Raw genomic sequence first — 56,400 nt, 5'->3', positions numbered from 1 at the left:
AGCCCCGTGCCCGGCGGCCGTCAACCGCAGGCGACGCCGTGCGGGCCGTGCCTCCGGACACGCGGGCGTACACCCGGAAGAGGAAGGCCCCCGGGATCGCCCTGGAGCGACCCGGAGGCCTCGTCTCGTCCCTCGGTCCTACTTGGCCACGAACTGGGTCAGGATCGCCTGCACCTCGTAGATGTCCACGCCCTTGGTGAAGGTCTTCTGGACGGGGAGGGACTGGCCGGAGATCCAGATCTTCAGCTCGGCGTCCAGATCGAAGGTGCCGGCGGTCTCCACGGCGAAGTGGGTGATGCTGCGGTACGGGACCGAGTGGTACTCGACCTTCTTGCCGGTGATGCCCTGCTTGTCGACGAGCACGAGCCGCCGGTCGGTGAAGAAGATCGTGTCCCGTATCAACAGGTACGCGGCGTGCACCTGCTCCCCGGGCCCGAGCAGCCGCGCGTAGTCCTGCTGCGCCTGCGCCGGATCGATCTTGTGCGCGTTCCCGAACAGTGCCATGCCAACCCCCACAAATCCGAAGACAAAACGATCTTCAGACCTTATCCCCCACCACCCTTACGAGCGAGCCCCCCGGCCCGTGCCGCTAGGAGGCGGAGACGGCCAACGCGTAGTCCACACCCACCGAGAAGCCGCCCGACCGTCCACGGATCTTCAGCTCATGCTTCCCCGGCGCCAGGGCGGGCAGCTGGACCCACAGGCCGCAGCCCGTGGCGGTGAAGCTCCCTTCCTCCTCCGTGACCGCGTTTCCCCGAGCGCCGCGCACCGTCATCGCGTCGCCCCGGTACGTCTCCGGCTCGACCGCCTCGCCGTCCAGGAACACGGTCCCCCGCGCGCCCCTCATGAAGGCCGCGCAGTCCGCGGGCTCGCCGTAGGTGTTGACGACGGGGAAGGCGATGGGACGGCCGCCGGGAACCGCGCACTCGCGCGTGACCCGACCACCGAAGGTGCCGGCCAGGAACCAGACGTCCTCCGGTTGGTTGCGTCCGCACTCGCCCCCGTCCTGGTCGGACACGGGGTTGGTCTCCGGGGGCTCCGAAGCCGCCCAGGACCACCACCGCCCCTGAAGCTCCCCGGCGGAGAGCCGGACGCCCTCCGCCACCGGCGGGGGCGTCGCAGCCGAGGGGCTTGCCGCTGAGGGGCTTGCCGGCGCCGCACCCGTCGCCGTGCTCTCCGGGCCCGTCGCGGGCGCCTGCGTCGTCCCGCACCCCACCAACGCGGCCAACGACACGAGCACCCCAGCGGTCAGCCCCGCCCTCCCCGCTCCGAACCTCATGCGATCCCTCCCCACCGAGCGCGCCGTCCATCTCCCCGACGGTCGGCACGACCTGTCCTTCGCCGCTGTACGGCCCAACGCAAGAGGCCCCGGACTCTCGTCCGGGGCCTCTCAGGCTGTGCACTCGGCAGGATTCGAACCTGCAACCTTCTGATCCGTAGTCAGATGCTCTATCCGTTAAGCTACGAGTGCTTGTGCTTCTCGGCGTTTTTCTTGCCGGTCGGCGTTGCGTGGACAACATTACATGACCTGCGCCGTAGCGCGAAATCCATTAGCCAGACCCGCCCTGACCTGCGAAAACGTCTCTCAGGGGCAGATCCGGGCCCCCTCCCCCCATCCGCCGGACGGGTGACCCGGCGGGCAGTCATGGGCCTGACGCACCCGGGCCGGGAACGGCCGAAGCCCCGGCCGTGGGGCCGGGGCTTCGGGTGGGGCGGAGGCGGAGGGATTTGAACCCTCGATGGGCTTTAAGACCCAAACCGCATTAGCAGTGCGGCGCCATAGACCGGACTAGGCGACGCCTCCCTGCACTTCGCGCGGGCGCGAACGGTGCGTGCAGATGATGACACAGACGAGCCGGGTGCCACCAATCGCTTCTCACCGTACTAGCCCTCCCGGGCGGAGAGCAAAGTCCTCCGGCCCCTCCCGCTTGCGCAACGAACCCGGGGACGCAGCGTTAGAGGAGACGGGCCGCGAGTCCGTAGCCCCCACCCGCTCACCTGGAGTCCGTATGCTGCGCCGCCTCGTCCTCTCCACCCTCGCCCCCCTCGCGGCCACCGCCGGCGCCGCCGGGCTCGGGCCGGTCCCGCCGCTGCCCCTGCTGTCGCCGCCCGACGCGCTCACCGTGACGGTCTCCAAGAGCGGCCACCCGAACGCCAACGGCACCTACCGGCTCGAGTGCGGCAGCCGGGCGAGCGGGAACCACCCGGCCGCCAACCGCGCCTGCGAGCGGCTCGACCGGCTCGCGAAGGAGGGGAAGGACCCGTTCGCGGCAGTGGACAAGAACCGTTACTGCACGCAGCAGTACGGCGGGCCGGCCGTCGCCCACATCACCGGGGACTGGCAGGGGCGCCCCGTCGACGCCCACTTCGCCCGCACCGACGGCTGCGAGATCGCCCGCTGGGAGAATCTGGAGCCCGTGCTTCCGCACGTACACGGATGAAGCGCCCACGGAGCTCCACGAAAGCTCCCACGAAGCGCCGCATTGTGCCGGAGGCAAGAGACCTCCCCCCGCGCCCGGCGGCCCTGCCCTTAGACTCACCTCAGTGACAGGCCGGGGCCCGAGAGGCAAGATGGGGCCGGCCGGCCACCGGGCAGTGCAGCCGGGCAAGCGCAGTGGGTCAGGGAGGAAGCGTCGTCGTGAGCAGCAGGCCATCCCGAGGCGCTGCTCGCCTCGCAGCCATACTTGACGCCCTCCCCGACGGCCTCGTGCTCGTCAACTGCAACGGCACGGTCGTCAACGCCAACACCATCGCCCTCGGCATGTTCGAGACCCCGGGCACCGCGCTCGTCGGCCGCGGCCTGCTCGATCTGCTGCCCGGCTTCGACTCGCGCCTGATCCCCGGCTCGATGCGGCTGCCCGAGGGCACCGACGAGCGGGGCCGTACGAAGCCGACCCGGATGATCGCGCGCCGCACCGACGGCAGCGAGTTCGCCGTCGAGGTGACCAGCGCGAGCCTGGAGGACGGCCGCGAGGCCTACGACTCGTACAGCGCCTACACCGGCGACGAACTCCTCATGCTCGTCGTCCGCGATCTCACCGGCACCCTCGACACCGAGGCCGAACTCGCCCGCTCGCAGCGCCAGACCGAGATGATCCTGCGCGCGGCGGCCGAGGGCGTGGTCGGCACCGACACCGACGGACGCGTCGTCCTCGTCAACCCCGCCGCCGCGCAGATCCTCGGCTACCGCGCCAGCGATCTCGGCGGCAAGGAGCTCCACCCGCTGATCCTGCACTCGCGGGCGGACGGCGAGCCGTTCCCGTACGAAGGGTCTCCGCTCGCCGACACCCTGAAGTCGGGCCGCAAGCACCGGGTCCGCAACCAGGTGCTCTGGTCGAAGAGCGGTGCCCAGGTGCCCGTCGACCTGACGACCGCGCCGGTACGGGACGGGGACCAGCTCGTCGGCGCGGTGATGACCTTCACCGACCGCCGGCCGTACGAACAGCTCGCCGAGCAGCACGCCGCCGAACTCGCCGACCGCGCCGAGCGGCACGCGGCCGAGCTGGAGCGGCAGGCGGAGCTGCTGGAGCGGGAGAAGGAGCGGTACGACGCCCTCGCCGCCCGGCACGAGCAGCTGACGGCCGTCCTCGGCGAGTCGCTGCGCGGCCCGCTGGAGGAGCTGCGCACCGAGCTCGCCACCCTCGCGGCCGACGACGCGGGGCAGCTGTGGCCGGAGGCCAACCAGTTGCTCCACCACCTGGCCGCCGGGTACGCCCGGATGACCACCCTCGTCGACAACGTCCTCGGCTACCAGCGCCTGGACGCGGGGGCGGAGACCCTCGACAAGAACGTCGTACCGCTCGACCGGGTCGTCGGGGCGGGTGTCGACGGGGCCGTGGAGCTCATCGGGCCCGGCCGCGTCCAGTTCGCCGTGCACGCGCCGCCGATCGAGGCCGAGGTGGACGCCGGCCGGCTCGCGACCGCGCTCGCCCACCTCGTCGCGGACGTGGCCGGGGTCGACTCCACCGGCAAGGCCCGGCTCGTACCGGGCGCCGGATACGCCGACTCGACGATCGTCGTCGCGGCCGCGCAGCGCGGTGACGTCGTACGGATCGAGGTGCGCGGGCCGTACGCCGGGGGCGACGCCGTCCATCAGCCCATCGTCCGCGGGATCGTGGCGGCGCACGGCGGTGTGGTGCAGACGCACGAGGTGCCCGGGACGAGCGGCAGCGCGTACGTGCTGGAGGTTCCGCTCGGCGCCGGGAAGGGAACGGTCGCCGCCACGGCCGCGGGGCCGGGAGCTGGACTGGCCGTGGCGGGGGCGCAGCCCGAGCTGGGGCCCGTTCGCGCGGCCGCGGCGCAGCCCGCGGCTCAGGCACAGGCACAGGCACAGGCACAGGCACAGGGAGCCCAGCTCGCGCTGCCCGCGCAGGCATCGGAGACGCAGGGCGGTGGACGGCGACGCGCCCGCCGGGCGTCCACGGACGCCTTCCTGGAGAGCGCCGTCGCGGCGGAGAGCGGTACGGGTGACGGTGCGGGCGGCGGTACGGGCGCCGGTGGCGGTACGAGCGCCGGTGCCGGTGGCGGGTCCGGTGGCGCCGTCGAGCCGACCGGTCGCCGACGCGGCCGTACGGAGGACGGCCAGGCGGCCCCCGCCGAGCTGATCCCCGCCCAGAACGCGGGCCCGAGCACCCCCTCCGGCACCGAACCGACCGGTCGTCGTCGGGGCCGCCCCGCCGAGGGCGCCGTGGTGACCGCCGCCGAGGGGGCGCAGGGGCGCGCCGCTCGGGGCGACGCCGTGCCGCCGCAGGGCGTTCCCGTCCCGGCTCAGGGCACGTCCATGGAGGCCCCCGCCCTCGCCCGGGCGCTGCCGGCCGTGGCGAGCGGCGAGGGGGACGCGGCATCGGGGCAGCAGGCGGGCCGCCGGGCTCGCCGGGCGCTCGCCGCCCAGGAGCGGACCGCCGCCGCCGACGCGGGGCCCCGCACGCCGTTCGCGCTTCCGCCGGCCGATGCGGACCGGCCGTCCGAGGAGGCGGCTCAGGCCCCGCACGCCGCCCCCTTCGCGGCCCCGCAGCCGGCCCCGCAGCCGGCCCCGCAGCCGGCGCCGCAGCCTTCCGCCCTCCCCGTGAGCGACGAAGGACAGCACGACGCCGCCCGGTCCGTGCCGGGCACCGAGCACACGGCGCCGCACGCGCACCCGGTCTCCGAGCCGACCGGCCGTCGCCGGGGCGCGGATTCGGGCATCCCGCAGGAGACCCGTTCCGGTACCGGCACCGGGTCCGTACCCCTGCCGCCGGAGGCACCCGCGTCCGCGGGCGGCCGGGCCTTCAGCGTCCGTACGCTCGGGCAGGGCGTGCCCTTCGCCCAGCAGATCGCCGCCCAGCAGACGGCTGCCCAGCAGATCGCCGCGCAGCAGGCGGCTGCCCAGCAGACCGGCCAGGTCGCCCCCGGCCAGGTCGCCCCCGGGCAGAACGCGTCGAACGGCTCCGGTCGGCGGCGTAAGCTCGCCACTCCCCCCGAGGGGGACCGCCCGGCCCCCTCCGAGCCGGCGGCCAAGCCGCACCCGAACCCCCACCCGCACCCGCAGGCGTCGGACCCTCAGCAGCCGCAGCCGCAGCAGCCACTGCCGCAGCCCAAGCTCGGGCCGACCGCCCCCGAGGGCCGGGCGTACGCCATAGGAGCGCCCGCCGAGGGCTCCGCCGAAGGGCCCGAGCCGCTCGACGGCCCGGGCGGCGCGGTCGAGGTCGCGAACAGGCCGCTGCCGCAGCCGGTCGACGACGAACTGCCCCCGGAGCCGCTGGACAACCCGCGCCGTCTGCTCGTCTGGCCGGCGCCGGACGTCTCCACCCAGCAGGCGCTGAGCGACCGCGGCTACCGTCCGGTGATCGTCCACTCCCGCGAGGAGGTCGACGCCCAGATCGCGGCCTTCCCGGCCGCGCTCTTCGTCGACCCGCTGACCGGCCCCATCACCCGTACCGCGCTCCAGTCGCTGCGCCAGGCCGCCGTCGCCGCCGAGGTGCCGGTGCTGCTCGCGGCCGGGCTCGGGCAGGCGACCCGCGAGGCGGCGTACGGCGCCGATCCCGCCGTACTCCTCAAGGCGCTCGCCCCGCGCGACAGCGAGCAGCACCCCTCCCGCGTCCTGCTCATCGAGGAGCACGAGGAGATCGCGCAGGCGCTCGCGGCGACCCTGGAGCGGCGCGGCATGCAGGTGGCGCGGGCCGAGGCGGACGCCGAGGCGGTCACGCTGGCGGCGCAGATGCGGCCGAACCTGGTGGTCATGGACCTGATGCAGGTGCGCCGCCGAAGGGCCGGGATCATCGACTGGCTGCGCGCGAACGGCCAGTTGAACCGCACACCGCTCGTCGTCTACACCTCGGCCGGCCTCGACGAGGCCGAACTGCCCAAGCTGGCGTCCGGCGAGACGGTCCTCTTCCTCGCGGAACGCTCGACGAGCGACGAGGTCCAGGCCCGGATCGTGGACCTGCTGGCGAAGATCGGCACCAACTGACCGGAGCGGCCGCGGGCCGGCCTGCGGCGAGGCGCCCGGTCGTCAGACGTACGCATGAGTGAGAGGGGGCGGTGTCCGCGCGGACACCGCCCCCTCTCACTCATGCGTACGGGCTCAGAGCTGGGTCACGTCCAGCTCGCCCTCCGCGTACTGCCTGCGGATCACCTTCTTGTCGAACTTCCCCACGCTCGTCTTCGGCACCGCCGGGACCAGCGCCCAGCGCTCCGGCAGCTGCCACTTGGCGATGCCGCCCTCGGTGGCGAGGAAGGACTTCAGCGACTCGTAGTCCGCCGTCGAGCCCTCCTTGAGGACGACGGTCGCCAGTGGCCGCTCGCCCCACTTCTCGTCCGGTACGGCGACGACGGCGGCCTCGGCGACCTCCGGGTGCGCCATGAGGGCGTTCTCCAGCTCGACGGACGAGATCCACTCGCCGCCGGACTTGATGACGTCCTTGGCCCGGTCGGTGAGCGTGAGGTAGCCGTCCGCGCTGATGACGCCGACGTCGCCGGTCTTCAGCCAGCCGTCCTCGCTGAACTTGTCCGCCGGACGGATCTCCTCGCCGTCCACCCCACCGAAGTACGCGCCCGCGATCCAGTTGCCGCGGACCTCCAGCTCACCGGCCGACTCGCCGTCCCAGGGCAGGTGTTCGCCGCCGGGGCCGACAAGCCGGGCCTCGACACCGGCCGGGAAACGGCCCTGGGTGACGCGGTACGGCCACTCCTCCTCCGCCGTGAGCCCGGCCGGCGGGTGCGCCATGGTGCCGAGCGGGGAGGTCTCCGTCATGCCCCAGGCGTGGCAGAGGCGGACGCCGAGCTTGTCGTACGCCTCCATGAGGGAGGGCGGACAGGCCGCGCCGCCGATGGTGACCTGCTTCATGGACGTCAGGTCGCGCGGGTTGGCGGTGACCTCGGCGAGCAGGCCCTGCCAGATGGTGGGGACGGCGGCGGCGTGGCTCGGCCTCTCGCGCTCGATCATCTCGGCGAGCGGGGCCGGCTGGAGGAAGCGGTCCGGCATGAGCATGTTGATGCCGGTCATGAAGGTGGCGTGCGGCAGGCCCCAGGCGTTGACGTGGAACTGCGGAACGACGACGAGGGTCGTGTCCTTGTCCGTCAGGCCCATCGACTCGGCCATGTTGACCTGCATGGAGTGCAGGTAGATGGAGCGGTGGGAGTAGACGACGCCCTTGGGGTCGCCGGTGGTGCCGGAGGTGTAACACATGGCGGCGGCGGCGCGTTCGTCCAGCTCCGGCCAGTCGAAGGTGGTGGGGCGGCCGGCGAGCAGCTCCTCGTAGTCGTGCACGCGGGGCGCCACGCCGTCGAGGACGGATCGGTCGCCCGGGCCCGAGACCACGATGTGCTCGATGGTCGGCAGGTGCGGCAGCAGCGGGGCGAGGAGCGGGAGCAGGGAGCCGTTGACGAGGACGACCCGGTCGGCGGCGTGGTTGACGATCCAGACCAGCTGCTCGGGGGGAAGACGCAGGTTGAGGGTGTGGAGGACCGCGCCCATGGAGGGGATCGCGAAGTACGCCTCGACGTGCTCGGCGTTGTTCCACATGAGGGTCGCGACCCGCTGGTCTCCGGTGACGCCGAGCTCGTCGCGCAGGGCGTTCGCCAGCTGGGTCGCGCGGGCGCCCGCCTCGGCGAAGGTGCGGCGCTGCGGCTCGGGCTCACCCGTCCAGGTGGTGATCAGTGACGTCCCGTGGATCGTCATCCCGTGCTGCAGGATGCGGGTGACGGTCAGTGGTACGTCCTGCATGGTGCTCAGCACGGCGTCCTCCCGGTGGGCGCTACGTGGCAGTAGTAAGGGTGTGCAGATTCTGCGCACGTACCGCGCGGTATGTCACTACCCGGGAGTACTGAAATCGCCAGTGATGACTGGCAGGAGCGGATTCCGGAGGTTCCTACGGGGGTCGGCCACCGCACGGGGGTTGGTCACCGTACGGGGATCGGTCACCGTACGGGCGTCAGCTCCGGGTCCTCGCGAAGCTTGCCGAGCGCCCGCGAGACCGCGCTCTTGACCGTACCGATCGACACGCCGAGCACCTCGGCCGTCTGCGCCTCGCTGAGATCCTCGTAGTACCGCAGGACGACCATCGCCCGCTGGCGATCCGGGAGCTTCATCACCGCACGCCACATCGCGTCGTGCAGCACCTGGCGCTCCGCCGGGTCAGGCTCCGGCTGACCGGCCGGTTCCGGCAGCTCCTCGCACGCGAACTCGTCCACCTTGCGCTTGCGCCACTGGGACGTACGGGTGTTCACCAGGGCCCGGCGGACGTAGCCGTCCAGGGCGCGGTGGTCCTCGATCCGCTCCCAGGCGACGAAGGTCTTCGTCAGCGCGGTCTGCAGCAGGTCCTCGGCGTCCGACGGGTTCGCGGTCAGCGAGCGCGCGGTGCGCAGCAGTACGGGCCCGCGAGCCCGCACGTACGAGGAGAAGGACGGGTAACCGGTGGTCACGGCGGCCCCCCGGGCGGCCGTGGAGGCGCCGGCGCAGACGGGGCCAGAGGGTGGCGGAGTCATGCCTCCACGCTAGGAGCGGGGGCCTCGCCAGGGATCGGCCCCAGGTCCCGAACCGTGCTCCCCCTCAGGTTGTAGGGGTGGGGGCAGCTGGACCTCCTGAAGGTGGAGTCGGGCGGGGTACGGCTCAGGGTTGGGCGCCGGTGAGGTGGGCGGCGCCGGTGAGGTGGGCGGCGGCGGTGACGTGGGCGACCGGGGCGTCGACGGCGTTCCGGTCGATCAGCATGCTCCGGCCTCCGTACGACTCCCGCACGTTCCCCGCGTACTGGTGGATGCGGCTGCGGTCCCGCCAGGCGAGTGGGTGCAGCTCGGACTCGGCGTACAGCGCCGGGGCGCCCTGCCAGCGCGCGAACCAGATCACGGACGGAAGGTCCTTCACGCCGGCCTTCCGCGACCGCTCCATGTGGCGCACGCCGGTGTCGGCGCTGCTGTAGAAACCGGGCAGGTAGCCGTGGCGGCGGACCTCGCGGTTCCAGGCGCGGATGAAGAGCAGGGTGGTGGCGGCGCAGCGTAGATCGGTGAGTCGATAGGCCTCCATGTCGAGGTAGAGCGGACTGGACGTGGCGATCCCGAGGGCGCGGGCCGCCCGGACGGCCTCGCCGGCCTCCTTCGTGCCCTGCTCCCATGGGGCGCCGCCGATGGGGACGTCCTTCTTGTGCTCGGCGAACACGCAGGGCGCCTGCGACCCCACGAACAGCGGCAGCACCCGCCACCCCAGGGTCTCCACCGAGGCCACCCAGGCCTTGGTCAGGTTCTTCTGGACCAGGCAGCCCCGGCCCCGGCCCCCGAAGTACACGCCGACGGCCCGGTACGGGGACGCGCGCCAGGCCCGCATCACCGCGAGGGACGGCGCCTCACAGGTGTCGAAGGCCCGTCCGAGGAAGTGGCGGTACGGGGAGGGGGCCCGGGGAGCGCCTGCCGGAGGAGCACCTGCCGCGGGGGCGTCCATGGCAGGGGCGTCCGTGGCAGGGGCGTCCGTAGAGTCCGTCGCTGAGCCGCCCGCGGCCGTGGGCGGTTCGGAAGCCGGGGACGAACCGGAGGCCGGGGGCGACCCGGAGGGGTTGAACGCGGCGGGCGCGGCGAGCAGCGTGGTGGCGAGCGCGGCCGCCAGCGCGCGGGCGAGTGTCTGGACGGATCGGCGGCGGGGCCGCGACGCGGGGACGGTCAGGGAGCCTTTCATGGGGCGAGTGAAGGGCGCCCCGGCCCGACCGGCCACCGCTCAGGGCTTCGCCTCAGCCGTCCGTGCCCAGGATCAACCCGGACGTGGGAACCCCGGTGCCCGCCGTGACCAGCGTCCTGGCCGCGCCGGGTATCTGGTTCACGGACGTGCCCCGCACCTGCCGCACGGCCTCCGCGATGCCGTTCATCCCGTGCAGATACGCCTCGCCCAGCTGCCCGCCGTGGGTGTTCAGCGGCAGGGCGTCCGCCGCGACGAAGTCGGCCGCCTCCCCGGGCCCGCAGAACCCGAACTCCTCCAGCTGCATCAGGACGAACGGGGTGAAGTGGTCGTAGAGGATCCCCACGTCGATGTCGCCGGGCCCGAGTCCCGAGGTCCGCCATAGCTGCCGGGCGACCACCCCCATCTCCGGCAGGCCTGTCAGATCGTCCCGGTAGAAGCTGGTCATCGCCTCCTGGTTGCGCCCGGCGCCCTGGGCCGCGGCGACGATCACCGCGGGCGGCCGGCGCAGGTCGCGGGCCCGTTCGACAGAGGTGACGACGATCGCCTGGCCGCCGTCGGTCTCCTGGCAGCAGTCGAGGAGACGCAGCGGCTCGGCGATCCAGCGCGAGGCGGCGTGGTCGGCGAGGGTGATCGGCTTCCCGTAGAAGTACGCGGCCGGGTTGCGGGCCGCGTGCCGGCGGTCGGTGACGGCGACCTGGCCGAAGGCCTCGGGAGTCAGGCCGTAGGTGTGGAGGTACCGCTGCGCGGTCATGGCGACCCAGGAGGCGGGGGTGAGCAGCCCGAAGGGGAGCTGCCAGCCGAGCGCGGCGCCTTCGGCGGAGGGCTCCCGCCGCTGGACCCCGGAGCCGAAGCGGCGCCCCGAGCGTTCGTTGAACGCGCGGTAGCAGACGATGACATCGGCGACGCCGGTCGCGACGGCGAGGGCGGCCTGCTGGACGGTGGCGCAGGCGGCCCCGCCTCCGTAGTGGACGCGGGAGAAGAAGGACAGCTCGCCGATGCCGGCCGCCTGGGCGACGGTGATCTCGGGACTGGTGTCCATGGTGAAGGTGACCATGCCGTCGACGTCGGCGGGGGTGAGCCCGGCGTCGTCGAGGGCGGCGTGGACGGCCTCGACGGCGAGCTTGAGCTCGCTGCGGCCGGAGTCCTTGGAGAACTCGGTCGCGCCGATGCCGGCGATGGCGGCGCGGCCTCCGAGGCCGTCCGCCCCGCGGACGCTCATGACGCTCCCTTCTCGCCGGCCTCGTCGGCCTCGTCGGTCTCGTCGGCCTCGCCAGTCTTCGGCAGGAGCACGGTGACCGTGCCGGTGACGTGGTGGCCGAGGCCGTTCGCGCCCACGACCCGTACCCGCGCGGTGTCGCCGTCGATGTCGGTGACCGTCCCGGTCAGAGTCATGGTGTCCCCCGGATAGTTGGGCGCCCCGAGCCGTATCGCCACCTTGCGGAGCACCGCCGCCGGGCCGAAGTGGTCGGTGATGTACCGCCCCACGAGCCCGTTGGTCGTCAGGATGTTCATGAAGATGTCCGGAGAGCCCTTCGCCCGCGCGAGCTCCGCGTCGTGGTGCACGTCCTGGTAGTCGCGGGAGGCGACGGCCCCGGCGACGATCAGCGTGCGGGTGATCGGGATCTCCAGCGGCGGCAGTTCGTCCCCGGCGTTCACAACGGGTCTCCGTTCGCGATCAGGTCGCCGAGTTCGGCGAGGAGTTCGGTGCCGCAGCCGAGATAGGCGTCGAGCTGTCTGCCCCAGAGGAAGTGCCGGTGCACGGGGTGGTCGAGGTCGGCGCCCATGCCGCCGTGCAGATGCTGTCCGGTGTGGACGACCCGCTTGCCGGCCTCGGAGGCCCACCAGGCGGCGGTCAGCGCGTGCTCGGCGGCCGGCAGGCCCTGGTCGTGGCGCCAGGCCGCCTCGTAGGCGGTGACCCGGATCGCCTCGGTGTCCATATGGGCGTCGGCGGCCCGCAGCTGTACCGCCTGGCGCGTGGCGAGCGGGCGCCCGAACTGCTCCCGTACGGAGGTGTACGCGACGGCCCGGGCCAGCGAACCGGCGCAGACCCCGGCCTGAAGCCCGGCGAACGCGATCCTGGCCGCTGCCAGCACATCCGCGCAGGCCCCCGCACGAGCCTCCGCCTCCCCGCCCGCCGGGGCCCCCGCACGAGCCTCCGCTCCGCCGATCCGCTCGCCTGCGGCACCGTCGAGGACGAGCCGCCCGGCGGACCAGGGGGCGGTGAGCTCGACGGGCGCCACGGACGCCTCCGCGGTGGCGACCAGCCACAGCGCGCGCTCCTCGTCCGGTACGAGGACGTGGGTGGCGTCCCGGAGCCAGGGCACCCACTCCACGCTCCCGGAGAGCAGACCGTCCTCCCGGGCGTGGATCCGGCCGTCGGCCGGGAAGGCCCCGGTCACCACCGTCGTACCGTCCCGCAGGCCGGGCAGCAGTCTGGCGCGCTGTTCGTCGCTGCCGTGGCGGGCGACGGCGAGGACTCCGTACACACCACTCGCCACCAGCGGCACCTGGGCCGTCGTACGCCCCTGTTCCTCGGCGAGCAGCACCAGTCCGAGGAGGCCGATCTCCTCGACCGCCCCGAGCAGCCCGGCCGAGGACAGCGCCTTCCACAGCTCGGCGTCGGTGCCCGTCCCGGCGGCCGTGAGCCGTTCGTGCGTGGCGAGATCGCCGAAGATCCGCGCCGTGAGCTCCCGGGCGGCCTCCTGCTCCTCCGTGGGGGTGAAGTCCATGTCAGTCCTCCCCTCCCGCGCGGAAGACGGGAAGCTCCAGCTCCTCGTCGACCCTCAGGAACGTGAGCGTCACCGGCATCCCGATCCGGACCTTGTCGTAGGGCACCCCGATCACGTTGCTCACCATCCGTACTCCCTCGGCCAGTTCGATCAGCCCGACCGCGTAGGGAGGGTCGAAGGCGGGGAAGGGCGGGTGGTGCATCACGACGTACGAGAAGACGGTCCCGGAACCGCTCGCCTCGACCGTGTCCCACCGCTGCGAGCCGCAGGCGTTGCAGCCGGGCAGCCACGGGAAGCGGAGGGTCGCGCAGGTCCCGCAGCGCTGGATGAGGAGCCGGTGCTCGGCGACGCCCTCCCAGAACCCGGCGTTGTCCCGGTTGATCACGGGCCGCGGCCGCCGGGTCTCCGGCTTCCGGGAGGTCTCCGGCTGCCGGGACGGCCGGGCGGCGGGCGCGTACTTGAGGATCCGGAAGCGGTGGGTGCCCGCCGGCTCCCCGCCGGCCCGGATGTCCATCCGTGTGGTGACGAAGTGCCCCGTGCCGAGCTTGGTCGTCTTGCGCTCCGACACCGATTCGATCACCGCGTCGAAGGTGATCGCGTCCCCCGGTCGCAGCGGCCGCAGATACTCCTGCTCGCAGTCGGTGGCGACCACGGAGGTGTACCCGGCGCCGTCGAGGAGCGCGAGCAGCTCGTCGTACGCCTCGGAGCGGCCGGTGTGCCCCGACAGGCCGCCCATCGTCCAGGCCTGGAGCATGGTCGGCGGTGCGACGGCGTGCGGGCCTTCGTACGCCGGGTTGGTGTCGCCCATGGCCTCGCACCAGTGTCGGATCATCGGCTCGTTGACCAGGTCCTTGCCGATGCCGGCGCTTACGGCCGCCCGCCCCTCGTACGCCTTCAGCCGCGCGTCGATGTCGTGCGCCGCGCCCTCGCCGTTCACCGCCGCCCCCCGTCCCGCTCCGTACCGGCGTCCTTCTTCGTGCCGGCGTCCCCTTTCGTACCCGCGTCCCCCTTCGTACCCGCGTCCCCCTTCGTGCCGGCATCCTCCTTCGTATCCGCGACCCCCTTCGTACCCGCGTCCCTCTTCGTGCCGGTCATGCCGAGTCGCATCGTCGCGACGATCTCCCGCTGCACCTCGCTCACCCCTCCCCCGAAGGTGTTGATCTGCGCGGCGCGGTTCATCCGCTCGAGCTCACCGCCGTCGAACTCCCCCGGCGACCCAGCCCTCACCAGCCCCGCCCCGCCCGCGATCTCCTGACATATTCGGTACACCTCCACCGCCGATTCGGTTCCCGCGAACTTCACCCCGCTCGCGTCGCCGGGGGCCAGTCGCCCGGCCCCCACATCCCCCACCAGACGCCAGTTGAGCAGGCGTGTTGCCGCAAGGCGGGCGTGTGCCTCGGCGGCCCGAATCCGTACCCACGGCTGGTCAATGCGGCGCCACCCCGTCACCGGATCGGGTGTACGGGCCCGGCGGAGCACCGATGCGTAGAAGTCCTCGGCCTGCATGCCGATGGCGGCGAGTGCGACCCGCTCGTGGTTGAGCTGGTTGGTGATCAGCCCCCAGCCGGCGTTCTCCTCCCCGACCAGGTTTCCGGCAGGGACCCGGATCCCGTCGTAGTACGTCGCCGTCGTCGTCAGGCCGCCGACCGTCTCGATGGGGGTCCAGGAGAATCCGGGCGCGTCCGTCGGGACCAGGACGATGGAGATTCCCCGGTGTTTGGGGGCCTCGGGCGCGGTGCGGCAGGCGAGCCAGATCCAGTCGGCGTTCTGGGCGTTCGAGGTGAAGATCTTCTGTCCGTCGATCAGCCAGGAGTCCTCCCCCCGTACCGCCTTCGTACGGAGTGAGGCCAGGTCGGTGCCGGCCTCCGGCTCGCTGTAGCCGATGGCGAAGACGGTCTCGCCGCGCAGGATGCGGGGCAGGAAGTACGCCTTCTGCTCCTCGGTGCCGTACTTCATGAGCGTCGGGCCGACGGTGTTGAGCGTGACCATGGAGACGGGTGCGCCCGCCCGGTAGGCCTCGTCGAAGAAGACGAACTGCTCGTCTGGCCCTCGGCCCTGACCTCCGTACTCCTGCGGCCAGCCGAGCCCGAGCATGCCGTCGGCGCCGATCCGGCGGAGCAGCGCGCGCTGCGCGGCGGTGTCGGCGGGGAGCGGCGGGCCTTCGGGCATGAGGTCCCGGAAGTACGCGCGGAGTTCGGCGCGCAGCCGTAGCTGCCGCTCGGTCGGGGCGAGGTGCACGGCGACGCCTCCAGGACGGACGACTAAGGTTTCTGACTGTCCGTCAGATACGCGAGCCGTGTCAAGGTCACGGTCGCCACCCCCTGGGCAACCCTCGCCCCTCGCCGCCCACACGCCGAACGGCCCGCGCGCCGGTACCGAAGTACCGCCACGCGGGCCGCCGCTCTCCCCGCGGTCATACCCCCCGTCGGGCCGGATCCCCGCTGTCGGCTAGAACCACCAGGGGTGGAAGTTGACCACCGTGTTCGACTGACCGATGGAGGTGAATCCCCCGCCGTTCACGCTCGCGGTGTTGTTCTGATTGGAGGCACCGGAGCCGGTGGCCACCTGCTGCGTGGTGGTCGAATTACCGAAGTTGCCGCCACCCACGCCGCTGCCGAGGATGGTGGCGACGCTCGTGTTCGATCCGTTGTCCGCGAAGCCGCCGTTGTCGGCCTGCGCCACTCCGGTGAAGAGCGCGGCCGCCAGGGGCAGCGCGGCGGCAACGGCGACAAAGCGGGCGGTACGGATGCTTGCCATGTGTTTCCTCCTGGAACCGAACTCAGCTGAGCTGAGCTGAGCTGAATCGAGCTGTGCGGAACTGAACCGAGCCGTGACTCTCGCGCCGATGCGCTGAAGTGCGGCTCGCACCAAGGCGGTTGGCCGACCGCCCCGGTCGTTTGTGCTTGACGTCGCGACTCCAGAGTTGCCCACCGAATCCCCGGCGAACCACCCCTGAGCGGTCGATTCCCTCGCAAGCGTGAGGACAAGTCGATAAACCACCTTCAGCACCTCAAAGCCCGCTGGTCACATCCGTAGCGGCGTTCCAGCCGGGGGACCGAGCCGCCGCAAGGGGCGAAGCGTTCCGGCAGATTTGCAGCCAATCCCTCTCCCGCACCCCTTCCAGCCCCTCCCTCTTCCTTTCTTCGAACGCGTGTACGAAAATAGAGGCATGGCCGTCTCCTCCCGGCACTCCGCCACCCTGGCCCTCGCCCACGCGCTGTCCGCAGCGGAGCGCGGGCTCCCCGTCATCCCGCTGGCCCCCACGAAGCTCCCGGCCCTGCGCTCACCGCACCGCGACGAGGCCGTGCCGACCCGTTGCCGCGGGGAATGCGGCCGGCCCGGACACGGCGTGCACGACGCGACCACCGACCCGGCGGCCGTACGGGCACTGTTCGCCGCCGCGCCCTGGGCCACCGGCTACGGCATCGCGTGCGGGCGCCCGCCGCACCACCTGATCGGCATCGACCTCGACGTGAAGCCGTCGCCCACGGACACCGACCCCCCGGCCGACGACCCCACGGCCAAGCTCCGGCACCTGGCGCTCGAGCACCTCTTCACCGTGCCGCCCACGGTCACCGTCCTCACGCCCAGCGGCGGCCGCCACCTCTGGCTGACCGGCCCACCCGACGTCGTGGTCCCCAACTCGGCGAGCCGCCTCGCCCCCGGCATCGACGTCCGCGGGGCCGGCGGCTACCTGGTCGGCCCGGGCTCGGTGACCGCCCGTGGCGCGTACCGGCTCGCTCCAGAAACCGCCCACCTCGCCCCGGCGCCCTGCCCGCTCGCCCTCCTCAACCTGATCGCACCCCCCGCACCACCCCGGCGCCCCCACCACCCCGATCACACCGACGCCCGCCGCGGCCAAGGCCTGGTCCACTTCGTCCTGACCGCACACGAGGGCCAGCGCAACACGCGCCTCTTCTGGGCGGCCTGCCGCGCCTACGAGAACGGCCTCGGCGACTCCCTCGCCGAGGCCCTCACAACAGCGGCGATCCGCACGGGCCTACCCGAACACGAGGCCCGCGCCACCATCCACTCGGCAGCCCGCCTGACCCTCCACTGACACCGGCGCGGGACGCGAACGGACTCCACAGCGCCCGGACGCCCGGACAGCCCGACGGCCCCTGACCGTCGTTCCTGGTCAGGGGCCGTCTCACGGGGCGGTGGGTGTGGGATTTGAACCCACGGAGACATCGCTGCCTCGACGGTTTTCAAGACCGACCGGCATGCAGCGGGCATTATCACTCTGACCTGCGCGTTTCCCGGGCCGAGATCGCTGTATGGCAGTCCCGGCCCACACATGGCCCACGAGGCCGTGGAAAGCCCCCCTCTCGGGGCTCCACGGGTGCCCGTCCGCAACCGACGCTCGGGGCGGGCCATCCCCGGAGATGACAGGGGTCGAACCCGCGGTCTCAGCTTGGGAATCTTGAGCAGGTAGTGCGTGGACAACGATCAATCCGGCTCGATCAACGCCAACACACTCTCCGTTGTCCAGTGGCCAGCTGCTCCCGGGCACGTGGCCAGGTAGGCAGCAATCTCAGCTGGCCCCCATGCGCCCGATTCACTCAGTCCTGCCGCGAGGTGCTGGACGTAGGGGGCGGACGGTTCCCGAAGCTGCACGTCCGTCATGCGCCATGGGGCGGTGAACGTGAGGACGGGAATGTTGCTGAGCGCGCCGGCGCACACGAGAGTCTCGTACCGTCCCGGGCCGAGTTCCGCTCGGCCATGAGTAAGCGCCTGAGAGAGGTCCAGATCCACTCCGGGCTCCCGGTACATTTCCTGGGCTGCGATGTCCGAGAACTGGGCTGCGGTGATCAGGTGAGCGCGTGCGAACGCGAGGCCCTCCGCTGTCGGATCGTAGAAGCCGCGACCACCTGACCAAACGGGTGACTCGGTGGCGAAATAGACCGTCCCCGGAAGCACCACTGGTAGGGACTGGACCGGAGGTGTCTTGTCCCGGCACCCGGGATATACGCGAGAGGCACCCGGTGGCCGCCCCCCAGCGATGTAGTAGTTCAGCCGCGCGGTGTGCATGTTGGAGCCGTAGGACGCGTACCAGACGTGGGAGTTGTCTGCCGTCGCGGAGAGTTGAGTGGCGAGGAAGTGGGGAGCAGTCATGTTCTACTCGGCCGGTACGTCGTATCGAATGACGTGACGATCGCCCGGCAGAACGGTCACCATCACTCGCAGCGGGCGGCCGTCCTTGTCGTAACCGGTCCGGACGTGGACCGCTACGGGGGTGGCGGTTGGAAGGGCCAGCTTCTCTGACTCCGCCCGGGTAGGCATTCGTACGGTGATCTCATCCCTGTAATGCGTCTGAACGAGCCCGATGCTGGCAAGTACGCCGCCGGGTGCTGAGACGTCCTCCGGCAGCATCAGGGGCGTGCCTCGCACCAGTTCCTCCGGGAAGTAGGAGTCGGCGAGGGCGTACGGCTCGTGATCGACGAGTCGAACCCGCTCGCGCACCACAGTGAGGGCGTCGTCCGTCGACAGTTCGAGCTTCGTCGCGACATCTGCTGGCGGTCGACGAATGGACACCGCGACCTCCTGGCGTGGTTGACGGCCACTTTCGGCCACGATGCTCGACCACTGGTCGCCGTTGTTGTCGGACGTGTGGCGCGACCGAGATTCGAGGATCGACCAGTCCCAGACGGCTGGCGTGTGGCGCTTGCGTACGAAGCTTCCGCGCCCCTGACCAGCAATGATGAGTCCTTCATCGGTCAGGCGCCGGAGGGCTAGGCGGACCGTGTTACGGCTGACGGAGTAGTGCTCCATCAGCTCGTGCTCCGTCTTCAGCTGCTGCCCCGGGGCGAGTTCACCGCGCTCGATCTGGGTGCGCAAATCATCAGCAATCCGGTGATACCTAGGCGTTTGCTCGCCCATTTCGGCGCCTCCATGGTGTTGGCCGACTTGTTCCAACAACATACGCCGATGCGCTTGACGCGCCAAGCGACGACGGACACACTCAGGGCAACGAGTTGTTGGTACAACACCAACTGCTGGACCAAGCCCATTATCTGAGCTTGAGTCAGGCGGCTCGGGGCGCCCGGAGGGCCCGTGAAACGGCTCTATGGAAGCGACCGTTGGTTGAGAACTGAACAGCGTGATGAGTGACGAAGCCGCCCCTTGATGGGGCGGCCGGCGCGGCGAAGGCCGCGCGTTCAACCTCTCCGCAGCTCTCCTAACTGCGGCCGGTTGCCTCCCCCGCCCGTCCGACCCCTCTCGGGTGTCGTACGGGCGGGGCCGAGGGGAGCCGGATGGTTCTAACGGCGAGAGGCCCCGGAGTTGCACCTCCGGGGCCTCGTTCCGGGCCGTTCCTGTCTGAGAGGAACACACCCAATGAAGTCCATCGCTGCACTTCAGGCCGTTGTTACGGCCGTCCCGTTCGACGGCGACCCGTCGGACGCGGAGCTGGACGCGATCGAGCGCGAGATGCCGCTGATCCTGGCGGAGGTCGACCTGCTCGACGCGCAGATCATGACCATCGACCGGCCGGCCACCGAGCTGGACAAGCGGCGGACCCGCCGGGCCCGCAACAAGGTCATGGCGGCCCGCCGCGACCTCACGAACCGCCTGGGCTCGGGAGAAGCGGCGTGAACCGGGCCGGGAAGACCCTGCTCGTCCTCGCCCTGGTGGCCGTCGTCGGCATGGCGTTCCGGGTCTCCTGGAACGCGCTGCGAGACGTCGCCACCGCAGTCGGCGCGGACAAGACCGGAGCGACGCTCTACCCGTTCGTCGTCGACGGCCTGATGGCCCTCGCCCTTGTCGCCACGCTCGTCCTCACGGATCGGGCCGACAAGAGGTTCGCCCTGCGGGTCCTGGCCGCCTACACCGCCGCCTCGCTGGTGCTCAACTTCGTGCACGGTCTCGTACCCGAGCTGCACGGCGAATCGGTCGACTGGACCCGACTGGCCGACTGGGATCCGGTCAACTGGCTGCTCGTCCTGCTCGCGACGTCGCTTCCGGTCGGGTCGATCTACTTCGGTTCCGATCTGGTCGCCAAGGTGCTGCATCATCAACCGATCGACTCCGCGAATGCGGAGGAATCGACCCAGACTGACCCAGAACGGTCTACCCCTGACGTGGTCGAACCCGCACCGGAGCTACCCCCCGTCCTGGTCGAGCCGGTGGCCATCGAGCCGCCCGAGCAGGTCGATTCCCCCGCTGAGGAGGAGCCGACCGATCGACTCGCCGTACACGCGGTCGCGGCCGAGCAGTCGACCCCGCGTCGGGCGACCGGCCGAGTCCCCGAAGCGGCCCGATCGACCCGGCCGCGCCGATCGGCCGAGGAACTCCTCGCCGAGGCACGTCAGGTGACTGAGTCGTGGCCGGTCGAGCAGTTGACGGCCGAGGGCATCCGCAAGGCGCTGCGTACGTCGCCGGACAAGGCCCGGACGCTGCGGGAGACCCTGCGGGCCGAGCGGACCGCCGAGCAGGCACCTGAGCCGGTCGCGGTCGCGTGATGGGCGCCATCCCCGTCTACCGGTGGCGCCTCGCCCCCGAGGGTCTCGCCACGTTCCGGCAGCTCCGTGCCATGGGACTAAGACCGGGCGGTCAGCCGGTCGCCGCTCAGCTCGAGCGACCGCGTCGACGGCGGGGGCCGCTCGTCGCCTACCTGTACCGGGTCGACCTGGCCAAGCCCGTCCGCCCCATGACCCCAGCCAAGCGCGCGGCGCTCGACAGGGCGAACGCGGCCCGACAGGTCTGCCCCAAGTGCCGCCACGACGCCGGGTACCGCATCCCCGCCTCGCTCGGCATGTGCACCCCCTGCGCCTTCCCCGAGCAGCGGAACGCTGCCTGACCAGAGAGGACTCCTGCCGTGAGCAACCTGCCTGAGCCGGTCCGGGTCGTTCAGCTCCCGGACGGTACGTACGTCTACGCCGACCATCTGCCCGCTATCCATCAGCCGACCGCCGCCCCGCAGGTCGTGCATCAGCACATCCATCAGGCGCCGCCGGACCGGACGGTGCAGCGGGTCGCGCTGGGCTCCGGGGCCGGTGCCGGCGCGGTCGCGGCCGGGGTCTACTTCGGCCCCCTGCTCGTCGGTGCGCTGACCGCCATCGCCGCGAATCTCGCGCTGCTCGCGTTCCTCGCCGTCGCCCTGTCCTGGGGCGTCGTCACCGTCGTGAAGACGGTCGGAGGCAGCCAGGGCAAGGCAGCCGGAAAGGCGGTCCGCAGGGCCCGCCGGAAGGGGCGGTGACGATGTTCAACGCCGGAGACAAGGTCCTCATCGTCGCCTGTGAGGACGACCCCCGCGCCAAGGGCCGGACAGGCCGGATCGTGGACGAGGTCCCGCCGGGCCCACTCACGAACGGCCGGTGGACCGTCGCAGGAATCAGCTGGTTGATCGCCCCCGTCCTCTGCCACAGCCACGAACTGCGCAAGACCGGCTGACGGCTGCCCGATCCGCCCAACTCCGTGTGGGCGGTGAGGGGAGCCGGACAGTCCGGCCCCGGAAGGGACCTACTCCTGTGGACAGCACCCAGTACCGGGAGCGTGCCGAACAGCTCCTGAGCCGGCAGCACCCGCTCGACCTGAGCCCCGCCGTAGTCGAGCAGGCGGCCGTGTGGGCCCAACTCGCCACCGCCGCCGCGATCACCGAGGCCACCAAGCAGAAGACGGAGGCCCACTGATGGCTGACCCGAAGCTGACTGCCGGTGAGACCGCCAGGGTCGCGTACTACGTCGCCCGGATGGCCAAGCGCTGCATTGCGAGCGAGACCGTCGACCGCAGTGACCTGGAACGGAAGGTCGAGCGGGTCATCGACGGCGCCCGTAAGCGGGCCGAGAAGGACGCCAAGAAGAAGTAGCTGTGCCCCGGGGGCGGCTGTCCCGGCCAAGGATCCAGGCCGCCCCCGGGTTCCCCACCACCCCTTTTCGAGCGGCAGGAGATGCCCATCATGACCGAGCCCGCCCCCGAGGCTGCTGTCGTCAGCCTCGACGAGCACCGCGCCGCCCGCATCGAGGCGGCCCCGATAAGCCTGGACAAGCCCACCACCCCCGACGAGCAGACCGCCGTGACCCTTGCGGGCGTGGATGTGGTCGACCTGCCCGGCAACCCGCTCTCCGACTGGCTGACCGTCCCCGACGCGCCGGTCCTGCCGGTATGGGCCCGCTCGGGTAAGTCGATCCTGGCCAACGTGGCCGCGTTGGGGCGCCTGTCGTGGTGGCACACCCGCTACCACTCCGTGAGGACGCCGAAGTATCTGTTCAAGACCGTGCTGCTCGCCGCCCGCGGCTTCTACCGGGCGCTGGCAGGTGTGTGGCCGTGGATGTCCGCGCAGGAGCAGTCCGCCACCGTCAAGGCGCTGCGCGCACAGTCCAAGCTCCGCCCAGAGGACATCGACCTGGCGGCCCGTCACCAGGCCGCCTACGCCGAGCGCACCCGCTCCCGGAAGTGGCGGTTCGGTATCGCCGCCGCCGGTGTGGCCGCCGCCGCGACCGGCATCATGCTCGCCGACCCGCTGCTTCAGGCCGGTATCGCCGCCGCCGTCACCATCCCCCTCGCCCACCTCGGCCGGGGCGAAGAGACGCGCCTGCTCGACCAGGCCGCCCCGCCGATCCGTGTGGACATGTCCGCGCAGCAGCTCAACGACGCGCTGCGGGCCGCCGGCCTCCTGAAAAGCGGCAGCGGCAAGGACGAGAAAGACCTTCCGCGCGTGTCGTGCACGATGGGCCCCGTCCGTGACGGCCGTGGCTGGTCGGTGATCTTCGACCTGCCCCGGGGCGGGGGGAAGACCGCGTCCGACGTCCTTGCGAAGCGTGAGGTCATCGCGCAGGAACTCGGCGTGGACGAGATCCAGGTCATCATGTCCCGCGTCCGCGCGGCCAAGGGCGGAAACGCCGGCCGGGTCTCGATGTGGGTCGCCGACGACGACCCCTACCTCGGCACCCCGAACCCTTCCCCGCTGGAGAAGGCCGAAAGGTTCTCCATCTGGGAGCCGGTCCCCTTCGGGCAGGACGCCCGGGGAACCCGGATCGACGTGCCGGTCATGTGGCAGTCGATGTTCTTCGGCGGCCTGCCCCGCCGGGGCAAGACGTTCACCCAGCGGCTCCTCACGTCGGCCGGGCTGCTCGACCCGTATGTGCGGCACTACGTCGCTGACGGGAAGGGCGGCGCGGACTGGATGCCCATGAAGGCGGTCGCCCACCGGCTGGTGATGGGCGCCGAGGACGACGCCATCGAGGCCCTGAAGGCCATGTTGGCGGAGCTGCTCGCGGAGATGGAACGGCGCTTCGCCCTGCTCCGGGACCTGCCGACGTCGGTGTGCCCGGAGGGCAAGCTGACGCCGGACATCATGGTCAAGTACAACCTGCCGGTCATCTTCCTGACCATCGACGAGCTGCAGGAGTACTTCACCGCCATGGAGCGGGAGGACCGCGAGCAGGTCATCAACGACCTGTGCCGGATCGCCCGCCGGGGTCCGGCCGCCGGGTTCATCTCCAACTACGCCTCCCAGCGCCCCGACGCAGAGTCCGTCCCGACCAAGCTTCGGGAGATCATCACCATCCGGTACTCGACCCAGGTCGTGGACCGGGCATCCAGTGACATGGTCCTCGGCAAGGGCAAGGCCGCCCAGGGAGCCGACGCCTCGGTCCTGTCCGAGGAGCACAAGGGTGTCGGTGTGTTGGTCACCGGACCGGCCTCGTATGTGACCGTGCGGGCCGACTACCTCGACGGGCCCACGTTCGCGTCCCTGTGCCGCAAGGGCCGGACCCTGCGCGAGCAGGCGGGGCAGCTCACCGGCGAGGCCGCGGGCGACGTCACCGCCGCAGCCGACGCGGCCGGCATCACCGTGCCCGCGATCGTCTCCGACGTCCTCGAAGTGATGCGGCACTCCCCGCGCATGTTCACCACCGACCTCCTCGCCGGTCTCGTGAACATCGACGAGGACACCTACGGCGACTTCAACGCCGAACAGCTCGCCGCCGCCCTGGAGAACGCGGGCGTGAAGCGCACCAGCAAGCAAGTCAAGATCAGCGGCGCCAATGGCGCGGGCTACCAGCGGCGCGACATCGAGGCCGCCGTCCCCGCCGAGATCCTCCTCTCGGTCGGCAGGTAGCGGTTGCCCCTGTACCACTCCATGGACTGGTAGAGGGGGTCCCCTCTACCGCCCCCCAAGATCACCACCCGAACCGCCGCCCCTCAGCCCATCGCTGAGGGGCGGCGAAGTAGAGGGGGCCCTTTACCCCGGTAGAGGGGGAGGTAAGGGCCTCTGACCTGCAAGGTAAGGCCGGTAAAGGGGGGCGTCGCCCATCCCTGCCGGACCCTCCCAGGGCCATGCACCCGGGCCCGCCCACAACCAGGGAGACACACCCCATGGCCATCACGGTCTCGCTCGTCGCCCTCTTCGGGCTCGTCCTGTTCTTCCTCCTGCGCTCCCGCACCCTCAGCCCCGGCGCCGCGTTCGCCGCCGCCGGGTTCGGCTTCTTCCTCGCCTCCACCGGCGCCGCCGAACCCATCAACCAGTTCACCGCCGCCCTCGTCCACGCCATCCCCAACCTCTAGGAGGATCCGTGCCTCGACTGCGCATCCGCCGGATCACCTGGCCCCGCCGGGCCCTGGTCATCGGCGACACGCCCCGCCCCGACTGCCTGATCTGTGCCGGAAAGGGCGGGGTCTCCTACGGCGACTACTACGACGGCGACTGGGAGCCCTGCCGGTGCTGGGACGAGGACCGGTACTGGGTCCTCCTCCCGCTCCCTCGCCACGGATACAGCGACGAACCGCCGTTCTAGCAAGGCCAAGGGCGGCCCCCGTCTCGCCAAAGTCCGGGGCCGCCCTTGCCTGCCAGCACTCAACACAGAACTGGAGACACCCAGCATGACCCATCCGATCGTGATCCGGCGAGACGGCCCGCGGCCGTTACTCCTGGACCTCTTCTCCTGCGCCGGCGGCGCGGCCATGGGCTACCACCGCGCCGGATTCGACGTCCACGGCGTCGACATCCGCCCCCGCCCCAACTACCCCTTCCCCATGCATCAGGACGACGCCCTCGACCACCTCGCCCGCCTCATCACCTCCGGAGAGATCAAGCGGTATGCGTTCATCCACTCCTCCCCGCCCTGCCAGGGAAAGTGCGCACTCACGGTCGGCACGAACCGGTCTCAGGGCTGGGGCGGTGACCACGTCGACCTCGTACCGCCGACCCGCGAGCTACTGGAAGCGTCGGGCCTGCCGTACGTGATCGAGCAGCCGAACGGCCGGGCGGAGATCCGCAAAGACCTCACGCTGTGCGGGGAGATGTTCGGTCTCGGAGTCCTCCGGCACCGCAACTTCGAACTCGGCCGCTGGACCGTCCAGCGCCCCGTTCACGTCCCGCACCGCGGCCGGGTCCGGGGCTGGAGGCACGGGGAGTTCTTCGACGGCCCGTACGTCGCCGCCTATGGCAACGGCGGCGGCAAGCCGTCCGTGCCGGAGCTTCAGGCCGCGATGGGCATCACGTGGACCGACGTCCGTGAGGAACTGACCGAGGCCATCCCGCCCGCCTACTCGCAGTGGATCGGCGCCGCGTTCCTCGCCCGTACGGCGCTGGAGGTGGCGGCATGAACAACCACCTCCTGTACGCCGCCCTGAGCGCCGCCGAGCGCGGCTGGTCGGTGTTCCCCCTCCGCCCTGGCGACAAGCGGCCCGCGCTCCATGGCGAGGAGCAGTGCCCGCAGATTCGGGACTGTGCCGGTGGGCACCGCAAGTGGGAGGAGCGGGCCACCATGGACCCCGACCGCATCCGCCGCGCGTGGGCCGACCGTCCGTTCAACATCGGCATCGCTACCGGCCCGTCCCGGCTGCTCGTGGTGGACCTCGACCGGCCCAAGCTGAAGAGCAATGCGGACACGCCTGACGGCGTGACGACCTTCAAGGCGCTCTGCGAGCGCGCCGGGCAGCCCGTCCCCGACACCTACCGGGTCCGGACCGCGAGCGGTGGAGAGCACCTGTACTTCACCGCCCCGGACGCCACCCGCCTGATCAACAGTGCGGGCAAGCTCGGCAGGCTCATCGACACACGGGCGTGGGGCGGATACGTCGTCGCCCCCGGCAGCCTCACCCCCGCCGGCGCCTACACCGTCCTCGACAACCAGGCCCCGGTCCCGCTCCCCGAATGGCTGCACGCCCTGCTCGTCCCCCGCCGCGTCTCAGCGCCCACGCGGGCCGCTGCGGCCCGCAGGAGCGTGAGGGCGGACCGGTACGCGCTGCGGGCACTGGACCTGGAGACCGCGAGCGTGCACAACGCCGTCCAGGGCGAGCGGAACGCAACCCTGCTGTCCGCCGCGCGAGCCCTGGGGCGGTTCATCGCGTGGGGCGACCTCCCCAGGAACGTGGTCGAGGAGGCTCTTCAACAGGCGGGGGAGGCGGCCGGCCTGTCGACGCGGGCCTGTGCGGCGACCATTCGCAGCGGTCTGAACTGGTCCATCGCCCACAACCCGCAGCGGAGGGCGGCATGACCACCCCTCCGCCTCCCCGCCTGAAGAGCCACACCCGCACCCCGGACCGCCCCAGCACCGCCGAACAGCCCCGCCGCCTGCGGACCGTGGGCGCCTCGAAGGTCGTCGCCGAAGGCGTCCCTTCTGCTCTTCTCCCCAACCCCGGCGACCCGACGCCGGACGCGCCCGGAATCCGCATCCATGCGGCGCCGGTCTACCGCTCGCACTACGACGGCGCCCGCTGGTCCAAGCGCACCGACGGAACCCCGAACGCCGCCTACGCCTGCGCCTGCGGGCAGACCGCCACCGCCATCGGCCTTCAGGCCGTGACCGCGCTCGTCGCTGAGTACGACGCCCACAGGTCCGACTGCACCGGGGCCCCCGTCGCCCCGCTCACCGAAGGGAGGACTGCCGCATGAGCGTGCAGCCCATCGACGGCGCTGCCCTGCTCGCCGAAGTCGAGCAGTTCCATCGCCGCTTCAACGTCTTCCCCCGCGAGGCCGCCTACGTCGCCGTGGCTCTGTGGGACGCCCACGCGCACCTGCTCGACTGCTTCGACTCCACCCCGAGGCTCGCGTTCCTCTCCCCGGAGCCGGGCTCGGGCAAGTCCCGGGGGCTGGAGATCGTGGAAACCCTGACCCCGAACCCCATGGTCGCGGTCAACGCGAGCGCGGCGGCACTGTTCCGGGCCGTCTCCAACCCCGAGGGACGGCCGACGATCCTGTTCGACGAGATCGACACAGTCTTCGGCCCCAAGGCCGGAGACAACGAGGAACTCCGCGGCTTCCTCAACGCCGGCCATCGCCGCTCCGGAGTCACCTACCGGTGCATCGGCGACGGCGGCAACCAGACCGTCCAAGCCTTTCCGTCCTACACCGCCGTCGCGGTCGCCGGACTCGGCTCCCTGCCGGACACGATCCTGACCCGCTCCGTCATCATCCGCATGCGCCGCCGCGCCCGGAACGAGAAGGTCGAAGCGTTCCGGCAGCGGATCCACGAGAAGGAAGGGCACGCGCTGCGCGACCGGCTCGCCGCGTGGGCCGACCAGGTGCGCGAGCAGGTCGCCGGAGCGTGGCCCGAGATGCCCGAAGGCGTCACTGACCGCCCGGCCGATGTGTGGGAGCCGCTGCTCGCCGTCGCCGACGCCGCCGGGGGCGAGTGGCCCAAGCGCGCCCGCAAGGCGTGCGTGGAGCTGGTGGCAGCCGCGCAGGTCGACGACAAGGGCAGCCTCGGGATCCGGCTGCTGACCGATCTGCGCGACCACGTCATGGTCGGCGTCGACCGACTGCCCACCATCGCCGTCATCGACCGTCTCAACGCGCTCGACGACGCCCCCTGGGCCGACATGGGCGGCCGTCCGCTGGACTCCCGCCGCCTGTCGAAGATGCTGCGCGAGTACATGACCGGCGACAACGAGCCGATCGTGACCCGCAACATCCGCACCGCCGGCGGCATCCTCAAGGGCTACTTCGCCGCCGACCTCGCCGACGCCTGGGCCCGCTACTGCCCGCCCGCTCCCCAGCAAGCGCTACATCCGCTACAGCCGCTACACCCCAGCTCAGAAGGGGTCCCCGCGTAGCGGCAAACCCCGAATGTAGCGGCTACGGATCACGGACCGATCCGGCGCCGTAGCCGCTACATCCCGCCCCTCCGCTACACAAAACAAGCCGCTGACCTGCGATGTAGCGGATGTAGCGGATGTAGCGGACTTCCCAGGAGGGGGCCGAGAGGCCCCAAGCCTCTTTACCAAGGAGTGCACCGTCATGGCACGCCCGCAGATGCTCAAGCTCCCCGAGGTCTTGGCAGAACTCGGCATGAGCCGAGCCGCCTTCTACCGGATGCGCGCCCGCGCTCAGGGGCCGCGCCTGATCAAGCTCCCCAACGGTCAGCTTCGTGTGCGTCGTTCGGACCTGGATGCATGGCTGTCCGGGTGCGAGGAAGCCGCCGCCTGATCCATCCGTCATCGAGAGGGCCCGCCATCCGGCGGGCCCTCTCTGCCATTGGAGAGACATGCTCACGTACGACGTAGACATCTGGTCCATCCGACAGCGCAAGGGTCGTCCGAAGCCGTTTGAGCTGCGCTGGCGGGTCGGCTCACGACCGCACTCCCGCAGCTTCAAACTCAAGCCGCAGGCTGACGGGCGCCGTTCAGAGTTGCTGACCGCCCTCCGCAACCGTGAACAGTTCGACGAGCAGACGGGGCTTCCTGTCTCAGAGTTCGAGGCGCTGACTACGCCGACCTGGTTCGAGCACGCCACCGCGTACGCGCTCATGAAGTGGCCGAAGGCGGCGGCCAAGCACCGTGCGAGCATCGCCGAAACGTTGGCCACCGTGACGCCGGCGTTCGTGTCCGCCTCGCGCGGAGCACCCGACGACGTCGTACTACGCAGGGCCCTCTATGGATGGGCATTCCGCGCCGCTCAGGGCGATGACGGGGTTCTTAGCCCACGCCACAAGGTCGAGGATCCGCCGGAGGACATCGCGGCAGCACTCGCCTGGATCGCGGACAACACCGTCAAGATGACCGAGGTCGGGACGTCGGATCGGCTGCGCAAGGCGCTGGACGCACTCTCCAAGAGGCTCGACGGAAAGCCCGCGGCTGACAACACGGCGAACCGGAAGCGCATGGTTCTGAGCAATGCCCTGCGGTACGCGGTAGAGCGCGGCACCCTCACCGTCAACCCTCTCGGGCGCGTCGACTGGACCGCCCCGGACAAGGACGACGAAGTCGACTTCCGGTACGTCCCCAACCCGGATCAGGCTGCCGCCCTGATCGATGCCGTACGGCAGCTCGGCGTGCGCGGCGAGCACATGGCCACCTTCTTCGGGTGCCTGTATTACGCCGCCATGCGACCGTCAGAGATCGCGGCTCTGCGCGCCGAGGACTGCACCCTGCCCAAGACCGGATGGGGTGAGCTGATCCTTGCCGGAAGCAGCCCGGAGGTGGGCTCAGGCTGGACCAACGATGGGAAGTCGTACGAGCAGCGCGGACTCAAGCGCCGTGCCCGGACAGCCACCAGGTCCGTGCCCATCCCGCCTGTGCTGACCGCGATGCTGCGGGAGCATATGGAGAAGTACGGGGTCGCGGATGATGGCCGACTGTTCCGCGCGGCTAGGGGCGGGCGAGTCCGGTCTACGGAGTACTGCGCGCTCTGGGACGCGGCCAGGGTCAAAGCCTTGTCAGCGAAGGAAAGCAAGACCCCCCTCGCTGACGTGCCGTACTCGCTGCGCCACGCCGGGGTGTCCCTCTGGATCAACTCGGGCGTCGACCCGATGGAAGTCGCCCAGCGGGCCGGACACAGCCTCACGGTGCTCTTCCGCTTCTACGCCAAGATCCTCAAGGGTCAGCAGTCCCGCGCGAACGAGCTGATCGAGAAGGGCCTGAGCGGCGGGTGAGCCCTCGGGTCCTGGCCCACACATGGCCCATACGCACTGGTCAGCACCGGGATACAGCCGATTCAGGGTGAGACACGGTGAGCACAGAGGGCGGGCCCCGGATTCCGGGGCCCGCCCTCTGACCTGCTACTTCTCTGACCTGCAAGCGGTGGGTGTGGGATTTGAACCCACGGTGACTCGCGCCACGACGGTTTTCAAGACCGTTCCCTTAGGCCGCTCGGGCAACCCACCCCGCGCCGGATTCCGTTGGAGTGGCGCGGGGGACAGCCTAGCCGGTCAGTTGTCGCCCGTGCGTTCGCCGAGGGTGACCGTGGTGGTGGCGGGCTTGCCGTCGCGTTCGTAGGTGATCTTGACCTGGTCGCCCGGCTGGTGGGTCCAGATCTCGCTGATGAGGGTCGGGCCGCTGTCGATCTGGCGGTCTCCGAAGGCGGTGATCACGTCGCCCGGCTTCAGGCCGGCCTTCGCCGCCGGGCCGTCCGGGGTGATCGACGGGGTGCCGCCCGCGCCCTCCTCCGCGATGGTGGCGCCCTCGCCCTTGTCGGTCATGTTCACGGTCGCGCCGATCACCGGGTAGACCGGCTTGCCCGTCTTGATCAGCTGCTCGGCGACGTTCTTGGCCTGGTTGACCGGGATCGCGAAGCCGAGGCCGATCGAGCCCGCCTGGGACTGGCCGAAGCCGCCGCCGGTCGACTGGATCGCCGAGTTGATGCCGATCACCGCGCCACGGGCGTCGAGCAGCGGGCCGCCGGAGTTGCCCGGGTTGATCGAGGCGTCGGTCTGCAGGGCGCTCATGTACGAGTTCTTGCCGCCGGATCCGTCGCCGGAGGCGACCGGGCGGTTCTTGGCGCTGATGATGCCCGTCGTGACCGTGTTCGACAGCCCGAACGGCGCGCCGATCGCGATCGTCGAGTCGCCGACCGCCACCTTGTCCGAGTCGCCGAGCGGCAGCGGCGTCAGGTCCTCCGGGGCCTTCTTCAGCTTCAGGACCGCCACGTCGTAGCCTTCCGCCCGGCCGACGACCTCCGCGTCGTACGTCTTGCCGTTGGAGAAGGTCGCCGAGAGCGCGCCGCCCTCCGCCGCGGACGCCACCACGTGGTTGTTGGTGACGATGTGGCCTTCTTCGTCGTAGACGAAGCCGGTGCCCGTGCCGCCCTCGCCCTCGCTCTCGAGGCCACCGGACTTGGCCTGGATGGTCACGACGCTCGGCAGCGCCTTGTTCGCCACCGCCGCGACCGTCCCCGGCTCGCGCTTGAAGGCCGCCGGGGAGTCGCCGGCGGTGACCGTGGTCGAGCTCGTGGCCTCGTCACCGCGCTCGGCGGCCCAGTAGCCGATGCCGCCGCCGACGCCACCGGCGACCAGGGCGGCCGCCAGGACCGCCGCGACGAGTCCGCCGGTCCGCCGACGCGGGGTTTCCGGAGCGGGCGGGACGGGCGCGCCCCAGGCCGGCACGGCAGGCGGAGGCGGCGGCCAGCCGCCCGCGGTACCGGCGGCGCCCGTAGCGCCCGAGGCACCCGTGGTCTCCGCCGCGGGTGTCACGGGCAGCGGTGCGGTGGCGGGCTCGGACCGGGGGGAGTGCCCGGGCGCCGCCTCCGGCACCGCTGCCGGCTCAGGTGCTGACGACGCCGGCGGTACGGGAGGGGTGGGAGGCGCGGGAGGGGCGGACGGGGCACTCGGGTCCGCCGGAACCGACGTGCCCTCGTTCTCGGTGCTCACAGCTCTCTCCTCGTTCACTGCACAGGTGGATGCCATCGTCAGGGTGCTGGGGACAGCTTTTCCCACAGGGCGTCAGGCCACTGTAAGCCGGAGCTGTGCATCCGCGTCCCATTCTTTATTTACGGACAGAACGGACGCGAACCGGTACGGCCGTCCCGCCAATGGCACCATGACGCGGTGACCCACGCACGGCAGCACACGAACCGCGTCCCCGTCCAGGTGGTCGCCCACCGCGGCGCCTCCGAGGACGCCCCGGAGCACACCCTGGCCGCCTATGTGAAAGCCATCGAGGACGGCGCCGACGCCCTGGAGTGCGACGTCCGGCTCACCGCCGACGGCCACCTCGTCTGCGTCCACGACCGGCGGGTCAACCGCACCTCCAACGGCCGCGGCGCCGTGTCCGCCCTGGAGCTCGCGGACCTCTCCGCCCTCGACTTCGGCGTCTGGAAGGGCCGCGAGGAGGCGGGCGAGAGCCCGGACTGGAAAGACGCGGGACTCACTTCCGTACTGACCCTGGAACGCCTGCTGGAGCTGGTCTCCGACGCCGGGCGGCGGGTCGAGCTGGCCATCGAGACCAAGCACCCGACCCGCTGGGCGGGCCAGGTCGAGCAGCGGCTCCTCCAGCTGCTCCAGCGCTTCGGCCTCGCCGAGCCCGCGACCCCCGAGGAGTCCCCGGTCCGCGTCATGAGCTTCTCCCCCCGCTCCCTGAACCGGATCGCGGCCGCGGCGCCGACCCTCCCCACCGTCTCCCTGACGCAGTTCCTCACCCCGCGACTGCGCGACGGACGGCTGCCCGCCGGCGCGCGGATCGCCGGCCCGTCGATCCGGATCGTCCGCCACCACCCCACCGTGATCATGCGGCTCCAGAAGGCCGGACATCAGGTCCACGTCTGGACGGTGGACGATCCCGAGGACGTCGAGCTGTGCGAGCGGCTCGGCGTGGACGCGATCATCACGAACCGGCCGAAGCAGGTCCTGTCCCAGTTGGGTCGCCTTTGACCCGTTCTCCCCGCCCGTCTCGGCCCTCACAGGGAGTGCACCGGCGCGTTCGGCACGTACTCGATCGTCACGAGTGCGTCACCGGAGGTCGATTGGCCGGTTTCCGGTCCAGGCCATTGGGGCATTCACACCGTGGCGTGGGGCAAAGGAGGTCTCGGGGGTGGCGTTTGTGGTGGCACAGGAGGTGCCCACGTCGTCGAGCATGGCCGTACCCCATGGCCCTGCGGGCGTGGGTGAAGCGCGACACCGTATGCGGGAGCAGTTGAGCCGCAGCGGAATGTCGGAATCGGTCGTCGACGATGCGGTACTGATCCTTTCCGAACTGCTCAGCAATGCCTGCCGGCACGGCAGGCCGCTGGGGCGGGCGGAGGTGGGCGACGGGGACGTCCGTGCGGCCTGGCACATCGACCCCTCAGGGGGCCTGACGGTCGAGGTGACGGACGGCGGTGGTCCGACCCGGCCTGTCCCTTCGACGCCCTCGGTCACCGCACGCGGCGGCCGTGGGCTGAACATCATCAGTGCGCTGGCTCAGGACTGGGGTGTCCGGGACAGCGCCGCCGGCGAGGTCACGGTCTGGGTGGTCGTCACCCAAGGCCATCGCGGCGAGGACTTCGCGGCGCGGGTCGGCGGCGGCTCCGGCTCCGGCTTCGAGTTCCTGGACGCGTACGACGAGCTGACCTGAACCCGCGAGCGGCGGGAGGGCGGAATCCGCGAGCGGCGGGAGGGCGCTGTGGCGTGCGCCGGGCGCGTACGACGGAGCCGGTTCCGCACTACGGGGGCGGCCGAGGCGTGGCCTGCGCCCGTAGTGCGGAGGCGGTTGCGGACGTGACCTGCGGCGCCCCTACGACGTGAGGCGCGGCGGGACCCGGGGGCGTACGACTGCCCCGGCCTGAGCCCCTCACCGCCTCCGTGCGGCTAGGCTCGCCCGACACAGAGCCGTGCACGCAGCACTGCCCTGCACCACAGCACCGCCGCTATCGGGAGAAAGCCACACCATGGCCAAGAAGCGCCCCCAGACGAAGGCCGCGAAGGCACAGGTCACGAGCGGGGAGATCCCGGTCGTCGGTGCGCGCGAGCCGTGCCCGTGCGGTTCGGGCCGCCGCTACAAGGCGTGTCACGGCCGGGCCGCCGCACACGCCGTGACCGAGCTGGTCCAGCGCCCCTTCCAGGGCCTGCCCGGCGAGTGCGACTGGGTCGCGCTGCGCGAACTGGTGCCCGCCGCCACCGTCCCGCTCACCCTGAAGGACGGTCTGCCCGAGGGCGTGCCGTCCGTGACGCTCGCGACGGTGCTGCCGATGGCGTGGCCGGCGCTGCGTCGCGACGACGGCTCCGTCCTGCTCGCGCTGCAGAACGACTCCACCTCCGGCGACCTCGCGCGCGATCTCGCCGACACGCTTCTGCGCGCTCTGGAGGCGCAGCCCGGCACCCCCGTCGCCGCCCGCCGCGTCCCGGCCGAGGGCCCGCGCCTGCAGGATCTGCTCGACCCGAACGGCGATTTCGCGCCGGTCGTGCACTCGGGCTTCGAATTCTGGATTCCGGAGACCGCGGACAACTCCAACCCCGAGGTCGCTGCCTCCTTGGAGCGCGCCAACGCCGCCGCCATCCCCACCGTCAAGCTGACCGGTGTGGACGCCGCGTACTGGTGCGAGACCCCGGAGAAGAACCACCTGCGCTGGGTCATGCCGCACCCCGAGGAGAAGCTCCTCGACGCACTGGCCCGCCTGCACGCCGCCGGCACCTCCTCCCTGGGCGACAACACGCGGCTCGTCGGCTCCTTCCGGGCGCACGGCCTGATGGTGCCCGTCTGGGATCTCCCGACGTCGATGGGCGCCGAGGAGTGCGAGAAGCCGGCCGCCGAGTTCGCCGAGCGGCTGGCCGCGGCCCTCGCCTCCGACGCCCCGCTCACGCCGGAGGAGCGCCGCGCCCGCGGCGGTCTCACCAACCGTCAGGTCACGCTCAGCTGACACGGGGGCGGCGATGGTGACTGACAGACCGACCAGTCGGTGACTTCCGCCACAACCCCCCGATCGGCCGGGTAAATCCCTGTCCGAATAACCGAGATCGAATTTGCGAACAGCAGATCTCTTGTTACGGTTCTAGAAGCCCGGTCGCTGGTGCATCCCCCGTCGCCAGCGACCGGGCGTTCTCATGCCCGGACGGATCCCGTCCCGGCCACCTTCCAAGGCTCAACTGCCGCCCGCCGAGACCGTGTTGCTTCCGGATCGCAGCAGCAGCGGCGTACTGTCGCCCTCTCCCGCACCCGCGAATTCCGAGACCGCGGAATATGCCGAAACCGCACCGCGAGCACGTTCCCGCGGCGTCTCGCAGGCCCCCGGTTCATCCTGTGCCGTGACCGGGCAACGCACTTGTACGGTCCGCCCGCCGGGGCCCATCAGAGTGAGTACGGCGTCGAGCCGCTGGCCGGTGGCATTGCGGTAGTACGTACGCCCCCAGGTGTCCGGCCCCTCCGTGAGGACACAGGTCTGCGCCTCGATGCCGTCGGGGGAGACCAGTTCGGGACCGCAGTGCGAGGCCCGAGCGGGCGCCTGCGCGCGCGTGGACGCGGCAGGGGAGGAGAACGGGGGCAGGGCGGGGGCCGGGGACGCCTTCTCCGCGGGCCCGCCGAGGCCGAGCCCCGGCAGCAGACCGCCGTCGGCCTCGCTGCCGCCCTTGGCTTCGGCCTTGGCGCCGGGCTTCGCGTCGCTGCCGGGGGCGGGGCCGGCGGCGGGGCCGGGGGCGGTCGCCTCGCCCGCCAGGGCGGCCAGCGGCAGGAGCGTGGCGCACACCACGACGGCCCCGAGCCCGATCATGCGGAGATTCATGGGACCACCTGCCCGGCTGGCTGCGACTCGTGAACGGTGGGCCGAAGATATCGGCGGAATGGGGGCGCACGACCCAGCGCGCGCCCGTTTCCCGTACAAGTCGGCCCGCGTCACACCCGTACGGGTGACACGCGGGTGACATACGGCGGCAGACCCGGCGGGCAGACGGTGCGGGCAGACCCAGCGGGCAGACCAACCCAGCGGGCAGACCAGCGGGCAGACGCGGCGGGCACGACATCGGCGGACATGACATCGGCGGGGACAACCACCGGTTGCCCCCGCCGATTTCCGAACCCCGCGCCGGACGGGGTGACGGATGTCAGTACGCGAGTCTGCTGCCGCCCTCCGGCGCTCCCGTGCTCGCCTCCACCAGGGCGTCCACGACCGCCTCCACGTCCGGCAGCCACGGGGTGGCCGATCCGGTGAGCGGCGCTCGCTCCCAGCGCACCTGGCCCGTCCCGGCGACCGACGGCGGCAGCAGGAGGTAGCCGCCCTCGCCGTGGAAGCGGAGCGAACTGGGCACGCTGTCCTTGGCGTAGAGGAGTTCGCCGAGCTGTTCGAGGCTGTACGGGGCGACCAGCAGGGACCAGCGGGTCGGCGTGGCCACCACCGGGCCGAGCCGCATGCCCATCGCGTCGAGGGCGGTCAGGGCGCGCGCGCCCGCGACGGCCGGCAGGCTCAGCGCGCACGGCGCGGCGCCTCCGGTGGCCAGGACGACCGGGGCGTCCGGGCGCCGCGTCCACCACCAGCGGATCATGCGCTCGTCGGTGGTGGCCGCGAGCAGTCCGGGGTCGAAGGGGTGTGCGCCGGGAACGACGCACTCGGGGTCGGGGCAGGCGCAGCCCGCCCCTCTGGTCGTACGGGTCGTCGCCTTGAGCCCCACACCGGGCAGTACGGGCCAGCCCCACTCGGTGGCGCAGGTGAGCGCCGCGTCGAGCTGGACGGTCCTCTCCTTGCGCCGGAACCGGAGCCTGCGTCGCCTTCCGAGGATCTCGCGCATGAGCGCTCGTTCCTTTCCGTTGAACGCCGAATCCACATGACACCATGTGCGGAACAGTTCACTGTGCGTATCAGCGCGTACAAGGTCGGCGGTTCACCGCCCCGTGCGGTGGGGCGGGAGGGGCCGAGCTGAGGCTCGTCGTCCACTCGAGGAGCGCGGCCTGCGGCGGTGAGGACGCCCAGGCACCCTGCCAGGTTCCGGGGCCGTTTCAACTGCCCCTGGCCATCACCGATTACGTACCCATCACGTTCAAATCAACGCGCCTTCAAACGACGCCAGTCGATCGCGAAAGGTGCACGACGGGGGCAATTTTCGGCCAACTTGGCCCGCACTTCAACCCTTCTGCAAAACCCCATAGACACCACAAGTCCCGCAGGGACAATGCTGGACATCCCTCCTCTTGTGCGTGTACATGTGGATGCATGGATAGCGGCGCAGAATGACATGGGGGTTTGCGATGCTATTGCGCGAAACGCACCGGTCGGAAGGCCGATTGACATGAGCGCCCCTCACCTGCCGAAAGTGGCTGGAATCGATTCCACGGTTCCTTCTCCCGCGCACACTGCCCCGCCGGTCGCGCCCACCGCCCCGTCGGCGGCGCACCTGCCGAGCCTCCCCGGCGCCCTGATCCAGGACCGGCTGGCCAGCTGGGTCTCCGACCTCACCACCCTCCATGAACTCACCGAGCGCCTGATCAGGACCGGTTCGCTCGACGAAGCACTGCGCGAGGTGCTGCGCGCCGGCGCCGCCCTCGTCGGGGCCCGCCGCGGCATGGCCGTCCTCGAACCCGCCGACGGACTGGGCCCGTCCTCCACCGTCGGCCTCGGTCTCGCCCACGCGGAGCTCGGCACCATCGAGACCGTGCCGCGCAGCGCCACCTCGTACGGCCGCATCCTCGAAGGCCTCCCCGACCCGGCCGCCGACCCGACGGCCGTCCGCGACCCGACCGCCGCCGACCTCGGCCCGGGTCCCCGTCCCCACGCCGTCCCCGGCCCCATCGCGGTCCCCGACCTGCTCGGCGAGGCGGAGCTCGACCCGCGCCAGCGCGAGGTCGCCGCCCGCCTCGGCTACGCCGCCAGTTACGCCCTTCCTCTCGCCACCGAGGCCGCCGGGAAGCTCGGCGCCGTCGTCTGGCTGTACGACGAGCCCGCCGAACCCGTCGAGCGCCAGCGCGATCTCGTCGGCCTCTACGGCCGGTACGCCACCGAACACCTCGCCCGCCTCCTGGAACTGGAGCGCGCCCGCGTCCGGGTGGCCACCGTCGCCGAGGAGTTGCTGCCCAGCCGCCTCCCCCGCGTCCCCGGCGTCCAGCTCGCCGCCCGCCACCGCACCGGACCCCACGGCGGCGGCGACTGGTACGACGCGCTGCCGCTGCCCGAGGGCGCCCTCGGGCTCGCCGTCGGCTCGGTGACCGGCAGCGGGCCGAGCGCCCTCGCCGCCATGGGCCGGCTGCGCGCCTCCCTGCGGGCGTACGCCGTCATGGAGGGCGAGGACCCCGTCGCCGTCCTGTCCGACCTGGAACTCCTCCTCCGGCTGACCGAACCCGCCCGCTCGGCGACCGCGCTTTTCGCCTACTCCGAGCCGAAGCAGCGCAGGATCGTCCTCGCCGGAGCCGGGCACACCCCGCCGCTGATCATCGGCGACCACCGCACCGAGTTCGTCGAGACGTCCCTCTCGGCCCCCCTCGGGATGCTCGCCTGCTGGGAGGCGCCCAGCATCGAGATCGCTCCCGGGCCCGGAGAAACGGTGCTGCTCTACACCGACGGGCTGCTGCGCCGGACCGGTGACCCCATGGACCGGGCCTTCGCACGGCTGCACGCGGCCGCCGCGAGCGTGCCGAAGGCAGACCGCCACGACCCGGGCGCCATCGCCGACCACGTCCTGCGGACGATGCTGCCCGACGACCTCGACACGCCCCGGGACGGGGAGGACGTGGTCCTACTCGCCGCCCGATTCGAGTGACTCGCCGTCCGTTTCGAGTGACCCGCCGCCCGTTTCGAGTGAGCGGTACGTGACTCGGCACGACCGGCAGGTGACTCAGCGGTAATGGGTCTTACGGCCCTGGGCCCCCTTCCGTACGACCGTACGATGGTGGGGGTTCAGTGTCGTACCAAGAGGAGGCAGACCCGTGGCCGAAGAGCTCACGCCGGAGACCCCGGAAGAGACTGAAGAGCCGATCAAGCAGCGCAAGAACGGCCTGTACCAGGGCGTCTCCGACGAGCTCGCCGAGAACATGAAGTCGGGCTGGGCCGACACCGAGCTGACGGGTCTCGCGCCGATCGCGCAGGCCGAGCACACCGCCGCCCGCCGCGCCGCGCTGTCCGCGCGCTTCCCGGGCGAGCGTCTGGTCATCCCCGCGGGCAACCTGAAGACCCGCTCGAACGACACCGAGTACAGCTTCCGCGCCTCCACCGAGTACGTCTACCTCACCGGTGACCAGACGCAGGACGGCGTGCTCGTCCTGGAGCCGGTCAAGGGCGGCGGCCACCAGGCGACCGTCTACCTCCTGCCCCGCTCCAACCGTGCGAACGGCGAGTTCTGGCTCGACGGCCAGGGCGAGCTGTGGGTCGGCCGCCGGCACTCCCTGGCCGAGGCCGAGCAGCTGCTCGGCATCCCCGCCAAGGACGTCCGCGAACTGGCCGGCGCCCTCAAGGAGGCGACCGGTCCGGTGCGCAACGTGCGCGGGCACGACGCCGGCGTCGAGGCGGCGCTGACCGACAAGGTCACCGCCGAGCGCGACGAGGAACTGCGCGTGTACCTCTCCGAGGCACGCCTGATCAAGGACGACTTCGAGGTCTCCGAGCTCCAGAAGGCCTGCGACGCCACCGCCCGCGGCTTCGAGGACGTCGTCAAGGTCCTCGACAAGGCCGAGGCGACCAGCGAGCGCTACATCGAGGGCACCTTCTTCCTGCGCGCCCGCGTCGAGGGCAACGACATCGGCTACGGCTCGATCTGCGCCGCGGGCCCGCACGCCACCACCCTGCACTGGGTGCGCAACGACGGCCCGGTCCGCTCCGGCGACCTGCTGCTGCTCGACGCCGGCGTGGAGACCAACGAGCTCTACACCGCCGACGTGACCCGCACCCTGCCGATCAACGGCCGGTACACCGAGCTCCAGCGCAAGATCTACGACGCCGTCTACGAGGCGCAGGAGGCCGGCATCGCCGCGGTGAAGCCCGGCGCCGCCTACCGCGACTTCCACGACGCCGCCCAGCGCGTGCTCGCCGAGAAGCTCGTCGAGTGGGGCCTGATCGAGGGTCCGGTCGAGCGCGTCCTGGAGCTCGGCCTCCAGCGCCGCTGGACCCTGCACGGCACCGGCCACATGCTCGGCATGGACGTCCACGACTGCGCCGCCGCGCGCACCGAGGCGTACGTCGACACGACGCTGGAGCCGGGCATGTGCCTGACCGTCGAGCCGGGTCTGTACTTCCAGGCCGACGACCTGACCGTGCCGGAGGAGTACCGGGGCATCGGCGTCCGGATCGAGGACGACATCCTCGTCACGGAGGACGGCAACCGGAACCTCTCGGACTCGCTGCCGCGCCGCGCGGACGAGGTCGAGGCCTGGATGGCCGGCCTGAAGGGCTGACCTCCGAACCCTCCGTACGACAAGGGTGACCGAACCGGGAGGGCCCCCGCCGACGCGTATCGGCGGGGGCCCTTCATGTACCCGCGTACAGGCCGTCAGGTCAGCGCAAGAGGAGGTCCGCCCACGCCCCAGGGCGTCGGAGGCGCGTCCGTCCGCCACTTCACGATCTTGTCGAAGCTGACGACGGCACCGCCCCGACCCGTTCTGTTGCCGAACTGGACGTGATCCGCCAGCTCTTCGATGAGCCGCAGCCCCCGCCCGTGCTCGGCGTCGGGAGCGGCCCGCCGCACCGTGGGAGCCGCCCTGGAAACGCCGGTGCCCAAAGAGACGGGAAAGCCGGGGCCCGAGTCGGCCACCTCGATACGGCAGGTCTCGCCGTCCAGGTAGGCGGTGACGCGGTACGCCTCCGAGGCCTCGCCGTCACTCAGGTCGCCGCCGTGCTCGACGGCGTTGGCACAGGCCTCGGTCAGGGCGACCGACAGCTCGAAGGACACGTCCGGATCGACACCAGCCGTCTCCATCGTGCCGAGGAGCAGCCGCCGGGCGAGAGGAACACTCGCAGCTTCGCGCCGCAAATGGAGAGACCACCAGATGCTCATGCTCCAGCCTCCTGGCTGCGGCTCGACATACCGATACGTATTGCCGCGCGGAGCGGACCGTAAGCCCCTCGCCGGGACAAGAGCGCTCGTTCGGCGGATGCACCGGCGCCGCACGCCGGTGTATGTCCACCCGAAGCCACCAAAGGTGATCTTCCGGACCTGCCTCACGGCGACGACAGGCCTGGTGCGATGATGGCCCCGCCATGTCTGCCCCCGCGCTCGCGCCACGCCTGCTGAGGGCCGCGGTGTTCACCGCGGTCTGCGTCGTGCTGTCCGCGCTGGGCCACGCCCTCGCCGCGTGCGCCGGCGTCGCGCTGTGGACGCTGGTGGCAGGCTTCCTCGGAATCTTCGCCATCACCGTGCTCTTCGCGGGGCGGGACCGCTCGCTGACCGTCATCGCCGGCGCGCTGGCCGTCGGACAGCTCGGACTGCACGCCCTGTTCGGTCTGGGGCAGCGCTCGCTCGCGGCAAGCTCCCCGGGCGCCGGGCGCGCGGGGCTGGGCCATGAGGCCGACGAGGCACTGATCCGGATGGCCGCCAAGCTGGTCTGCGGCGCGGGCGCCGCGGCGATCAGCCCCGCCGACGCGACCCGGATCATCACCGACGCGGGCCTCGACCCCGCCGACGCCGCCGCCCAGGCCCACGGCCACGCGCACGCCCTGACGGCGGCTCCGCAGAGCGCGGGCCTCGTGCCCGACCTGCCCATGCTGCTCGGGCACCTGCTCGCCGCGCTCGTCACCGGCTGGCTGCTGCGCCGCGGCGACCTCGCCCTCGGCCGGCTCGTACGGCTCTCGGCGCGGCTCTCCGCTCAGGGCGCGACCGGGCTCGCGGAGGCCGCGCTCGTCCGCTCGCTGCGCGCGGCGCTCACTCTCGTACGGGCGCTCCTCGCCGGTCTCCCCGGAGTTCCGGCGGCCGGCCCGCGCCGCCTTCCACCGGCCGCGGCCGACATTCCCGTACCCCCTGGTGCGGAAGCTCTCCAGCACACCGTGATCCGGCGCGGCCCGCCGGCCGCCGGCTGCGTACTCGCCGCCTGACGCGGACCGCTCACAGGGAGCGGGTCCGCGGTCGTCCGCACGCTCGTGGTCCCGCTCGGGGTCCCGCTCCTGGTTCTGGTCCTGCTCGTGGGCCCGCTCGGGAGCCCGTGACCCCGTGTCCTTGCCACCGTCGGCGTGCCGGATCTCCCACCTTCTCTCCCGAGCTGGAGTGTCTTCACCATGAACGTTTCCCGTATCGCCGTCGTCGGCGGCATCGCCCTCTCCTCCGTCGTGCTGCTCTCCGGCACCGCCTTCGCGCACGTCAGCGTGCAGCCGCAGGGCGAGGCCGCGAAGGGCGGCTACGCGACCGTCAACGTCAAGGTCCCCAACGAGCGCGACAACGCCTCCACCGTCAAGGTCGAGATCAACTTCCCGACCGACCACCCGCTCGCCTCCGTGATGCCGCAGCCGGTCCCGGGCTGGAAGTCCGAGGTCACCAAGGCCAAGCTCGCCAAGCCCCTGGAGCTGCACGGCAAGAAGATCAACGAGGCCGTCTCCAAGGTCACCTGGACCGCCGACGGTTCGAAGATCGGCCCGGGGCAGTTCCAGCAGTTCCCGCTCTCCCTCGGCCGGCTGCCCGAGGACACCGATCAGCTCGTCCTCAAGGCCATCCAGACGTACGACAACAACGAGGTCGTCCGCTGGATCGAGGAGACCAAGGAGGGCGCGGCCGAGCCGCAGAACCCCGCCCCCGTGCTGAAGCTGTCGGCGGCGACCGATGACCACCACGGTGGCGGCGCCACGAAGACGGACGAGAAGGCGGGCCAGGAGGAGGACCTGAAGGAGGAGAAGGGGCACTCCCACACCGAGGCCGCCGGCTCCGACTCCGACTCCGACTCCGACTCCGACTCCGGCGCCAGTGACACCACCGCGCGCGTGCTGGGCATCGTCGGCATCCTCGTGGGCGTCGCGGGTGTCGCCTTCGGCGTGCTGGCCGGACGCCGCCGCTCCGCCTGACAGCCCGGCCCGGCCCTGAAACCGGCCCACCCGGAAACCGGCCCGGCCCGGCCCGAACCACCTCAAGAAAGATCACCATGTCTGTCCAGAAGAACGACGAGCAGTCCCGTGAGCAGTCACGCGAGCAGTCCCGGCCGAGCCGACGCGCTCCGCTGATCGCCGCCACCGTCGTGGTCATCGCCGCCATCGCGGTGACGACCGTCATCGGCCTCACCGGCGGCGACGGCACGTCCACGGGCTCCGCGAACGGACCGGTCGCCGAGGTCTCCATGGAGGCCGACTCCACCAAGGCGGCGACCGTCCTCGACCGCCCCTTCACCAAGCCCGACCTCGTCCTCACCGACACCAAGGGCCAGAAGTTCGACCTCCGCGAGCGGACCAAGGGCAAGCCGACGCTGATCTACTTCGGCTACACGCACTGCCCCGACGTCTGCCCGCTGACGATGAGCAACATCGCCATCGCCAAGAAGCAGCTCCCCAAGGCGGACCAGGAGAAGCTCCAGGTCGTCTTCGTCACCACCGACCCCGAGCGGGACACCTCGGCCGAACTGGCCAAGTGGCTGCCGGCCGCCGGCGACCCCTCCTTCACCGGTCTCACCGGCGACTTCTCCGCGATTCAGGCGGGTGCCCGCCAGCTCGGCATCGGCATCGACCCGCCGAAGAAGGAGAAGGACGGCTCGGTCGTCTCCATGCACGGAGCCCAGGTGATCGCGTTCTCGCCCACGACCGACCAGGGCTACGTCCTGTACGGCGAGGACACGACCGTCGACGACTACGCCAAGGACCTGCCGAAGATCATCAAGGGGGAGAACCCGTGACCCGCCGTACCACCACTCTGTTCGCCGCCGTGGCTCTGGCCGCCGGGCTCGCGCTGACCGGGTGCTCGTCCGACAGCTCCGGCAGCACCGGCAGCTCCGACAACTCCCACAGCTCCGCCGGCAAGCCGCGACTGAAGATCAGCGGCGCCTTCATGCCGCAGCCCGCGACGGACATGGCGGGGGGCTTTCTGACGATCACGAACGACGGCGACGCGGCGGACAAGCTCCTCTCCGTCACCAGCTCCCTCTCGGACGACGTGACGATCCACGAGACGAAGGACCAGAAGATGCGGGAGGTGAAGTCCTTCGACATCCCCGCCCACGGCGAGCTGAAGCTGGAGCGCGGCGGCAACCACATCATGTTCATGGAGCTCAAGAAGCAGCCCAAGCAGGGGGAGAAGGTCGACATCGAGCTCCACTTCGAGAAGGCCGACCCGATCGCGGTCGAGCTTCCCGTCGAAGCCGCCACCCACAACCCGAAGCAGCACTGAGCTCCCTGAGGGACTGACACACCTATGCCAGCCACCGCCCCGCGCCTCGGGACCGCCCTGACCCGGCTGCTGCTCGTCACGGCCGCACTCCTGGGCACGCTGCTCGCCGGCGCCGCACCCGCCTCCGCGCACGCCGCGCTCACCGGCAGCGACCCCAAGGACGGGGCGGTGGTCGCCACCGCCCCCAAGGACGTCAACCTCACCTTCTCCGAGCAGGTCGCCATGAGCGCCGACTCGATCCGGGTCCTCGACCCGGCGGGGAAGCGGGTGGACACCGGGGAGATCCGCGACCTGTGCAGTGGATCGATCGTCCGGTACGGGGTCGGCCTCCGCTCCGGCCTGCCGGAGGGCACCTACACGGTGGCCTGGCAGACCGTCTCCGCCGACAGCCACCCCATCGCGGGCGCCTTCACCTTCTCCATCGGCGCCCCCTCCCGGACCTCCGTCGCCCTCCCGGACCAGGAGCCGGGCGGCGGACTCGTCGGCACGCTGTACGGGATCGCCCGCTACCTCTCGTACGCCGGGTTCGCCGTCCTCGTCGGCGGCGGCGCGTTCGTCCTCGCCTGCTGGCCGCGCGGCGCCGGCGTCCGGCCCGTGCAGCGGTTCGTGGTCCGCGGCTGGCTGACCCTGACCGCGGCCACGCTCGTCATGCTGCTGCTGCGCAACCCGTACACCGGCTCCGGCGAACTGGCCGACGCGTTCGACCTGGGCGGACTCAAGGCCGTCCTGGAGACCAAGACGGGCGCCGCGCTGATCTCCCGGCTCATGCTGCTGGGCGCGGCGGCGCTGTTCGTCGCCGTGCTCTTCGGTGCGTACACCCGGCGGACGGACGAGAAGGAGAAGAAGGACCTCACCTTCGGGCTCGCGATCGGCGGCACGGTCGTGGCCGCCGGCATCGCGGGCACCTGGGCGCTCGCCGAGCACGCCTCGACCGGTCTCCAGCCGGGGATCGCGATGCCCGTCGACATCCTCCATCTCCTCGCGGTGGCGGCCTGGCTGGGCGGTCTGACGACGCTGCTCGTCGCGCTGTACCGCGCGCCGGGCATCGAGGGGGCCGCGGTCGAGCGGTTCTCGAAGATCGCTTTCGGGTCGGTCGTCGTCCTGGCGGCCACCGGGCTCTACCAGTCCTGGCGCCAGGTCGGCTCCTGGTCCGCCCTCACGGGCACGGCGTACGGGCAGCTGCTGCTGGTCAAGGTCGGGCTGGTGGCCGTGCTGGTCGGGATCGCGTGGATCTCCCGGCGGTGGACGCGACGCCTCGCCGCACCGACGGAGGCAGAGGCGGAGACCGAGACGAAGGCGAAGGCGGACGAGCCGGGCGAGGCGGGCGAGAGCACCGGGGCGGGCGCCGAGGAGCAGGCCACCGAAACCGCCGAAGCCGTCAAAGCCGCCGCAACCGCCGAAGCCGGCGAAACCGTCGATCCCGAGCGGGCCGCTCAGCTCGCCCGGCAGCGGGCCGCCGTCGCGACCGCGCGGAAGAAGCGCGACCGGGACGCCGACCCGGAACGGACCGGCCTGCGCCGCTCCGTGCTCACCGAGGCCGTCGTCGCCGCGGTGCTCCTGGCCGTGACGACCGTACTGACGTCGACCGAACCCGGGCGCACGGAGGAGGAGGCGGGCCGTTCCTCGTCGGTGTCCGGCTCGACCGCCGTCCCCGAGCGGCCCGTCGACATCCGGCTGCCCTTCGACACCGGAGGCGTGGACGGCAAGGGAACGGTACGGCTCAGCCTCGACCCCGGCCGTACCGGCGCCAACGCGCTCCACCTCTACGTGGACCGGCCCAACGGGCGCCCGCTCGACGTCCCCGAGATCAAGGTCGCCTTCACCCTGAAGGAGAAGGACGTCGGCCCGCTGCCGGTCGTGCCCGACCGGATCCAGACCGGACACTGGAGCGCGAGCGGCGTCCAGATCCCGATGCCCGGCACATGGCAGATCCAGGTGACCGTCCGTACCTCCGACATCGACCAGACCACCATCGACAAGAACGTGAAGATCGGCTGACCCGCGTGCCTGACGACGACAACCTCGAACTCTCCCGGCGGCGCCTGCTCGGCACCGTCGGCGCGGCGGGCGCCGCCGGACTCGCGCTCGGCGCGGCCGGTGGCGCCGGCGTGTACGCGGCGGTCTCCGGCCCCGACTCCACGGCCTCCGATGTCCCGGCGCTGACGACCGTCGGTGCGACGGAGGCGATGTTTCACGGGAAACATCAAGCGGGGATCACCACTCCGCTTCAGTCCCGGGGCCATCTGATCGCCTTCGACCTGGCGCCCGGCGCCGGTCGCAAGGAGGCCGCCGCGCTGCTGCGCCGCTGGTCGGCCACGGCGAAGGCGCTGATGGCGGGCGAGCCCGCCACCGACGACACCGGTATCGCCCTGGACGCCGGCCCCTCCTCGCTGACGGTCACCTTCGGCTTCGGCCACTCCTTCTTCGGCCGTACGGGCCTGACCGCGCGCCGCCCGACGCAGCTCGACCCGCTGCCCGCCTTCTCCGCCGACGCGCTGGACCCGAAGCGCTCCGAGGGCGATCTGTGGGTGCAGATCGGCGCGGACGACGCGCTGGTCGCCTTCCACGCGCTGCGCGCGCTGCAGAAGGACGCCGGCTCGGCCGCGAAGGTCCGCTGGCAGATGAACGGCTTCAACCGGTCGGCGGGCGCGACCGCGCGCCCCATGACCGCGCGGAACCTCATGGGGCAGGTGGACGGGACCGGCAACCCGAAGCCGACCGATCCCGACTTCGACCGGCGGATCTTCGTACCGGCGGAGGCCTCGGGCGCGCAGGAGTGGATGGCGGGGGGCTCCTACGCCGTCGTACGCCGGATCCGGATGCTCCTCGACGACTGGGAGAAGCTGCCGCTGGACCGGCAGGAGAAGGTCATCGGCCGGCGGAAGTCGGACGGGGCGCCGCTGACCGGCGGGACGGAGACGACCGAGCTCGACCTGAACAAGGTCGGACCGGACGGCAAGCTCGTCATCCCGGACAACGCCCACTCCCGTATCTCCGCCCCCGAACAGAACGGCGGAGCGGCGATGCTGCGGCGGCCGTTCTCCTTCCACGACGGGATCGCCCCGGACGGGACTCCCGACGCCGGGCTTCTCTTCATCTGCTGGCAGGCCGATCCGCTGCGCGGCTTCGTACCGGTGCAGCGCAAGCTCGACCGGGGGGACGCGCTGTCGGCTTTCGTCCGGCACGAGGCGAGCGGTCTCTTCGCCGTCCCGGGTGGGGCGGCCGAGGGCGAATACGTGGGTCAGCGGCTCCTGGAGTCATGAGCCCGTCCGGGCGGGGGGCCGACGGCTCGGGCGCCTATTAGGGTGACCGTATGTCAGCCACCCGGTATACGTATCTCGGTCCCGAAGGCACCTTCACGGAGGCCGCGCTGCGTACGCTGCCCGAGGCCGCGACGCGCGAGCTGGTCCCGATGGTCTCGGTCCCGGCCGCCCTGGACGCCGTACGCAACGGGCAGGCCGCGGCCGCTCTCGTACCGATCGAGAACTCGGTGGAGGGCGGGGTCACCGCCACCCTGGACGAGCTGGCCTCCGGCGAGCCGCTGATGATCTACCGCGAGGTGGTCCTCCCCATCGCCTTCGCGCTGCTCGTGCGGCCCGGGACGAAGCTGTCCGAGATCAAGACGGTCACCGGTCACCCGGTGGCCCAGCCGCAGGTGCGGAACTGGCTCAGTGCCCACCTGCCCGACGCCCTGTGGGAGTCGGCCGCGTCGAACGCGGACGGGGCGCGGCTCGTGCAGGAGGGCCGCTTCGACGCGGCCTTCGCGGGCGAGTTCGCGGCGGTGACCTACGGCCTGGAGGCCCTGGAAACCGAGATCCACGACGCGGAGAACGCCGAGACGCGCTTCGTCCTGGTGGGCCGGCCGGCCCGGCCTGCGGCGCCGACGGGGGCGGACAAGACCTCCGTGGTGCTGTGGCTGGGCGACGACCACCCGGGCGCCCTCCTCGAACTCCTCCAGGAGTTCGCGGTGCGCGGGGTCAACCTGATGCTGATCCAGTCCCGCCCGACGGGCGCGGGCATCGGCAACTACTGCTTCGCCGTGGACGCCGAGGGCCATATCGCGGACCGGCGCGTGGGCGAGGCGCTGATGGGGCTGAAGCGGATCTGCCCCAAGGTGCGGTTCCTCGGGTCGTACCCGAGGGCGGGCGTGGCGGTGCAGGACGTCCGAGCGCTGCGGCGCGGGACGTCGGACGAGGAGTTCATGGCGGCCTCCGATTGGCTGGCGAGGGCCCAGGACGGTCGGGCCTGACCCGAGAGTGCCCGACCGCTCCCTCTGGCGGGCGCGGTCGTCCACAGGTGTGAACCACTAGTCCTACCTGCATACTTTTCGGTTACCCACAGAAGTTATCCACAGGCTGACCTCTCGACCTGGGGACAAGTCGACACCGCATGCCGACACAGTCGACAAATCGCCCTAGCCACCCCCCATCCGTCCACATGACGCAGGGCGGGCTGTGTCACCTCAATTCCCTTGATCAACTCTTTAGGGCGAGGAATTCCCACCCGAATGAGTGTCTGAGGGAGGTTTGATCGGAGAATTCCGAGGCCGACGCGCCCCATTCCGGACGATCTTCTCCGGAATCCACAGAACTTCCGCACAGCCTGTGGATAACCCGACGGATCCGCGCTCTCCTGTGGAGAAGTGCCGTGATCCACAAGCGGGTTCGGTCAAGCCGCACAGGTCGATCCGCCCCGTTCAGGGGGCGGATGAGTCATTTATTGACGAATGGGGAGGCTGTTTACCAGCCGGGGCTCGCTCTCGCCCCAATCCTGTCTCAACTCCCCTAATTCGGGCAAAGCGACACGCAAGCCGATATCGGGTGGGGGGCCGCGAGCCCACACCGGTAGCCTGGTGGGGTGATTGACCTTCGCCTGCTCCGTGAGGACCCCGACCGTGTTCGCGCCTCCCAGCGCGCCCGTGGAGAGGACGTCGCGCTCGTCGACGCCCTGCTCTCCGCCGATGAGCGGCGCAGGTCGTCCGGCGTCCGCTTCGACGAGCTCCGTTCCGAGCAGAAGACGCTCGGCAAGCTGATCTCCAAGGCCACCCCCGAGGAGCGCGCCGAGCTCCTGCGGCGGGCCGAGCAGCTCAAGTCCGACGTCAAGACCGCCGAGGCCGAGCAGAACGAGGCCGACGAGACCGCGCGCGCCCTCCTGCTCCAGCTCGGCAACATCGTCCACGCGGACGTGCCGGTCGGCGGCGAGGAGGACTTCGTCGTCCTGGAGACGCACGGCACCGTCCGCGACTTCGCGGCCGAGGGCTTCGAGCCCAAGGACCACCTGGAGCTGGGCGAGGCGCTGGGCGCCATCGACGTCGAGCGCGGCGCCAAGGTCTCCGGCTCGCGCTTCTACTACCTGACGGGCGTCGGCGCGCTGCTGGAGCTCGCCCTCGTCAACGCGGCGATCGCACAGGCGACGGAGGCCGGGTTCATCCCGATGCTGACGCCGGCGCTGGTCCGCCCGCGCGCCATGGAGGGCACCGGTTTCCTCGGCCAGGCCGCGGAGAACGTGTACCACCTGGAGAAGGACGACTTCTACCTCGTCGGTACGTCCGAGGTGCCCCTCGCCGCGTACCACATGGACGAGATCATCGACGCGGACAAGCTGCCGCTGCGCTACGCCGGCTTCTCGCCCTGCTTCCGCCGCGAGGCGGGCACGTACGGCAAGGACACCCGGGGCATCTTCCGGGTCCACCAGTTCGACAAGGTCGAGATGTTCTCGTACGTCGCGCCGGAGGACGCCGAGAACGAGCACAGGCGGCTCCTCGAGTGGGAGAAGCAGTGGCTGACCAGCCTCGAGCTGCCCTTCCAGGTCATCGACGTGGCCACCGGCGACCTCGGCTCCTCGGCCTCGCGGAAGTTCGACTGCGAGGCGTGGATCCCGACGCAGGGCAAGTACCGCGAGCTGACTTCGGCGTCGAACTGCGACGGCTTCCAGGCGCGGCGGCTGTCGGTCCGGATGCGGGACGACCGCGACGGCAAGAAGGTCGTCCAGCCGCTGGCGACGCTGAACGGCACGCTGTGCGCCGTACCGCGCACGATCGTGGCGATCCTCGAGAACCACCAGCTGGCGGACGGATCGGTGCGGGTGCCGGAGGTGCTGCGGCCGTACCTCGGCGGCCGTGAGCTCCTGGAGCCGATCCCCAAGTGACCTCCTTCCCCTACCGGCTCGTCGCGACCGATCTCGACGGCACGCTGCTGCGGGCCGACGAGTCGGTCTCGGACCGGACGCGTGACGCTCTCGCCGCCGTGGTGGCGGCGGGGGCGGCGCACATCGTCGTCACCGGCCGGGCCGTGCCCTGGACGCGGCACATCCTCGACGACCTCGGGTACGACGGGCTCGCGGTGTGCGGTCAGGGCGCGCAGGTCTACCACGCGGGCGAGCACCGTCTCCTCACCTCGGTGACGCTCGACCGGCAGCTGGCCGGTCTGGCGCTGTCGAAGATCGAGGCGGAGGTCGGCCCACTGGCGCTCGCCGCCAGCCGGGACGGTCTCGACGGCGAGGTCCTGGTGGGCGCGGACTACCGCGTCCTGGAGGGGCCCCTGCCGGTGCGCGCCTTCGAGGACCCGGCGGAGCTCTGGTCGGCCCCGCTCAACAAGGTGTACATCCAGCACCCGACGCTCTCGGACGACGAGCTGGCGCGGGTCGCCCGCGCGACGGTCGGCAGCCTGGTGGACATCGTCATGGCGGGCGCCGGGGTCGTGGAGATCCTGCCGCTCGGTCTGAGCAAGGCGACCGGCCTGTCGCTCGCGGCGCGCCGGCTGGGGGTGAAGGCGGCGGAGACGATCGCCTTCGGTGACATGCCCAACGACATCCCGATGTTCGGCTGGGCGGCGCGGGGCGTGGCGATGGCGAACGCCCACGACGAGCTGAAGGCGGTCGCGGACGAGGTGACGGCCTCGAACGAGGAGGACGGCATCGCGGTCGTACTGGAGCGTCTGCTCGCGCAGCACTCCTGACCCGGCCGATCCCGCGGAGGTGGGGCGGCCCGCGCGGAGAATCCGCGCGCTCGAAGCGGCCGCCCCAGCGGCGCCGAGGGACACCCCCTGGATGCGCCGCCCTGCGGGAAGCTCGACGGACTCCGACTCCGGCTCGAACCGGTGTCGGTCGACGTCGCGCTCCTCCCCGGTCTCGTGACTCCGCAGACCCTTCCCCGCCGAACTATTGTGCGGGCGACGGAGGTTCGGGGACCAACGGTTTTCCGACGAGCGGCCGGACATGCGTACCGGGTGACGAACGCCCCCCGACCTGATCGGTCGGTCGGGACGGTTCGCCACCCGGCGGCGAGGGCTCGACTAGAAATTGATCATGTGTCCGGCAAGGCCGTGGATCGCTTCCTTCACGGCCTCGCCCAGCGTCGGGTGGGCGTGGACGTTCCGCGCCACCTCGTGGACGGTCAGGTCCCACTGCTGGGCCAGCGTCAGCTCGGGCAGCAGCTCGGTGACGTCGGGACCGATCAGGTGGGCGCCGATGATCTCGCCGTACTTCGCATCGCTGATGATCTTCACGAAGCCGGTCGAGTCGCCGAGGCCGTGCGCCTTGCCGTTCGCCGTGAACGGGAACTTGGCGACCTTGACGTCGAAGCCCTTCTCCCGCGCCTGCGCCTCGGTCCAGCCGAAGCTGGCGATCTGCGGTTGGCAGTAGGTGGCGCGCGGGATCATCGGGTAGTCGAGCTCCATGGTCTCGGCGCCCGCGATCGTCTCGGAGGCGACGACACCCATGGACTCGGCGGTGTGCGCGAGCATCAGCTTCGCGGTGACGTCACCGATGGCGTAGATGTGCGGCACGCTGGTGCGGCAGCGGCCGTCGACCTCGATCGCGCCGCGCTCGGTCAGCGCGACACCGGTGTTCTCCAGGCCGTAGCCCGTGACGTTCGGCGCGAAGCCGATGGCCTGAAGGACCTTGTCGGCCTCCAGCACCTTCTGCGCGCCGTCCTTGCCGGTGACCGTGACGCGGACCTGCGGGCCGGACTCGTCGATCGTCTCGACGCGGGTGGAGGTCAGGACGTCGATGCCGAGCTTGCGGTACTGCTTGGCCAGCTCCTTGGAGACGTCCGCGTCCTCCAGCGGCGCGATCCGGTCGAGGAACTCGACGATGGTGACCTTCACGCCGTAGTTGTGCAGGACGTACGCGAACTCGATGCCGATCGCGCCGGCACCGGCGATGATGATCGACTGCGGGACGTCCTCGGCGACGATCTGCTCCTCGAAGGTCACCACGCGCTCGCTGCGGGCCGTGCCGGGGAGCAGGCGGGGGGTGGCGCCGGTGGCGATGACGCAGTTGTCGAAGGTGATCGTCTGCGAGGTGCCGTCGGCCTTGGCCACCTGGAGGGTGTTCGCGTCGACGAAGGTGCCGCGGCCGTCGAACTCGGTGATCCCGTTCTTCTTCATCAGGAAGTGGACGCCCTTGACCCGGCCGTCCGCGACCGTGCGGCTGCGGCGGAACGCCTCGCCGTAGTCGAAGGAGACCGTGCCGTCAACCTTGATGCCGAAGGTCTTGGCCTCGTGGTTGAAGATGTGGGCGAGCTCGGCGTTGCGCAGCAGCGCCTTGGTGGGGATGCAGCCGACGTTCAGGCAGACACCGCCCCAGTACTTCTCTTCGACGACCGCGACCCGCTTGCCCAGCTGGGCGGCGCGGATGGCGGCGACGTAGCCGCCGGGGCCAGCTCCGAGTACGACGACGTCGAAGCGGTCTGACATGACTGACTCCCGAAGGTGGTGAGGGTTCGTGTCCGCGTACGGCCCCCACAGTAATCCGGGGCCGACCGGGCCCGCGACGCCTGTCGCCCCGGGCCTCAGGCCCCGCCGCCGGTGGCCGGGGGGCCTACTCCTCGCCCGCCAGCTTCAGCGTCCGCAGCTTCTGGCCGGCGTACCAGGTCGCGGCGACCGTCACGCCGATCAGCAGCGCCAGCGCCGTCGACAGGCCGACCTCCGAGGTGACCAGACCCTCGCCGCTGACCTTCTGGGCGACCGCCAGCGCCCACTGCTGCACGCTGAGCGTCTTCGCCCCGGAGATCAGGGAGCCGAAGAGGGCCTCCCAGACCAGGGCGTAGACCAGGCCGATGACCACCGCGTGGCGGCTGACCGTGCCGAGCAGCAGGAACAGCGCGCTGTAGGCGATGGAGGCGACCAGCGCCGCGACGGTGTACGCCACCGCCACCTGCTGGCCGTTGCCGTTGAGGATCATGCCCGCGAGGAACGTGGGGACGGCCGAGAAGACCATCGTCACGGCGATCGCCACGATCAGCTTGGTGAAGATGATCGTCGGGCGCTTCACCGGCTTGGACAGCAGATAGACGATCGAACCGTCGTCGATCTCCGGGCCGATCGCGCCCGTGCCGGCGATGACACCGATCAGCGGCACCATCGTGGCGAGCGCGAACCCGCCGAGGACGTCGGCCGCGATCTGGTCGTCCGCGCCGTTGAACGCCCGTACCGCCGCGGCGATCAGGAGCAGCAGCGCGGGGAGTGCGAAGAGGATCAGCGCCCGTCGGCGGCCGAGCAGGGCCCGGTAGGTGAGCCGGGCGACTGTGGGGTTGTACATCGGTCAGGCTCCTTTCAGGCCGCTACGAGATACGAGAAGACCGATTCGAGGGACTCGTCCGAGGGCGAGACCGTCAGCAGGCGGATGCCCTGCGCCCGGGCGACCTGGGGCAGCAGCTCCGTGAAGCGCCCGAAGTCGACCGCCTGAACGCGCAGCGCGCCCTCCGCCAGGTCGACCTCGATGCCGGCCGTGGACGGGTCGGCGATGAGCGCGGCGGCCAGCGCACGGTCGTCGCTCGACCGTACGAGATAGCGGTGCGGCCGGTCGGTCATGAGCCGGCGGATCTTGCGGAAGTCACCGGAGGCGGCGTGCCGTCCGGCCACGATCACCTCGATGTGCGAGGCGAGCTGCTCGACCTCCTCCAGGATGTGCGAGGAGAACAGCACCGTGCGGCCGGCCGATCCCATGCGGCGCAGCAGGTCCATCAGCTGCATGCGCTGGCGTGGGTCCATGCCGTTGAACGGCTCGTCGAGCAGGAGCACGGACGGCTCGTGGACGAGGGCCGAGGCCATCTTCACGCGCTGCCGCATGCCCTTGCTGTACGTGGCGATCTTCCGGTCCTGCGCGTACTCCATCTCGACCGTGGCGAGGGCGTCCTGGGCCTCCTTGGCGCCGAGCCCGTGGAGCTCGGCGTTGGCCAGGACGAATTCGCGGCCGGTGAGGAAGTCGTACATCGCCTCCCGTTCGGGCACGACGCCGATCTGCCGGTAGACGGACTCGTTGCGCCAGATCGGCTGCCCGTCGAGGGTGACCGTGCCGGTGGAGGGGGCGAGGAAGCCGCCCATCATGTTGATGAGGGTGGACTTCCCGGCGCCGTTGGGGCCGAGGAGGCCGGTCACACCGGGGCCGATCGTCATGGTGACGTCGTTGACGGCCACGACGTTTCCGAACCACCGCGAGGTGTGGTCGATGTTGATCGTGGTCACAGCCCGACCTTTCGGTAGCGGCGCATCAGGACGCCGTAGGAGCCGGCGATGAGCGCGAGGACGACCAGCACGTAGACCGCGCCGGCTCCGGCACCCGGAGCGGCGGCCGCGCCGCCGGGGAAGGCGGACGGTGCCCCGAGGAACGCGGTCTGCACGCCGTCGACGAGGGTGATCGGCGAGAAGAGGCCCATCCACTTGATGGCGTCGACGTTGTCCGTGCCGTAGGCGATGCCCTGCAGGGTGGAGACCGCGCCGTACGAGATCACCATCACGGCGATCACGGCGGCGACGCCGAAGCCGCGTCGCGGGGTGAGCGCCGCCATGACCAGGCCGATCCCGCCGAAGAGCAGCGAGAGCAGGGCCACGGAGACGAGTCCCTGGCCGAAGAGCTTGCTCTGGGTGGCGAAGTCGAGCTTGGCGAGCAGCGAACCGATCCAGAGGATCAGGAGCGGGACGGCGGTGAGGATGAAGAGCGCCGAGGCCATCGCGCCGTACTTGGCCAGGACGTAGTCCACGCGCTCGATCGGCCGCGAGAAGTACAGCGGCACCGTCCTGAAGCGGAGGTCGCGGGAGACGGACTGGGGCGCCTGGGCCGCCAGGTAGATGGCGATGACGAGCTGGAGGTAGATCGCGTACTGCGTGTACTCGATCGCGAGCTTGGGCGCCTTGGTGACGACCGCCACGGCGACGATGATCAGCGCGGGGACGCACATCACCGCGAAGAGGATCATCGGCAGCACCTTGGACTTGGCGCTGCGGCCCAGTCCGTACGCGCCACGCAGCGACTGGGAGAACAGCGCCCGGCGCGCGTACGCACGGCCGAGGCGCGGCCCGTCGTAGTTGCGGTACCCGATGTTGTGGATGCGGGTGGTCTCGGGGGTCTGGGTCGGGGAGCTCATCGCGTCGGCACCTCCTGCTGCTGTTCCTGGGAGCCATCGGCGCGGAAGACCTCGGCGATGTGGTGGCGGCGCTGCTCCATGCGGACGAGACCGAGGCCGAGGTCGGCGACGGTGTCGCGGACGAGGTCGTACGTCTCCTCGCCGGCGGCCTCCACCAGGAGGATGTGGCCCGCGCCGGGCAGTCCGTCCTCGACGCCCTCGTGCAGGGTGACCCCGGCGGCGGCGAGGGCCGCTCGCAGTATCGCCGTGCCGTCGGGGTGGGTGTCGGAGTCGGTCACCTCGACCGCGAGGGTCGTGGTGATCTGGGTGAAGTCGCTGGTGGAGCTGGAGCGCAGCAGCCGGCCGCCGTCGATGACGACGACGTGGTCGCAGGTGCGCTCCAGCTCGCCGAGGAGGTGGGAGGTCACCAGGACCGAGATGCCGAATTCGGTCCAGACCCGGCGGATCAGGCCGAGCATCTCGTCGCGGCCGACCGGGTCGAGGCCGTTGGTCGGCTCGTCGAGAAGGACCAGCTGCGGGTCGTGGACCAGCGCCTGGGCCAGCTTCACCCGCTGCTTCATGCCGGTGGAGTAGCCGCCGATGGGGCGGTACCGCTCCTCGTACAGGCCGACGTGGCGCAGCGTGTCGGCCGTCCGCTCGCGGGCGGCGGTGGCGGGCAGGCCCGACATCCGCGCCATGTGGACGACGAACTCGGTCGCCGAGACGTCCGGCGGGAGGCAGTCGTGCTCGGGCATGTAGCCGACCCGCTCGCGGATCTGGGCGCCCGAGGTGGAGACGTCCAGGCCGAGCACCTCGGCCCGGCCCTCCGTGGCGGGGGACAGCCCGAGCAGAATTTTGATCATCGTGGACTTACCGGCTCCGTTGGCACCCACCAGTCCGGTCACACCGGGCCCGATGTCCAGGGAGAGCCGGTCGAGAGCGGTCACCCGGGGGAACCGCTTGCTGAGGCTTTCGGTGGCGATCACAGTCACGCTTCGACGGTAGTGGCGCGCGCCACAGCGGTCGTCAGCCCAACGGCTCGATCCGTATCCGACTCCAGGCGTACGAACCCGTAGGGGAGTCGAGACCAAAGTCGTTCGGCACCGTCGTTTTCCACAGGCTCACGCACGACCCTTGACGCAGCCGTCGAGCATTGTCACATTCATCAGTGTCAAGTTACGGACACGTAGCGCACGCGTACGCTCACATCGGACGGGCGGGGTGGCATGGCCTCAGCAATGACAAGGGCCTCAGCAGTGACGAGCGAACCGGCCGCGGACCTGCGGGGGTTCAGGGAAGTGCAGCGCCTCGCCTACGAGTGCGCGGAAGCGGTCGCGGCGCAGCTCAGGC

55 protein-coding genes and 3 tRNA genes (1 of these 58 only partly in view) are annotated in these 56,400 nt (G+C 71.2%); 34 read left to right on the top strand and 24 right to left on the bottom strand.

All coding sequences use genetic code 11. The features are described 5' to 3' along the window. Positions 1 to 138 precede the first annotated feature (138 nt). The 4 genes from ACF06X_RS29330 to ACF06X_RS29315 all read right to left on the bottom strand — a co-directional run bounded on the left by ACF06X_RS29330 (position 139) and on the right by ACF06X_RS29315 (position 1,804). Entirely contained in the window at positions 139 to 504 is a 366-nt protein-coding gene (locus ACF06X_RS29330) for a PH domain-containing protein (RefSeq protein ID WP_392290329.1), read from the bottom strand. 85 nt (positions 505 to 589) lie between these two features. Then, positions 590 to 1,018 (bottom strand): signal protein, encoded by a 429-nt coding sequence (locus tag ACF06X_RS29325; RefSeq protein WP_392290328.1) that lies wholly within the window; start codon positions 1,016 to 1,018, stop codon positions 590 to 592. A gap of 380 nt (positions 1,019 to 1,398) precedes the next feature. After that, a tRNA-Arg gene (locus tag ACF06X_RS29320) sits at positions 1,399 to 1,471 on the bottom strand. Positions 1,472 to 1,713: 242 nt separating this feature from the next. Further along, positions 1,714 to 1,804, bottom strand: a tRNA-Ser gene (locus tag ACF06X_RS29315). Positions 1,805 to 2,009: 205 nt separating this feature from the next. On the opposite strand from ACF06X_RS29315, the gene ACF06X_RS29310 reads away from it, so the two are divergent. Both ACF06X_RS29310 and ACF06X_RS29305 read left to right on the top strand, forming a co-directional pair. Continuing rightward, the gene (locus ACF06X_RS29310; protein ID WP_392290327.1) at positions 2,010 to 2,441 is read left to right on the top strand and encodes an SSI family serine proteinase inhibitor; all 432 of its coding nucleotides are present in this window, start codon (positions 2,010 to 2,012) and stop codon (positions 2,439 to 2,441) included. A 197-nt stretch (positions 2,442 to 2,638) separates the two neighbouring features. Continuing rightward, positions 2,639 to 6,448 (top strand): PAS domain-containing protein, encoded by a 3,810-nt coding sequence (locus tag ACF06X_RS29305; RefSeq protein ID WP_392290326.1) that lies wholly within the window; start codon positions 2,639 to 2,641, stop codon positions 6,446 to 6,448. Positions 6,449 to 6,562: 114 nt separating this feature from the next. Here the strand turns inward: ACF06X_RS29305 and ACF06X_RS29300 are convergent, their stop codons facing one another. From ACF06X_RS29300 to ACF06X_RS29260, 9 genes are all read right to left on the bottom strand, one after another. Then, complete coding sequence (locus tag ACF06X_RS29300) at positions 6,563 to 8,215, bottom strand: long-chain fatty acid--CoA ligase (RefSeq protein WP_392290325.1); 1,653 nt, start codon at positions 8,213 to 8,215, stop codon at positions 6,563 to 6,565. A gap of 182 nt (positions 8,216 to 8,397) precedes the next feature. Further along, positions 8,398 to 8,964: a SigE family RNA polymerase sigma factor gene (locus ACF06X_RS29295; RefSeq protein ID WP_392290324.1), complete on the bottom strand. Its 567-nt coding sequence runs from the start codon at positions 8,962 to 8,964 to the stop codon at positions 8,398 to 8,400. 124 nt (positions 8,965 to 9,088) lie between these two features. Further along, the gene (locus tag ACF06X_RS29290; protein WP_392290323.1) at positions 9,089 to 10,141 is read right to left on the bottom strand and encodes a DUF1906 domain-containing protein; all 1,053 of its coding nucleotides are present in this window, start codon (positions 10,139 to 10,141) and stop codon (positions 9,089 to 9,091) included. A gap of 52 nt (positions 10,142 to 10,193) precedes the next feature. Next, entirely contained in the window at positions 10,194 to 11,360 is a 1,167-nt protein-coding gene (locus ACF06X_RS29285; RefSeq protein ID WP_392290322.1) for a lipid-transfer protein, read from the bottom strand. Then, entirely contained in the window at positions 11,357 to 11,797 is a 441-nt protein-coding gene (locus ACF06X_RS29280; protein WP_392290321.1) for a MaoC family dehydratase, read from the bottom strand. Before ACF06X_RS29280 ends, ACF06X_RS29285 begins: the two co-directional genes overlap by 4 nt. Then, entirely contained in the window at positions 11,794 to 12,870 is a 1,077-nt protein-coding gene (locus ACF06X_RS29275; protein ID WP_392290320.1) for an acyl-CoA dehydrogenase family protein, read from the bottom strand. The genes ACF06X_RS29280 and ACF06X_RS29275 overlap by 4 nt, the downstream gene beginning before the upstream one ends. 1 nt (position 12,871) lies before the next feature. Then, positions 12,872 to 13,807, bottom strand: coding sequence for a bifunctional MaoC family dehydratase N-terminal/OB-fold nucleic acid binding domain-containing protein (locus ACF06X_RS29270; RefSeq protein WP_392290319.1), 936 nt, complete (start codon positions 13,805 to 13,807; stop codon positions 12,872 to 12,874). After that, entirely contained in the window at positions 13,804 to 15,108 is a 1,305-nt protein-coding gene (locus ACF06X_RS29265; protein ID WP_392290318.1) for an acyl-CoA dehydrogenase family protein, read from the bottom strand. The genes ACF06X_RS29270 and ACF06X_RS29265 overlap by 4 nt, the downstream gene beginning before the upstream one ends. Positions 15,109 to 15,318: 210 nt before the next feature. After that, entirely contained in the window at positions 15,319 to 15,627 is a 309-nt protein-coding gene (locus ACF06X_RS29260; protein WP_392290317.1) for a hypothetical protein, read from the bottom strand. A 412-nt stretch (positions 15,628 to 16,039) separates the two neighbouring features. On the opposite strand from ACF06X_RS29260, the gene ACF06X_RS29255 reads away from it, so the two are divergent. Then, a complete protein-coding gene (locus ACF06X_RS29255) occupies positions 16,040 to 16,930 on the top strand; it encodes a bifunctional DNA primase/polymerase (protein WP_392290316.1) in 891 nt (296 codons plus the stop codon). Between the two features lie 1,058 nt (positions 16,931 to 17,988). On the opposite strand, the gene ACF06X_RS29250 is transcribed toward ACF06X_RS29255, so the two are convergent. After that, a complete protein-coding gene (locus ACF06X_RS29250; protein WP_392290315.1) occupies positions 17,989 to 18,750 on the bottom strand; it encodes a GntR family transcriptional regulator in 762 nt (253 codons plus the stop codon). A 456-nt stretch (positions 18,751 to 19,206) separates the two neighbouring features. Here ACF06X_RS29250 and ACF06X_RS29245 point away from each other — a divergent pair, with 456 nt between their 5' ends. The 16 genes from ACF06X_RS29245 (at position 19,207) to ACF06X_RS29170 (ending at position 29,684) form a co-directional block, all read left to right on the top strand. Beyond that, positions 19,207 to 19,464: a DUF6284 family protein gene (locus ACF06X_RS29245; RefSeq protein ID WP_392290314.1), complete on the top strand. Its 258-nt coding sequence runs from the start codon at positions 19,207 to 19,209 to the stop codon at positions 19,462 to 19,464. Continuing rightward, the gene (locus ACF06X_RS29240) at positions 19,461 to 20,330 is read left to right on the top strand and encodes a DUF2637 domain-containing protein (protein ID WP_392290313.1); all 870 of its coding nucleotides are present in this window, start codon (positions 19,461 to 19,463) and stop codon (positions 20,328 to 20,330) included. Before ACF06X_RS29245 ends, ACF06X_RS29240 begins: the two co-directional genes overlap by 4 nt. After that, positions 20,330 to 20,668 carry an RRQRL motif-containing zinc-binding protein gene (locus tag ACF06X_RS29235; RefSeq protein WP_392290312.1) on the top strand — a complete coding sequence of 113 codons (339 nt, stop codon included), beginning with the start codon at positions 20,330 to 20,332 and terminating at the stop codon, positions 20,666 to 20,668. The genes ACF06X_RS29240 and ACF06X_RS29235 overlap by 1 nt, the downstream gene beginning before the upstream one ends. An 18-nt stretch (positions 20,669 to 20,686) precedes the next feature. Further along, the gene (locus tag ACF06X_RS29230) at positions 20,687 to 21,067 is read left to right on the top strand and encodes a DUF6251 family protein (RefSeq protein WP_392290311.1); all 381 of its coding nucleotides are present in this window, start codon (positions 20,687 to 20,689) and stop codon (positions 21,065 to 21,067) included. 2 nt (positions 21,068 to 21,069) lie between these two features. Next, positions 21,070 to 21,261, top strand: coding sequence for a hypothetical protein (locus ACF06X_RS29225; RefSeq protein WP_392290310.1), 192 nt, complete (start codon positions 21,070 to 21,072; stop codon positions 21,259 to 21,261). 77 nt (positions 21,262 to 21,338) lie between these two features. Then, positions 21,339 to 21,500 (top strand): hypothetical protein, encoded by a 162-nt coding sequence (locus tag ACF06X_RS29220; protein WP_392290309.1) that lies wholly within the window; start codon positions 21,339 to 21,341, stop codon positions 21,498 to 21,500. Further along, entirely contained in the window at positions 21,500 to 21,676 is a 177-nt protein-coding gene (locus ACF06X_RS29215; protein ID WP_392290308.1) for a DUF6257 family protein, read from the top strand. The genes ACF06X_RS29220 and ACF06X_RS29215 overlap by 1 nt, the downstream gene beginning before the upstream one ends. 90 nt (positions 21,677 to 21,766) lie before the next feature. Continuing rightward, entirely contained in the window at positions 21,767 to 23,929 is a 2,163-nt protein-coding gene (locus tag ACF06X_RS29210; protein ID WP_392290307.1) for an FtsK/SpoIIIE domain-containing protein, read from the top strand. Positions 23,930 to 24,186: 257 nt separating this feature from the next. After that, positions 24,187 to 24,375 (top strand): hypothetical protein, encoded by a 189-nt coding sequence (locus ACF06X_RS29205; protein WP_392290306.1) that lies wholly within the window; start codon positions 24,187 to 24,189, stop codon positions 24,373 to 24,375. A gap of 8 nt (positions 24,376 to 24,383) precedes the next feature. Further along, positions 24,384 to 24,605 (top strand): hypothetical protein, encoded by a 222-nt coding sequence (locus ACF06X_RS29200; RefSeq protein ID WP_392290305.1) that lies wholly within the window; start codon positions 24,384 to 24,386, stop codon positions 24,603 to 24,605. Positions 24,606 to 24,690: 85 nt separating this feature from the next. Further along, positions 24,691 to 25,416 (top strand): DNA methylase, encoded by a 726-nt coding sequence (locus ACF06X_RS29195; protein ID WP_392290304.1) that lies wholly within the window; start codon positions 24,691 to 24,693, stop codon positions 25,414 to 25,416. Then, positions 25,413 to 26,309 (top strand): bifunctional DNA primase/polymerase, encoded by an 897-nt coding sequence (locus ACF06X_RS29190; protein WP_392290303.1) that lies wholly within the window; start codon positions 25,413 to 25,415, stop codon positions 26,307 to 26,309. Before ACF06X_RS29195 ends, ACF06X_RS29190 begins: the two co-directional genes overlap by 4 nt. Further along, complete coding sequence (locus ACF06X_RS29185; RefSeq protein ID WP_392290302.1) at positions 26,306 to 26,707, top strand: hypothetical protein; 402 nt, start codon at positions 26,306 to 26,308, stop codon at positions 26,705 to 26,707. Before ACF06X_RS29190 ends, ACF06X_RS29185 begins: the two co-directional genes overlap by 4 nt. Further along, positions 26,704 to 27,867, top strand: a complete 1,164-nt coding sequence (locus ACF06X_RS29180) for a DUF3631 domain-containing protein (RefSeq protein WP_392290301.1) — start codon at positions 26,704 to 26,706, stop codon at positions 27,865 to 27,867. Before ACF06X_RS29185 ends, ACF06X_RS29180 begins: the two co-directional genes overlap by 4 nt. A gap of 184 nt (positions 27,868 to 28,051) precedes the next feature. Then, the gene (locus tag ACF06X_RS29175; RefSeq protein WP_392290300.1) at positions 28,052 to 28,240 is read left to right on the top strand and encodes a helix-turn-helix transcriptional regulator; all 189 of its coding nucleotides are present in this window, start codon (positions 28,052 to 28,054) and stop codon (positions 28,238 to 28,240) included. 58 nt (positions 28,241 to 28,298) lie between these two features. After that, positions 28,299 to 29,684 (top strand): tyrosine-type recombinase/integrase, encoded by a 1,386-nt coding sequence (locus ACF06X_RS29170; RefSeq protein WP_392290299.1) that lies wholly within the window; start codon positions 28,299 to 28,301, stop codon positions 29,682 to 29,684. A gap of 146 nt (positions 29,685 to 29,830) precedes the next feature. Here the strand turns inward: ACF06X_RS29170 and ACF06X_RS29165 are convergent. Both ACF06X_RS29165 and ACF06X_RS29160 read right to left on the bottom strand, forming a co-directional pair. After that, positions 29,831 to 29,915, bottom strand: a tRNA-Ser gene (locus tag ACF06X_RS29165). Positions 29,916 to 29,960: 45 nt separating this feature from the next. Next, positions 29,961 to 31,397 carry a S1C family serine protease gene (locus tag ACF06X_RS29160; protein ID WP_392290298.1) on the bottom strand — a complete coding sequence of 479 codons (1,437 nt, stop codon included), beginning with the start codon at positions 31,395 to 31,397 and terminating at the stop codon, positions 29,961 to 29,963. A 177-nt stretch (positions 31,398 to 31,574) separates the two neighbouring features. On the opposite strand from ACF06X_RS29160, the gene ACF06X_RS29155 reads away from it, so the two are divergent. From ACF06X_RS29155 to ACF06X_RS29145, 3 genes are all read left to right on the top strand, one after another. Next, on the top strand, positions 31,575 to 32,396 hold the full coding sequence (locus ACF06X_RS29155; RefSeq protein WP_392290297.1) for a glycerophosphodiester phosphodiesterase: 822 nt from the start codon (positions 31,575 to 31,577) through the stop codon (positions 32,394 to 32,396). A 73-nt stretch (positions 32,397 to 32,469) separates the two neighbouring features. Then, positions 32,470 to 33,078 (top strand): ATP-binding protein, encoded by a 609-nt coding sequence (locus ACF06X_RS29150; protein WP_392290296.1) that lies wholly within the window; start codon positions 32,470 to 32,472, stop codon positions 33,076 to 33,078. A 313-nt stretch (positions 33,079 to 33,391) separates the two neighbouring features. Continuing rightward, positions 33,392 to 34,360 (top strand): DUF5926 family protein, encoded by a 969-nt coding sequence (locus ACF06X_RS29145; protein ID WP_392290295.1) that lies wholly within the window; start codon positions 33,392 to 33,394, stop codon positions 34,358 to 34,360. Positions 34,361 to 34,582: 222 nt separating this feature from the next. Here the strand turns inward: ACF06X_RS29145 and ACF06X_RS29140 are convergent, their stop codons facing one another. Both ACF06X_RS29140 and ACF06X_RS29135 read right to left on the bottom strand, forming a co-directional pair. Continuing rightward, positions 34,583 to 35,218 (bottom strand): hypothetical protein, encoded by a 636-nt coding sequence (locus ACF06X_RS29140; RefSeq protein WP_392290294.1) that lies wholly within the window; start codon positions 35,216 to 35,218, stop codon positions 34,583 to 34,585. 319 nt (positions 35,219 to 35,537) lie between these two features. Continuing rightward, positions 35,538 to 36,218, bottom strand: a complete 681-nt coding sequence (locus ACF06X_RS29135) for a bifunctional DNA primase/polymerase (RefSeq protein ID WP_392290293.1) — start codon at positions 36,216 to 36,218, stop codon at positions 35,538 to 35,540. Positions 36,219 to 36,599: 381 nt separating this feature from the next. Here ACF06X_RS29135 and ACF06X_RS29130 point away from each other — a divergent pair, with 381 nt between their 5' ends. Together ACF06X_RS29130 and ACF06X_RS29125 are read left to right on the top strand one after the other, a co-directional pair. After that, positions 36,600 to 38,180, top strand: coding sequence for a PP2C family protein-serine/threonine phosphatase (locus ACF06X_RS29130; protein ID WP_392290292.1), 1,581 nt, complete (start codon positions 36,600 to 36,602; stop codon positions 38,178 to 38,180). A 166-nt stretch (positions 38,181 to 38,346) separates the two neighbouring features. Beyond that, positions 38,347 to 39,807, top strand: a complete 1,461-nt coding sequence (locus tag ACF06X_RS29125; RefSeq protein ID WP_392290291.1) for an aminopeptidase P family protein — start codon at positions 38,347 to 38,349, stop codon at positions 39,805 to 39,807. 95 nt (positions 39,808 to 39,902) lie between these two features. On the opposite strand, the gene ACF06X_RS29120 is transcribed toward ACF06X_RS29125, so the two are convergent. Continuing rightward, positions 39,903 to 40,406, bottom strand: a complete 504-nt coding sequence (locus tag ACF06X_RS29120) for an ATP-binding protein (protein ID WP_392290290.1) — start codon at positions 40,404 to 40,406, stop codon at positions 39,903 to 39,905. 203 nt (positions 40,407 to 40,609) lie between these two features. Between ACF06X_RS29120 and ACF06X_RS29115 the strand changes: the two genes are divergently transcribed. From ACF06X_RS29115 to ACF06X_RS29075, 9 genes are all read left to right on the top strand, one after another. Next, positions 40,610 to 41,440: a hypothetical protein gene (locus ACF06X_RS29115; protein ID WP_392290289.1), complete on the top strand. Its 831-nt coding sequence runs from the start codon at positions 40,610 to 40,612 to the stop codon at positions 41,438 to 41,440. Between the two features lie 180 nt (positions 41,441 to 41,620). Beyond that, entirely contained in the window at positions 41,621 to 42,397 is a 777-nt protein-coding gene (locus tag ACF06X_RS29110; RefSeq protein WP_392290288.1) for a YcnI family protein, read from the top strand. A 77-nt stretch (positions 42,398 to 42,474) separates the two neighbouring features. Beyond that, the gene (locus ACF06X_RS29105; protein WP_392290287.1) at positions 42,475 to 43,215 is read left to right on the top strand and encodes an SCO family protein; all 741 of its coding nucleotides are present in this window, start codon (positions 42,475 to 42,477) and stop codon (positions 43,213 to 43,215) included. Then, positions 43,212 to 43,706 carry a copper chaperone PCu(A)C gene (locus ACF06X_RS29100; protein WP_392290286.1) on the top strand — a complete coding sequence of 165 codons (495 nt, stop codon included), beginning with the start codon at positions 43,212 to 43,214 and terminating at the stop codon, positions 43,704 to 43,706. Before ACF06X_RS29105 ends, ACF06X_RS29100 begins: the two co-directional genes overlap by 4 nt. Before the next feature lie 24 nt (positions 43,707 to 43,730). After that, positions 43,731 to 45,704 (top strand): copper resistance protein CopC, encoded by a 1,974-nt coding sequence (locus ACF06X_RS29095; protein ID WP_392290285.1) that lies wholly within the window; start codon positions 43,731 to 43,733, stop codon positions 45,702 to 45,704. A 5-nt stretch (positions 45,705 to 45,709) separates the two neighbouring features. Continuing rightward, complete coding sequence (gene efeB / locus ACF06X_RS29090; protein WP_392290284.1) at positions 45,710 to 46,969, top strand: iron uptake transporter deferrochelatase/peroxidase subunit; 1,260 nt, start codon at positions 45,710 to 45,712, stop codon at positions 46,967 to 46,969. 50 nt (positions 46,970 to 47,019) lie between these two features. Further along, on the top strand, positions 47,020 to 47,955 hold the full coding sequence (gene pheA, locus ACF06X_RS29085; protein ID WP_392290283.1) for a prephenate dehydratase: 936 nt from the start codon (positions 47,020 to 47,022) through the stop codon (positions 47,953 to 47,955). Between the two features lie 608 nt (positions 47,956 to 48,563). Beyond that, on the top strand, positions 48,564 to 49,853 hold the full coding sequence (serS, locus tag ACF06X_RS29080) for a serine--tRNA ligase (RefSeq protein WP_392290282.1): 1,290 nt from the start codon (positions 48,564 to 48,566) through the stop codon (positions 49,851 to 49,853). Continuing rightward, entirely contained in the window at positions 49,850 to 50,662 is an 813-nt protein-coding gene (locus tag ACF06X_RS29075; RefSeq protein ID WP_392290281.1) for an HAD family hydrolase, read from the top strand. The genes serS and ACF06X_RS29075 overlap by 4 nt, the downstream gene beginning before the upstream one ends. A 336-nt stretch (positions 50,663 to 50,998) precedes the next feature. On the opposite strand, the gene lpdA is transcribed toward ACF06X_RS29075, so the two are convergent. The 5 genes from lpdA to ACF06X_RS29050 all read right to left on the bottom strand — a co-directional run bounded on the left by lpdA (position 50,999) and on the right by ACF06X_RS29050 (position 56,036). After that, entirely contained in the window at positions 50,999 to 52,402 is a 1,404-nt protein-coding gene (lpdA, locus tag ACF06X_RS29070; protein ID WP_392290280.1) for a dihydrolipoyl dehydrogenase, read from the bottom strand. Positions 52,403 to 52,526: 124 nt separating this feature from the next. Next, positions 52,527 to 53,246, bottom strand: coding sequence for an ABC transporter permease subunit (locus ACF06X_RS29065; protein ID WP_392290279.1), 720 nt, complete (start codon positions 53,244 to 53,246; stop codon positions 52,527 to 52,529). A 14-nt stretch (positions 53,247 to 53,260) separates the two neighbouring features. Beyond that, on the bottom strand, positions 53,261 to 54,172 hold the full coding sequence (locus tag ACF06X_RS29060; RefSeq protein ID WP_392290278.1) for an ABC transporter ATP-binding protein: 912 nt from the start codon (positions 54,170 to 54,172) through the stop codon (positions 53,261 to 53,263). Next, positions 54,169 to 55,071 carry an ABC transporter permease gene (locus tag ACF06X_RS29055; protein ID WP_392290277.1) on the bottom strand — a complete coding sequence of 301 codons (903 nt, stop codon included), beginning with the start codon at positions 55,069 to 55,071 and terminating at the stop codon, positions 54,169 to 54,171. Before ACF06X_RS29055 ends, ACF06X_RS29060 begins: the two co-directional genes overlap by 4 nt. Continuing rightward, positions 55,068 to 56,036 (bottom strand): ABC transporter ATP-binding protein, encoded by a 969-nt coding sequence (locus ACF06X_RS29050; RefSeq protein ID WP_392290426.1) that lies wholly within the window; start codon positions 56,034 to 56,036, stop codon positions 55,068 to 55,070. The genes ACF06X_RS29055 and ACF06X_RS29050 overlap by 4 nt, the downstream gene beginning before the upstream one ends. 252 nt (positions 56,037 to 56,288) lie before the next feature. Here ACF06X_RS29050 and ACF06X_RS29045 point away from each other — a divergent pair, with 252 nt between their 5' ends. Further along, on the top strand, positions 56,289 to 56,400 hold the 5' portion of the coding sequence (locus tag ACF06X_RS29045) for a M24 family metallopeptidase (RefSeq protein WP_392290276.1). It continues 740 nt past the right edge of the window; 112 of the gene's 852 nt are visible here — the first part of the coding sequence; it begins with the start codon at positions 56,289 to 56,291; its stop codon lies beyond the right edge, outside the window.

The organism is Streptomyces sp. NPDC015346, assembly GCF_043078785.1.
Lineage (GTDB): Bacteria > Actinomycetota > Actinomycetes > Streptomycetales > Streptomycetaceae > Streptomyces.
This window is presented reverse-complemented; position numbering and strand designations above follow the sequence as displayed.

Coding starts and splice junctions, on each gene's coding strand:
- ACF06X_RS29330 (WP_392290329.1), bottom strand. CDS start 504: ATGGCACTGTTCGGGAACGCGCACAAGATCGATCCGGCGCAGGCGCAG.
- ACF06X_RS29310 (WP_392290327.1), top strand. CDS start 2,010: ATGCTGCGCCGCCTCGTCCTCTCCACCCTCGCCCCCCTCGCGGCCACC.
- ACF06X_RS29295 (WP_392290324.1), bottom strand. CDS start 8,964: ATGACTCCGCCACCCTCTGGCCCCGTCTGCGCCGGCGCCTCCACGGCC.
- ACF06X_RS29290 (WP_392290323.1), bottom strand. CDS start 10,141: ATGAAAGGCTCCCTGACCGTCCCCGCGTCGCGGCCCCGCCGCCGATCC.
- ACF06X_RS29285 (WP_392290322.1), bottom strand. CDS start 11,360: ATGAGCGTCCGCGGGGCGGACGGCCTCGGAGGCCGCGCCGCCATCGCC.
- ACF06X_RS29275 (WP_392290320.1), bottom strand. CDS start 12,870: ATGGACTTCACCCCCACGGAGGAGCAGGAGGCCGCCCGGGAGCTCACG.
- ACF06X_RS29260 (WP_392290317.1), bottom strand. CDS start 15,627: ATGGCAAGCATCCGTACCGCCCGCTTTGTCGCCGTTGCCGCCGCGCTG.
- ACF06X_RS29255 (WP_392290316.1), top strand. CDS start 16,040: ATGGCCGTCTCCTCCCGGCACTCCGCCACCCTGGCCCTCGCCCACGCG.
- ACF06X_RS29250 (WP_392290315.1), bottom strand. CDS start 18,750: ATGGGCGAGCAAACGCCTAGGTATCACCGGATTGCTGATGATTTGCGC.
- ACF06X_RS29245 (WP_392290314.1), top strand. CDS start 19,207: ATGAAGTCCATCGCTGCACTTCAGGCCGTTGTTACGGCCGTCCCGTTC.
- ACF06X_RS29235 (WP_392290312.1), top strand. CDS start 20,330: ATGGGCGCCATCCCCGTCTACCGGTGGCGCCTCGCCCCCGAGGGTCTC.
- ACF06X_RS29225 (WP_392290310.1), top strand. CDS start 21,070: ATGTTCAACGCCGGAGACAAGGTCCTCATCGTCGCCTGTGAGGACGAC.
- ACF06X_RS29215 (WP_392290308.1), top strand. CDS start 21,500: ATGGCTGACCCGAAGCTGACTGCCGGTGAGACCGCCAGGGTCGCGTAC.
- ACF06X_RS29210 (WP_392290307.1), top strand. CDS start 21,767: ATGACCGAGCCCGCCCCCGAGGCTGCTGTCGTCAGCCTCGACGAGCAC.
- ACF06X_RS29205 (WP_392290306.1), top strand. CDS start 24,187: ATGGCCATCACGGTCTCGCTCGTCGCCCTCTTCGGGCTCGTCCTGTTC.
- ACF06X_RS29195 (WP_392290304.1), top strand. CDS start 24,691: ATGACCCATCCGATCGTGATCCGGCGAGACGGCCCGCGGCCGTTACTC.
- ACF06X_RS29190 (WP_392290303.1), top strand. CDS start 25,413: ATGAACAACCACCTCCTGTACGCCGCCCTGAGCGCCGCCGAGCGCGGC.
- ACF06X_RS29185 (WP_392290302.1), top strand. CDS start 26,306: ATGACCACCCCTCCGCCTCCCCGCCTGAAGAGCCACACCCGCACCCCG.
- ACF06X_RS29180 (WP_392290301.1), top strand. CDS start 26,704: ATGAGCGTGCAGCCCATCGACGGCGCTGCCCTGCTCGCCGAAGTCGAG.
- ACF06X_RS29175 (WP_392290300.1), top strand. CDS start 28,052: ATGGCACGCCCGCAGATGCTCAAGCTCCCCGAGGTCTTGGCAGAACTC.
- ACF06X_RS29170 (WP_392290299.1), top strand. CDS start 28,299: ATGCTCACGTACGACGTAGACATCTGGTCCATCCGACAGCGCAAGGGT.
- ACF06X_RS29145 (WP_392290295.1), top strand. CDS start 33,392: ATGGCCAAGAAGCGCCCCCAGACGAAGGCCGCGAAGGCACAGGTCACG.
- ACF06X_RS29140 (WP_392290294.1), bottom strand. CDS start 35,218: ATGAATCTCCGCATGATCGGGCTCGGGGCCGTCGTGGTGTGCGCCACG.
- ACF06X_RS29135 (WP_392290293.1), bottom strand. CDS start 36,218: ATGCGCGAGATCCTCGGAAGGCGACGCAGGCTCCGGTTCCGGCGCAAG.
- ACF06X_RS29130 (WP_392290292.1), top strand. CDS start 36,600: ATGCTGGACATCCCTCCTCTTGTGCGTGTACATGTGGATGCATGGATA.
- ACF06X_RS29120 (WP_392290290.1), bottom strand. CDS start 40,406: ATGAGCATCTGGTGGTCTCTCCATTTGCGGCGCGAAGCTGCGAGTGTT.
- ACF06X_RS29115 (WP_392290289.1), top strand. CDS start 40,610: ATGTCTGCCCCCGCGCTCGCGCCACGCCTGCTGAGGGCCGCGGTGTTC.
- ACF06X_RS29110 (WP_392290288.1), top strand. CDS start 41,621: ATGAACGTTTCCCGTATCGCCGTCGTCGGCGGCATCGCCCTCTCCTCC.
- ACF06X_RS29105 (WP_392290287.1), top strand. CDS start 42,475: ATGTCTGTCCAGAAGAACGACGAGCAGTCCCGTGAGCAGTCACGCGAG.
- ACF06X_RS29095 (WP_392290285.1), top strand. CDS start 43,731: ATGCCAGCCACCGCCCCGCGCCTCGGGACCGCCCTGACCCGGCTGCTG.
- pheA (WP_392290283.1), top strand. CDS start 47,020: ATGTCAGCCACCCGGTATACGTATCTCGGTCCCGAAGGCACCTTCACG.
- lpdA (WP_392290280.1), bottom strand. CDS start 52,402: ATGTCAGACCGCTTCGACGTCGTCGTACTCGGAGCTGGCCCCGGCGGC.
- ACF06X_RS29065 (WP_392290279.1), bottom strand. CDS start 53,246: ATGTACAACCCCACAGTCGCCCGGCTCACCTACCGGGCCCTGCTCGGC.
- ACF06X_RS29055 (WP_392290277.1), bottom strand. CDS start 55,071: ATGAGCTCCCCGACCCAGACCCCCGAGACCACCCGCATCCACAACATC.